Genomic DNA, 48,482 nt, shown 5'->3' with positions numbered 1-48,482 from the left:
CCATGCCGAACTCAGAAGTGAAACGCCGTAGTGCCGATGGTAGTGTGGGTATTACCCATGTGAGAGTAGGGTGCCGCCAGACTTTTTAAATTATAGAGAGCCCAGCAGAGATGCTGGGCTTTTTTACGTCTATTAAATAAATTATATAAATGTATGTTAAATAGAATTTATTTAATGTGTAATATGATAAAATCAGTATAGGAATATAATGAAAACATTAATAGCTTTTAATAAACCGTTTAATGTTGTCACTCAATTTTCGCCTCATGAAAAATATCAGACACTAAAAGACTTTATTCCTTTACCACAAGTTTACCCGGCAGGTAGGTTGGACACCGATAGCGAAGGGCTATTTTTATTAACTAATGATGGTAAGTTACAAGCTAAAATCAGCTCACCAAAATTTAAGTTACCAAAAACTTATTGGGTTCAAGTAGATGGATTAATTAGTCAACAGGCTATAGATAAATTAAAGCAAGGAGTCCAACTAAAAGAATTTTATACAGCATCGGCGGCAGCGACTATTTTAGAAGAGCCTATAAATTTATGGCAAAGAATACCACCTATTAGGGAACGTAAAACTATTTTTACCTCATGGTTAAGCATCACTATAACTGAAGGGAAAAATCGTCAAGTACGAAGAATGTGTGCTGCTGTTGGCTTTCCATGCTTGCGTTTAATTAGAGTTCAAATTGGAGGATATAATTTATTTACTCATCACTTACCTTTAGGTCAATGGAAAATAATAAAATTAGATGAACTTTATTGATCATAAATACCAATACTTGTATAAGGGAAATGATTTTTTATTTTTTGCTGTTCTATTGTAGAGAATATTTATACTGCTGTATTTAGTTATTTTTATGGAGAAAAATCTAGGCAAATTTTCAAAAATTCATCCATTTTTCCACTTTTTTAGCAACTGAATAAGCAATATTTCTATAAAAAATATTGCTTATTAGCTTTGGTATTAACCTAAAAGTAATGCATCATCAGAGACTTTCTCGCCACGAGTTTTTTCAAACATATCTAATAAATCAGTAACTGTTAATTTATTTCGTTGTTCTCCAGATACATCAAGTACAACTTGGCCTTGATGAAGCATAATTGTTCTATTACCGTATTCTAAAGCTTGTTTCATCGAATGAGTAACCATCATAGTCGTTAAATGATTTTGGGAAACGATATCATTAGTTAGATCTAGAATAAACTGTGCTGTTTTAGGATCAAGAGCGGCTGTGTGTTCATCCAGTAAAAGTATTTTTGAAGGCTGTAAGGTTGACATTAATAAACTTATAGCTTGTCTTTGTCCCCCAGAAAGTAATCCGATCATATCCGATAACCGATTTTCAAGCCCTAAATTTAAAGTCGCAAGCTTTTGTTCGAAAGTTTTTCTAAGTTTACGGTTGAGGGCTGGCAATAATGTAAAACGATGCCCGCGGTTATAAGCAATTGCTAGATTTTCTTCAATGGTTAAGTTTTTACAAGTACCAACCATTGGATCTTGAAATACCCTAGCAACCATACCAGATCTTTTCCATGCTGGATGGCAAGTTACATTTTTTCCATCAATGATTATATCTCCTGAATTGCCAAATAGATCTCCACTAATCACATTAAGTAAAGAGCTTTTTCCGGCTCCATTGCTACCAATAATAGTAACAAATTCTCCTTCATTAATATTCAAGTTAAGACCACGTAATACGTAATTTTCTATTGGTGTGCCTTGATTAAAGGTTAATTGCAATTGCTCAACTTTAAGCATATTTATTTCCTCTTTTTTTCGAGTATTTTTTAAGTTGCTTAGGTAGTACAAGTGCAAGTACAACCAATATTGCTGTAATAAGGTTTAGATCTTCTGTTCCAACCCCTATTTCTTGAAGAAATTCATTACTTAGTGCAAAAGCAATAAATAAGCGATAAAGGATTGAACCCAAAATAACGGCAAGCATAATAGCCCATATACGTTTAGTTGGAAATATACTTTCACCAATGATTATGGAGGCAAGACCAATAACAATTGTTCCAACACCAATAGTTATATCAGCACTACCTTGAGTTTGCACAAATAAAGAACCTCCAAGAGCTATTAAACCATTTGATATCGCCATTCCAAGAATGGTAATCCTACCAGTTGGAATGCCTTGAGATTTTGCCATTCTTTGATTGGTCCCAGTTGCTCTTAAAGCTAATCCTATTTGTGTATTAAGAAATAAATTTAGCAACATCCAAAATACAATAACAAATCCGAAAATCATAAGAGGTTGTACGATGTACTGATTGCTATAATCTTCTGTTATAAACGGTGAGAAAATCGTGTTGGCATCAAGTAATGATAAATTAGGCGAGCCGGCCATTTTGGGTGTTTCATCCATAATATAAGGAGCTAATCCTAATATTCTCAAATTGATAGAATAAAGCCCTATCATAACAATAATACTTGATAATAATTGTAATATATTCAGTTTAACATATAGTAATCCAGTCATTGCACCAGCAATACAACCCGCACACATACCAAGTAATGTGGCAATCCAAGGATCAATACCAATATATATACATAAACCACAGATTGCTCCACCAAGAGGGAAACTAGCATCAGCAGTTAAATCTGGGAAATCCAGTAAACGAAAGGAAATAAATACACCTAAACTAACTAGCGCATAAATGAGTCCAATCCCGATTGAGCCTAATAAAAATTCAAACGACATGAAAATATCCAATAATAGTTGTCGCCTAATAGGCGGTTTAGTTATAAAGAATAAAATTATTTTTCAATAATTTTTGTGGCTGATTTTAATACATCTTCAGATAAAGTAATATTTTGGCGCTCAGCTATTTTCTTGTTAATAGTTAACTGAACGACATTTCCTATCTGTGGCGGAATATTGCCTGGCTTTTCACCATTAAGTATACGTATAACGATTTTACCAGCTTGGCGACCAAGATCATAATAGCTCATTCCTAAAGCTGCAATTGCGCCTCGTTCTGCTGAATCAGGATCGGAAGCGATAAGAGGAATTTTACTTTCATTAGCTACTTTAGCTAATGCTTCATAAGCAGAAATAACATTATTATCTGTTGTAGTATAAATTAAATCGACTTTACCTTTTAAGCTTCTTGCTGCTGTTGAAATGTCAGAAGTACGTTGAGCAGGAACAGCTATAATTTTCATATCGCGTTTTTCAAGCGAAACCTGTAGTTGTTTTAATATGATAGTTGAATTAATTTCACTTGGACTATAAACATAACCAATATTTTTAGCATCAGGCTTTATTTTTAATATCATATCAATTTGTGAATCTAATGATAAAGCATCAGAAACACCTGTGACGTTGGTTTTTGATGCTTCCCAACTTGGTGTTAATTTTGCTGCGACAGGATCTGTGACAGCAGTGAAAATAATAGGTATAATCTTTGTTGTTGCGACTAAAGCTTGCGAGCTTGGTGTTGCTATACCAATAATGACATCTGGTTTATTAGCGACAAATTGTTTAGCTATTTGAGCGGCATTAGCACTGCTACCTTGTGCACTTGAAAATTGTAATTTCAAGTTTTTTCCAGCTATATAGCCATTATCTTTAAGTTCATCTTCAACTCCTTTACGAACATTATCTAATGCAGGATGTTCAACAATTGCAGTAATTGCAACATATTTTTGCTTTGTTTGAAAATCCGCTGATGATGAAAAGGCTATAATCGAGAAAAGCAGCATGATAAATTTCAGAATTGGATGGCGCATTTAGGTACCTATGTAATATTTATTTTACAGCAAAATTGAATATTCATTTAATATAAATCTAATTATAATATTTTTCTAGAGTGAAAAACAAGTTGATTGTAAATTTTTAATTACAACCTGTTAATTATACTTATATAAAGAAGATTAGTTTTATAAATTTTAATCTATTAGTTTACCGTTATATGAAATTATGAAGGAAAGAAAGCATAAAGGAATTTGAATTTTCTATTATAATTTATAATATGTTTTGCTATATCTAAATAGCGCACAAAGCGCCTTTAGATAAAAAGCCATTTACTTTTTGGGGAACAAATACAATAATTATTGACCAATAACCTTATAAGCTGAGCTGATAATTTGTGGTGATAAATTTATACCTTGCTTTTGTGCGGCATCAAGATTGATGACAAGGCGCAATGCTTGACCTATTTCTGGTGTAATGCTTCCTGTTTTTTCACCTTTCAATATTCGAACCACTAATTTTCCTGATTGCCGACCAACATCATAATAACTCATACCATAAGCCGCGACAGCTCCATGTTCAACGGCGTCTGGAAATGATGCTAAAAGTGGGATTTTATTTTCATTAGCAAATTTTACTAATGATTCATAAGCTGAAACCACGTTATTATCTGTTGTAGTATAGATTAAATCTACTTTACCTTTTAATGTATTTGTTGCTGTTGATATGTCAGCAGTTCGTTGTGCAGGGACGGCAACTAATAAAATATTTTGTTTACTTAAATAGGTTTTTAGATTTTTTAAAACCACTGTAGAGTTTATTTCGCTTGGACTGTAAATGTATCCAACTGATTTAACATTGGGTACGATTTTTTTCATAAATTCGATTTGTGGAATAATTTCTTGATAATCGGAAACACCAGTAATATTCGAACCTGTTGGTTTCCAGTCTTTAATTAACTTAGCTGCGATAGGATCAGTAATTCCAGCGAACACAATTGGGATTTTCCTAGTAGCTGCCGCGGTTGCTTGAGCACTAGGTGTGGCAATTGCTACGATAACATCAGGTTTAGCAGAGATAAATTGCCTTGCAATTTGAGCTGCTGTTGCACTACTTCCTTGTGCACTTTTATATTGTACATTTAGATTTTTATTTAATATAAAGCCATTTTCTACTAATTCATCTTTAACTCCATCACGAATTTGGTTTAAGGAGGGATGTTCAATAATTGCTGTAATGGCGACGTTTTTAACGATATCAGCAAAGCTAAAAGATGGCATTGCTAACAGTATAACTATCAATGATAAATAACGGTTCATTTAGATAAACTCATAAACTAGTACAGTGATTCATTTTAGCTTTATTAAGCAAAAATGTTAAGTTGTATTTGACTATTAAGCATGATCACTGTTTTAGTATAAATATGAACAAAGTATTGCAGTATATAGAAACTAGCGTGTTTTTATATGGATAAAAATATTTCTATCAAAGAAAATTTTATTTTAAAATTGATTAATATGACAGCTAGAATGAACTAATATTAGTTACTTTGGAAATACAAATGGATTGATCCCACTTTTTGCAAAGCCTTCTTCTTCTGTTTTTATATCTAACATAAGAGAACCAATATCATCTGCGACTACTTCAATATATGGGTCTTTATCTTGATCAAATATTTTTAAATAGCTTTGGCAAACACCACAACATTCTGTTTTGATCGCAGATAATTCGTTATTTAGCGAAAAATATTCAATATCTTTTAGATTATCACAGCATGTGCATTTAACACGTGGTGCATACCATTCACTTTCACATAAACTACAATGTAAGTATCGCAGCCCATTATTACTGCCAAGCTGAATAACGCTAGCTACAGGCATACAATTACAAACAGGGCATAACCAGTGCTGGTGGCTATTTTCTGCTACAGCTTTACCTTTGATTTGACTAGCAAGTTGACTGTAATGAATTGATAATGCCGACCATATAAATACAGCTTCATTACCATCTACATGATTGTACTCTTTATTAAGTAAATGAAATGCTTTATGTTGTAATTGCTCAGTATCATTTTTTTTTAATTGTTGAATAACGAATGCAACTTGTTCTGTTGTATTAGAAAGTAAATGCAATAGCGTTTTTAAATAATCTTGCCAAACATAAGTAAGCGGCAAATTTTCTAAAGTTAATGGTGGTTTGTCATTGTTTAATAGATGAGATAGATCGGTATTAATGGGATTATTTTTAATTATTTCAGCTTGTTGTTCAACAATTGTGGAACAAAAAATCAAATAGCTAGACAGTGGACTTTCTTTAGCAAGCGCTTTCAAACGTTTTGCTCTACGCATATACAATGTATTCGGGGACGGATAAAAAAGTAATGGAATTTGTCTAATAACAGAATTTATATTATGTTGTTCAAGTTGCTCTTGTTGGATGATTTTAATGCTCATTATCGCTTACCATTCATGACTATTTTATCTAAAATTAAATTATTAATTTAGATAACTCCGCTGATTACTACCAGCGGATAATATCTATTAAAATTAATAATGATTATTAAGTGTTTTTTTGTTCTGCTTTTGCTTTTTGAATAATACTTGATTGTTCATTCGCTTGTAGTTCTTGTTGATAAATTTTTTTCATTTCTTCTTCATACCATAATGAGTGATTTTTATGCGCCCACGCACGTGAAACATAACCCGTAATCATTCCTTTTATTGAACCTTTGACCCAAAACGCCATATAAGCATGACCAATAGCAAGCAAAATTAGACAAATAGCAGCAAATGAATGGAAAAATATTGCAATGCGAACAATTTCAATTGAAAAGTAATCCGAAATGTATCTACGCCACATAATCATTCCTGTAACAAATAACACAGAAATTAAACCCATAATACACCAGAATAAAAATTTCTGACCGACATTGTATTTGCCAATAGGGATACCTTCTTCTTTACCCATAATGACGAATTTAAAGTTTTTTAACCACATAATATCATTTTTATTCGGGATATTGTGATGAGCAAGTTTTAAGAACATAAACATTAATAAAACAAATACAAAACAACCAATAATTGGGTGTAATACCCTAACTAATTGTGGTGTACCTAGTACTAATCCAAATAGTTTAATTGATGGAAAAAACAGCGATAAACCAGATAATGTAGTTAATATAAACAGGAAAACCATACACCAATGACAAAAACGAACTATAAGTGGTGTTCTTAATATCATTCCTTTCTTATTCATGATGATCCTCTTGATATAATGGATTATTCTTACTTCTAAAAGTAGGTAGTCCTAAACGCTTTCTTGCTTGTTTATCTGCTTCTTTCTCATGTTCTATATCTTCTTTATCGACTTCAATAGCTCCAACTCCCATGTAATGGAAAAGAAGTCCACTAAAAGTTGCAATAAACGCTGCAGCTGATAGCGGTTTCCAAGCTCCTTTCCAGAATTTAACTAGTTCGCTAATTTGCGGTTCATTTGGTAGGCCATGGTAAAGCTCCGGTTGATCAGAATGGTGCAAAACATACATAACGTGAGTACCACCGACAGCTTGAGGATTATAAAGCCCAGCATGTTCGAAACCACGTTTTTTTAGATCTTCAATGCGATGCTCAGCATGGCGAATCATATCTTGTTTTGTTCCAAAATGAATAGCACCAGTAGGGCAGGTTTTAACGCAAGCTGGCTCTTGTCCAACTGCCACCCGATCAACACATAAAGTACATTTATAAGAACGATTGTCTTCTTTGCTTACTCTTGGTATGTTGAATGGACACCCTACAACGCAGTAACCACAACCTATACAATGCTCTGATTGAAAATCTACAATACCATTAGCATATTGGATAATTGCACCTTCAGAAGGGCAGGATTTTAAACAACCAGGATCAGAACAGTGCATACAGCCATCTTTACGGATAAGCCATTCGAATTTTCCGTTAATTTCAACTTCTGAGTAACGCATAACTGTCCAAGCTTTAGGCTCTAAATCAGCTGGATTATCGTATACCCCAACAGTATTACCAATTTCTGCACGGAGATCATTCCACTCACTACAGGCAACTTGGCATGCTTTACAACCAATACAAGTGGTTACATCAATTAATTTTGCTACTTCTTGCTGATAATCTCTTGCTCGTGGAGCAGGGGTCAAATCATTAGTTGCTGAGCGGCGGATGATATCTTGAGTTTGTAATGACATATTTATTCTCCCATCTTATGCCACTGTGGTAACTTTTTCGATATTGACTAGGAATGACTTATATTCAGGTGTTTGTGAATTTGCATCTCCCCAATGTGGTGTCAATTCGTTGACTAGAAAACCTTTTTTAGTTTGCCCGGTGAAGCCCCAGACAATTGGTATTCCAATAGTTTCGATCTCTTTACCATCTACTGTCAAAGTTGGTAAGCGTTTTGTCACAACTGCTTTCGCTTTAATATAGCCGCGATTAGATGTTATCTTTACTGTATCACCAAGTTTTATTCCCTTTTTATTGGCAAGATTTTCACTTAATTCAATGAATTGCTCTGGTTGTGTAATTGACGCTAACCTTGTATGTTGTGTCCAAAAATGGAAGTGCTCAGTAATACTATAAGTTGTACCAACATAAGGGAATTCATTAGCATTACCTAATCTTTCTAAATCTTCTTTAAATGCTCGAACAACTGGGTTATTTATCTGATTTGGATGTAAAGGGTTATTTGAAATAGGCGTTTCAAATGGTTCATAATGCTCAGGAAAAGGACCATCAACCAATCTATTTAAGCAAAATAATCCACCCAAACCATCATTATTCATAATAAATGCGCCAGCACCAGAGCTTGGTGACAATGTTGTGGTGAAATCAGCCACATCATTACCATCCCAGCTTGAGCCATTCCATTTTACTAATACTCGTTTAGGATCCCATGGCTTACCATTTTCATCAGCAGAAGCGCGATTATAAAGGATTCTTCGATTCATTGGCCAAGCCCATGCCCAACCGGCATGAATTCCTTTACCTGATGGATCACTTGGATCTCGTCTAGCCATTTGATTACCTTGCTCTGTCCATGAGCCACAGAAAATCCAAATACCTGATGACGTTGTGCCATCGGCTTTTAATTGTGAAAAGCCACTAAGTAACTGCCCTTTTTTGAGAATAAGGTTATCATTATCATCGATTAAATCAGCAAGTGCACGACCATTGCATTCTTTAGCTAACTCTTCCGCAGCAGGTCCTCTAGGATCTTGGTAATCCCATGTTAATTTATTAATAGGCTCATGATATGCACCACCTTCTTCGGCATAGAGTTCTTTAATTCTTAAAAAGATACGAGCGATGATTTCAGGATCATATAATGATTCATAAGGAGGTCTGGCTGCAGCCCAATGCCACTGTAATAAACGAGAAGAGTTAACAATGGTCCCGTTTTCTTCGGCAAAACAATTGGAGGGAAGTCTGAAAACTTCAGTTTGAATCTTACTTGGATCAACATCATTTGACTCGCCGTGGTTTTTCCAAAACTCGGCTGTTTCTGTTGGTAATGGATCAATATTAACTAAGAATTTTAAATTTGATAAACCTTCGCGAATACTATTTTTATCAGGTAGAGCAGCAAGAGGATTAAATCCTTGGCAAATAAATCCATTAGCCTCACCATCGCGCATCATTTTACTAAATCTTAAAATATCGTAAGTTTTATCCCATTTAGGTAGCCAATCAAATCCCCAATTATTGTCTTTAGTCGAATTATTTCCATACATAGACTTCATAAAACTAACAAAGAATTTAGAGTAATTACCCCAAAAATTAACCTCAGTTGGACCAAGTGGTTTTGGTGTTTTTTCTTCTAAATATTGCTCTAATGAAACTTGAGAATCTTTCGGTAACTCGAGATAAGCAGGTAATCGATTAGATAATAAACCCACATCGGTTAATCCTTGAATATTTGAATGTCCACGTAGCGCATTAATACCTCCTCCCATTATACCAATATTGCCAAGAATTAGTTGAATCATGGCGGCAGCACGAATAATCTGTGTGCCATAAGTATGTTGAGTCCAACCTAATGCATATAAAAAAGTAGCGGCTCTATCATTAGTTTTAGTGCTGGCTAGGGAACGACAAACATGTAAAAAGCTTTCAATAGGACTACCTGTTATCTGATTGACTATTTCGGGAGTGTAACGGCTAACGTGTTGCTTAAGTAGATTCCAAACACAGCGGGGATGCTTTAGCGTTTTATCTCGTAGGGCATAGCCATTTACATCTTTTTGATATGCCCAGCTGGTTTGATCATATTGTTTATTTGAGGCATCATAGCCACTAAAAAGCCCATTATTTACATTAAAATTAAAGTCATCTCGAATAATCAGAGCAGCATTACTATGGGTGATTAAATAATCGTAATTCACTTCATTATGGGTAATAAGGTAATTAACAATACCTAATAAAAATGCAATATCTGATCCTGCACGGATTGGTACGTAATGATCAGCAACAGATGCGGTTCGATGAAAACGTGGATCAATAGCAATTATTTCTGCTCCATTAGTAATCTTAGCTTCAATAGCCCATTTAAAGCCTACAGGATGAGCCTCGGCAGCATTTCCTCCCATTACGATGATTACATTAGCATTTTTTATATCATTCCAGTTGTTAGTCATTGCGCCTCGACCATAAGTTGCTGCTAAGCTTGATACTGATGGTCCATGGCAAACTCTTGCTTGTGTTTCAAGACTTAACATGCCTAATGATCGGGCTATTTTAAATGCTAACCAACCTGTTTCATTGCTTGCGGCTGAGGTGACAAGCCAACCAGTGGTTGTCCAACGGTTGACAGTTGTACCTTTTTTATTTTTTTCAATAAAATTTTTATCACGGTCATCTTTCATTAGGCGTGCAATACGATCAATGGCCTCATCCCAACTAATACGCTGCCATTTATCTGATCCTGGAGCTCGATATTCAGGGTATTTAATACGTTGTTCACTTTTGATATAGTCGAGCACGCCTGCACCTTTCGGACAAAGTGAACCGCGGCTAACAGGGTGATCAGGATCTCCTTCTACATGGAATATGGATGATTCGGCATTTTTTGCGCCATCTCCACGGCTATAAAGTAACATTCCACATCCTACAGAGCAATAGGTACAGTTGTTACGGGTTTCCTTTGATTTCAATAATTTAAATTGGCGAGTTTGTGCAAGTGCTACATTTGGAGCAAATCCCAGTGTAGCTACCGTTGTTCCAGCCATACCACCAGCACAGATCTTGAAGAACTGTCTACGGTTAAATAGCATAAGGACTCCTTAAAAAGCTGACATTACATTATTTGGTTTATTATATTGAAGGTAATAAACATCCTTACTATTTGTAATGATAATATTTAATGAAATGGAAATAAAGGAAAAAACAGGAATGAATGCATGAAATTTGATGTGAGTCAAAAAATAGATAAAATAACAGTATTATTTTAAGTAATTACTATAAAAACCATAAAATTTATTTTGAGAAGATGGTAAGAAAAAATTGGTAATAATTTATGAGGCTAAAAAAATATAAATCGCATGTTTATCGTGGTACTTTTTCCTTCATTAAATTACAACTTAAGTATTGCTTGCCTATCAGCAAGGCAAGCATAAATAATTTATTTAGGATTAATTTCTTCAATTGTTTGCATCACTCGTGTTGTTATAAGCGGTTTGAGTATAGTATTCATTTGTTCAATCTTTAAGACGTTAGTCCCGTTTTGGTCATCTAAATAACCTTGTTCACGTAATGCAATAACCAAAGTTGAAAATACGCCTTTATCAAAAAATTCAGGGGCATTAATACCGTGTAATACTGATAATCTTTCAGCAATTAACCGAGCTTCTTTTTCTAAAGAAGATCGGCTGATAGTTGGATCTTTTTGTAATAATGAAAAAGCAATAGTATAACGTTGTAGCATATCTTTAGATGATGATGCAAGTAACTGCAAATCAGATATTTTAAGGTAATTTAAAGTTAGTTTATCTGGTGAATAATCAATTAGATTTAATTCAGCGTAAGTTGCGATGATTTGAGATACATATTTAGTTAGTTGCTCATCATTATGGTAAAGAAATAACTCTGATTTGATTAAAGGGAATAGCAATTTTATCTGTTCAATAACTGCACCTGGTGAAATTTGGTTATATTTTAGTAAAATGCGAGCCACTATAGCAGGAATAATTAATAAATGCTGAATATTATTGCGATAATAAGTCATCAATACTGTTTGTTCTGCCGTTAAGCCTACAATTTCACCAACTTCATCTGTTGTGATAACAAATTTTCCCATTCCTTTAGCGTGTTTGAATAGCTCTTCTGCCGTTTGATCTGGAATGGTAATTAAATTCGAATAGGGAACATTTTTCATTAATTTTAAAAGATAATCAATGTGCTCTAAAAGTTTCGCTTTGGTTAATGCATGCTGATCGGCAGCTAATAATATTGAACTACACAGATTCATGGCGTTAATTGCTGCTGATGAATTAATACATTCCATTATTTGTTTGGCAAGCAAATTGGTTGTCGGTGTTAACCAGTTAGGGCGCTGTATGCCCATTGGTTCAATAGCATCTCGCCAATTAGAAACCTGTTGATTTAAAAATTGGTTAAGGGGTATTGGTTGTCCAAAATTAACATAGCCAAAGCCTAACCTTTTTAATTTAAAAAAAGCTTTAATTGTGCGCCACAAACTCTCTTTTTCTTTTTTAGCGCCACGTAGCTCATTTGCATAGGTTGCTACTTCTAATATATGCTCATAACCAATATAGACAGGTACTATAGTAATTGGTCTGGCATCACCTCGTAATAGGGTTTGAATGGTCATCATCAGCATACCTGTTTTAGGGGCAAGAAGTCTACCAGTACGTGAACGCCCACCTTCAATAAAATATTCAACTGAATAACCTCGGATGAATAGCTCAGCTAGATATTCACGAAAGACGGCTGTATAGAGTTTATTTCCTCTAAATGAACGGCGAATAAAAAATGCACCTAATCGCCTAAAAATAGGACCTGCTGGCCAAAAGTTCAAATTAATGCCAGCAGCAATATGAGGAGGTACTAGCCCTTGGCGATAAAGAACATAAGATAATAGTAAATAGTCCATATGGCTGCGGTGGCAAGGTGCATAAACAATTTCATGACCATTTTGCGCAAGCTCTCGAATTGGATCAGCATTTGTCACTTTAAGCCCTTGATAAAGCCGGTGCCAAGCCCAAGTTAAGGCAAAATCAGTAATTCTAAGCATACGATAAGAAAAATTAGCAGCAATTTCATTTAGCATTGCTAATGCATCTTGTTTAGCTTGATTAAGGCTAATATTTTTACTTTTTGCTTCTTCTTGGATTATTTCTGAAAGACTAGGATTATTTAATAATTTATTCAGCATTTCTTGGCGAATGGGTAGCTTTGGACCTACTGATGCTGTTCTTTGTTTAGCAAAATGAATACGTGCAACACGTGCTAATTTGTGCGCTAAAATAGAAACATCTTGATTATTATCATATTCGATGGCTTTTAATGAAACAGCTCTTGAAAAACGTGTATAACAGTCTCGTCCTGAAGTGATTATTTTATATAATTTATACGTTGCACCAAACACTTGAAGAGATGGTTTTTTTTTGCCTTCTTTATCTGGACTGCGTCCAAACATTACCGATACAGGTAACATTTGAATATCTAATTGTTGATTTTGTTGATGAGCTAAAAGATAATTTCTTAAAATTGTTATAGATTTATACTGTTGTTTGTTTGATGCAAAAATACCTGGCCCTTTATCAATATAAATAAAAGCAGAAACCATTTTGCCATTAATATCAATACGTTTTAATGGATCTGGTAAATTATGATGCAGACAAAGGGAACGAACGACCATTAAGTCTATTTTCGAATGATATGGCAATACATAGAGGATTGGTCTGTTTGTATCAATATCTAATTCAGCAATGGGATCAGTAGGAATAGGTTTGCTTTTAACAAAAAGTTTAATTAGGAGTTGGATAAGTGAAAAATAAGCTTTAGTCCACCAAGAAAACATAAAAATAAACCTCATACTTTTGCGTAAATTATATACATTAAATCATGCCAGGTTGTTAACCAATCAACCAAACAAAAATTGAGTGTTTAGGTTGTAAAGCTAAATAATTCTTTTTTTTAATTAAAAAAAGAGAACTTGATTAAGTATATACTTGTTATCACTTAAAAGTTAGTAAAATTGCACAATCTTTTAGCTAATAACTATATTTGCTATTAATGGTTATAGTAATATATAAGCGTATTATAAAGGTTTATTAATATCAACTTCAACGAATCTCTTTGGATTATAAGGAATGATCTAAGTGCACCGGAATAATTTCTTTAATAAATTTATTAAACTAGTATATATAAAACCTGTTATAAAAGAAGTTAGTATCGTTATTTATATTTTTGTATATAATTAACAAACCATATGATTTATCTATGCATTATTAAAAAATATAATAGTTAGCCTTTTAAAAAGGATAGGTCATTGGTTAAAATTGCTTTTTATTTAATTTATTTAATTAGGTTTTATTTAAAAACGTTTCGAACTTTAAAAATGAATAGTATATTTGTTATTGTTAAATCGTCGAGCTTTCGCTAAAAATAAATGTTTTAGGATTATTAATGTCTGCACTCAGATTATGATGAATACATCTTATTTTTTAATTGGCAAACAATACTTTTGGTATTCGCTCATAATTTCCGATTTTATATTATAAATTTTAATGATATTTGATTTATTTATTGTTGCTTCTAATGCTCTTTTCATTTATTTTTTTCTTTCGATTAAACTATAGTTTATCTTCAGGTTAAACTGAATTATAAGTAACTTGGAGAAAAATAGTATGTTGTTTAACCGAAAATTGATGTGGCTTCAGCTAGAAGTTGGTACTAAATCACTTAATATTACTTTGATACTATCAAACCCCAGTTTTGCCTCATTCGAATAATCATAATGTTTACCGACTAGATATAACACAAATATTTGCAATATAGATCGTTCCACTAATGTGGCGGTTTGCTATCATATGTGTATAGTATTATTCAACTTATTAATTTTAATATATTATTTGATAAAGATATTTTAAAATAGTGTAAACAAACAGCATCACTTAAACGTCCCCAATTTTGACTAATAAAAATTTCTATTAATTAAACTTTTCAAATTTATACTTTTTGATATTTCCTTAATTAAATGTTTTAACGAAAATCAGCAATTAATTATTTTACTAAAAATAAGTTTTATTAAATTAATTTTTATTTCGATACAATATATCTAAAATATAACGTAACTCTTTAATCTCTAATTGACCAGGTGCCGAAGCGTTTTTGGCTGCACCAAAAGTCATTGCTGAACCAAACGTTGCACTAGCAATACGGCTCACGACGCCAAGCTCTGCCATAGACATGGTAATGATAGGTTTGGTTGCATATTTCTGGTTCATTTCAGTGGTGGCAGCAAGTAATGTTAATACATCATCTGTTGTTTGTGGCATAACAGCAATTTTGGGAATGTCTGCGCCAAGTTCTTGCATTTTTTTTAGTCGATAGATAATATCTCTTTTAGATGGCGTTTTTTCAAAATCATGATTTGATACCACAACAAATACCTGATGTTTGTGTGCAACATCAATAATATCTTTTACATAGTTATCACCAATAAACATCTCAACATCAATCAGATCGATAAACCCGCTACAAGCCATTTCTTTATTTAATTGAATATAAGATGTTAATGGCCATGGCTTAGCTCCACCTTCGTTTGCGGTTCTAAAAGTGAATAAAATGGGTTTATTTGGTAGTAAATCTGTTATTTTTTTAGCGACTAACTTTACAGTATTAAGATTATCAACGTGGATAAAGTGATCAACACGCCACTCTAAAACGTCAAAATCAATTGATTGTAAAAATTGTACTTCATCAATTAATTCTGCTTCAGTTTTACCGATAATTGGCACAATAATTTTGGGTGCGCCTGAACCGATTTCAAGTTTTTTGATGGTTAGTGTTTTCATTTTGTATCCTGTTAGCTAAAAATTCCGTTAATAGACCATAATTTTATCTGGTTTTAATTTTGTATTAAATAAAACAGTAGCATGAAGTCATTAGCATAAGAAATTATTTATTAATCATTAAAACCCATTTGCTCTTTCACATAATCAATAGGGGCATCTTCGCCTGTCCAAATTTTTATTTGAGCTGCACCTTGCCATAACATCATGCCAATACCATTTAATATTTTACAACCTTGTTGCTCAGCTATTTCAAGTAGTTTTGTTTTACGCGGACTATAAATACAATCTGTAACAACAAGATCGGGGGGTAACATTGTTGGATCTGTAATTAAGCTTTTTCCTTCTAACGGTTTCATTCCGACACCTGTTGCATTGCAAAGTACAACACTATCTGAAATTTCTTTGCGTAGTTGATCTTTATCGGCCAGATCGAACACGCATACATCACATTGAGTATTATGATTTAATTTTTTCGCAATGGTCTCTATTTTTGTATAGCACTCATCTTTTTGATTAAAGACAGTGATCTCTTTTACGCCATCAAGAGCAGCTTGTACAACAATGGCTGTTGCAGCCCCTCCAGCACCTAGAATGGTTATTTTTTTGCCTATTATATCAATATTGGCTTCTTTGAGCATGCGCATGTAGCCCATTCCATCTGTGTTATAGCCTGTTAAAACACCATTATCATTTGAAATAGTATTACACGCACCACTCATTTCCACAGCAGGTGTTAACTTATCAAGGTATTGGCAGACTAGTTGTTTGTTGGGCATAGACACGGCACTGCCACGTAATCCTAATGCTCGTATTCCTTTAATTGCGTCAGGGAGTTTTTTTTGGTCAACTTCAAATGCTAAATAAACATAAGGTACCTTTAGTTTAGAATAAATGGTATTTTGCATTTGAGGGGATAAGCTATGGCGAATAGGGTAAGCCATTAAACCAATCAGTAAAAAATGTCCGTCGATATTATTTCTCATTAACAACTCTCCACAATAGCCCTACATTTTAGTTAAAGGCTATTTTTAGAATTTTTTATTAACACATTTTTAATTTTATATATATTTATATATAGATGAAAGAGTGAGTATACACTATCGATTGCACTTTCAACATCTATGGCCTAGAATAATAAGTTTTCTTCTTAAATAAGAATTTATTTTATGAATACAGTGCTTGATTTGTTTTCTTCAATAAATGCGGTTGTCGTTGCGGTAATTTGCATGTTAATTTTATCTCTTTGCCGTGTTCATGTCGTTATTAGCTTAATAATTGGCGCATTTGTTGGTGGACTATTTAGCCATTTATCGTTAAAAGAAACTATTGATGCATTTAATACTGGGATCAGCAATGGAGCTAATATTGCGCTTTCTTATGCTATGTTAGGAGCGTTTGCAGTTGCAATATCAAAATCTGGCTTACCCGAATTATTGGCTGATAAAGCTATTAAGCAACTTACATCAAGCGATGCAAAAAAACGTATCAAGTGGATTTTGATTGTTATTATTGGGTTAGTAAGTATTTCATCGCAAAATGTTATTCCTATTCATATTGCTTTTATTCCGCTTTTAATTCCACCACTTTTATACGTAATGTCCCGTTTACAGCTTGATAGAAGAATGGTTGCTTGTATTATGACATTTGGATTAATTACGCCTTATATGTTTTTACCGGTAGGATTTGGAAATATCTTTTTGAATCAAATTTTATTAAAAAACATTACTGCATCAGGAATGGATGTTAGCCATGTAAATGTAATGCATGCAATGGCAATTCCTGCATTAGGTATGTTTGTTGGTTTATTATGGGCTATTTTTATCAGTTATCGTAAACCTAGAGAATATAAAATTATTCATAAAGAGGCGAATCAAGAAGCTTTAAAAGATGTGAATAAGCGTTCACTTATTGTTTCATTATTGGCGATTGTTCTATCTTTTACTATTCAACTTTATACTGGTTCAATGATTTTAGGTGCCTTAATTGGTTTTATTTGCTTTATTGTATCGGGTTCGATTAAATGGGGCGAAGCTGATGGCGTTTTTACGGACGGCATCAAAATGATGGCTATGATCGGGTTTGTGATGATTTCAGCACAAGGTTTTGCCGAAGTGTTAAAACAGACTCACGAAATAGAACCTTTGGTTATCAACAGTGCAGCATTATTTGCTGGTAATAAAGTGATTGCCGCTTTTGTGATGATGCTAATTGGTCTGGTTATTACATTAGGTATTGGATCTTCATTTTCGACAGTCCCTATCATTGCCGCAGTATATGTACCACTTTGTGTACAACTCGGTTTTTCACCAATTGCCACCGTATGCTTAATTGGTGCATCAGGTGCGATAGGTGATGCGGGATCGCCACCATCAGATACTATTTTAGCGACCTCTTCTGGGCTAAATAGTGATGGGCAACATGATCATATTCGTGATAGTGTTATTCCAACATTTACCCATTTTAATATTCCATTATTTATTGCTGGTTGGATTGGCTCGTTAATTTTATAAGTTAATCCAATTAAATGAATTAAGGTCGTTATTCATTATGAATAAAAAATCATCCCAAAATATTAGAGCCATTTGTGGGCAAGCTATTTTTAATGTGCTAGAAGAAGGACAGTCATTAAGCGCTACATTGACAACTTTAAACCACAAAATAGCCGATAAAGATAAGGCGTTAGTACAAGAAATCTGTTTTGGTGTGATGCGAGTGTTACCAGAACTCAACTTTTATATTCATACCTTGATGAGTAAAGTATTAACGGGTAAAAATAGAATTTTACATGACCTATTGTTAGTGGGTATTTACCAAATTCTCTATACCCGTATTCCAGCACATGCAGCAGTTGGTGAGACAGTTAATGCGGTCAATACTCTCAAAAAAACACAGCTTAAAGGGGTTGTAAATGGTGTATTGCGTGAGTTTTTGCGCCAACAAACATCATTACAACAACAATTTACACAAGACAGCAAGCAACAAAACCAGCAGACATTACACCCAAGTTGGTTGTTAACACGCCTTAAGCAAGCCTATCCAGAGCAGTGGCAAGCCATTGTTCATGCTAATAATCAAAAGCCACCAATGTGGTTGCGAGTTAATCTTAACCAATATTCAGTAAGTGATTACCAACAATTACTTGCTGAACAACAAATTGAGTCTGATAGCTTTCCAGAGTTACCTAGTGCTCTGCGATTATTGTCGCCTGTCAATGTAAATAAATTACCCTATTTTGATGAGGGTGCTGTTACGGTACAAGATCTGTCTGCGCAATATGCCGCTTATTTGTTAGCACCGCAAAATGGCGAGCTCATTTTGGATATGTGCGCAGCACCTGGTGGTAAAACCACACATATTTTAGAAGTTGCTCCAAAAGCACAAGTTTTAGCGGTGGATATTGAGCCTAGCCGAGTGAAGCGCATTCACGAAAATTTAACTCGATTAAACTTATATGCCGAAGTTAAAGTTGGTGATGGATTAACCCCAGAACGATGGTGTAAAGGGCAACAATTTAATCGCATTTTACTTGATGCGCCTTGCTCAGCAACAGGCGTTATCCGCCGTCATCCAGATATAAAATGGTTACGCCGAGATAGTGATATTGCCCAATTAACTGAGCTACAACATGCAATCTTAACTAATATTTGGTCTTATTTAAAAACTGGTGGTACTTTAGTTTATGCCACTTGTTCAATTCTACCAGACGAAAATAAATTACAAATTGAGCGTTTTTTACAAGAAAACATCAGCGCCAAATTACAAGGTGAAATTAAACAATTTTTACCTACTGAAAATGGTGGTGATGGTTTCTTTTATGCAGTATTAAAGAAAGTATAATTTTCCCTTTTATTTTTGTTAAAAAGTTTCAGGTAACTATGTGTTTAAGTATAAAAAACTAAAAAAATCACACAATCCTAATTTGGACAATCTTTAGTAGTTGTGATAAATTTTGGGCTTGTTTTATCTTATAAAGATGTTCAGATATGGCTTATACTCTCACCTACAATGATTTACCTGAAAATATCCAACATTGGCAAGGTTTACCGCTGTCATTAAATGGCTGTGAAGTGGTTCCTTTAGATTATAATGCAGGTAAAACAGGCTGGATTATTTATGGTAAAAAGTTAAATAAAACAGTCTTATCAAAATTCCAAGATCAACTTGCTATGCCAATGGTGATTGTTTCATCATGGAAAATCAAAACTTATCAGATTGTTCGTATTGCAGGGGTGATACCTAAAAAAGCTAAATCGATATCATTAGCATTAGGTATTGATGTTGCCCCAATCGATAATTTACCCACGCTACGCTCCCCGGGGTTACTTGTTATGGACATGGATTCGACAGCGATTGGCATTGAATGTATTGATGAACTGGCCAAATTGCATGGTGTAGGGCAGCAAGTTGCAGCGGTAACTGAACAAGCTATGCGTGGTGAACTTGATTTTGCCACAAGTTTGCGAAAACGTGTGGCAACCTTAAAAGGGGTGCATCAAGCTATTTTAGATCAAGTTAAAGATAATTTACCACTTACTCCTGGGCTTACTTATTTAGTAAAAGAATTGCATAAAAAAAATTGGCATGTTGCTATTGCCTCAGGCGGTTTTACCTATTTTGCGGATCATTTAAAGCAAAAGTTAAAATTAGTTGACGTTTATGCTAATGAATTAGAAATCAAACATGGAAAATTAACTGGTAAAGTTTCTGGTCAAATTGTTGATGCAAAATATAAAGCAAGGACATTACAACAACTAGCAGCATCGTTGGAAATTCCCATTGAACAAACTGTCGCAATTGGTGATGGAGCCAATGATTTGATGATGATTCGTATTGCTGGTCTAGGTGTTGCTTATCATGGTAAACCTAAAGTTGTCGAAAAAGCACGAATTAGTATTAATTATGCAGATTTAACAGGTTTATGGTGTATTTTATCCACTAGTTTATTAAGTGAAGGTTAGGAGATTAAATTGGCAAAAGCAGTAAAACGTGCTTATGTTTGTAATGATTGTGGAGCAGATTACCCACGTTGGCAAGGGCAATGTAGTTCATGCCATGCTTGGAACACCATTACCGAAGTTAGGCTTGCAAGTACCTCTTCACGTAATGACAGATTAACGGGTTATGCAGGTAGCGGGATTGGGCAAGCTAAAATTCAAAAATTGTCCGAGATCAGTTTAGAGGCACTGCCAAGATTTTCAACTGGTTTTTCAGAATTTGATCGTGTGCTTGGTGGTGGTGTCGTACCGGGGAGTGCCATTCTCATAGGAGGGAATCCCGGAGCAGGTAAAAGTACGTTGTTACTGCAAACCATGAGTAAACTCTCATCACAAATGAATACACTTTATGTTACTGGTGAAGAATCCCTCCAACAAGTTGCGATGCGTGCCCATCGATTAGGTTTACCTGCGGATAATATTAATATGTTGTCCGAAACCAGTATTGAGCAAATCTGTTTATTGGCTGAGCAGTCCAAGCCTAAATTAATGGTGATTGACTCTATCCAAGTGATGCACCTTACTGATATCCAATCTTCGCCTGGTAGTGTTGCACAAGTACGCGAAACAGCTGCTTATTTAACTCGTTTTGCCAAAACAAAAGGCATTGCCATTATCATGGTGGGGCATGTTACTAAAGATGGCTCTCTTGCTGGTCCAAAAGTACTTGAGCACTGTATTGACTGCTCAATTTTATTAGATGGCGATGCCGACTCACGTTTTAGAACTCTACGTAGTCATAAAAACCGTTTTGGAGCAGTAAATGAGCTGGGTGTATTTGCTATGACCGAACAAGGTTTAAAAGAGGTTAGCAACCCATCAGCAATCTTTTTAAGCCGTGGAGATGAAATGCTACCGGGTAGTTCGGTAATGGTATTGTGGGAAGGTACTCGCCCATTATTGGTCGAAATCCAAGCGCTAGTCGATCACTCGATGTATGGTAATCCAAGACGTGTGACTGTAGGATTAGATCAAAATCGGCTTGCATTATTGCTTGCAGTATTGCATAGGCATGGGGGATTGCAAATGGCCGATCAAGATATTTTTGTTAATGTTGTTGGTGGTGTAAAAGTTACCGAAACAAGTGCGGATTTAGCATTGATTGCAGCACTTGTATCAAGTTTTCGCAATCGTCCGTTGCCACAAGATATCGTTATTTTTGGTGAAATTGGCCTTGGTGGCGAAATTCGACCAGTACCGAGCGGACAAGAACGTATCTCTGAAGCGGCTAAACATGGTTTTAAAAAAGCAATTGTACCTATTGCCAATATGCCGAAGAAGCCCGAAAATATGCAGATTTTTGCAGTTAAAAAAGTGTCAGAAGCACTAGATATTTTAGGTGATTTTTAAAAACCATATAAAATAGTAATAGTTAAAATTAATCCGCCAATAAGATTATCGGCGGATTAAAGCTGGATTCAATTTTATTAAATGGGTTAATATTATTGTTTAATAACAAATTTCATAACAAGGTTGATAAGCGCTTCCTCCTGGCAATTTCATTCGGTTTTGTTTAACAAAACTACGCAATAAATTATCAAGTTGCTGCATAATTTCAATATCACCTTGTAATTTGTATCGACCATTTTCGGCAATTTGCTTCATACCAAATTCTTTAACATTTCCTGCAACAATACCAGAAAACGCACGACGCAAATCAGCGGCTAACAGCTCGACAGGTTGCTCACGATGAAGATTTAATGAGGCCATATTAGCGTGAGTAGGTTCGAAAGTATGTTGTAATGATTCATCGATTTTTAATAGCCAATTAAACCCATAAGCATCGCCTGTTTTTAAGCGTGAAGCTTTAACATGCTTAACACCCTCTTTCATAATACGAGCTACTTGTTCAGGTGAGTCGATAATAATTTGATAAAGTTTAGTTGCCTCATCGCCTAATGTGCTACGAATAAAGCTGTCGATAGAAGCAAAATAGGACTCGCACTCTTTAGGACCCGTTAAAATTAGAGGTAATGTTTGATGTTTATTGGCAGGGTTTAATAAAATACCCAGAATATAAAGCAATTCCTCGGCGGTTCCCGGTCCACCAGGGAAGATAATAATGCCATGAGCCATTCGTACAAATGCTTCAAGGCGTTTTTCGATATCGGGCATAATAATCAATTCATTGACTAATGCATTAGGTGGTTCAGCTGCAATAATTGATGGTTCTGTCATACCAATAAAACGGCTTTCTTTATAACGCTGTTGCGCATGACCAACAGCAGCGCCTTTCATTGGAGCTTCCATAACACCTGGACCACAACCAGTACAAATGTTAAGTTCGCGCAAACCAAGTTGCATACCTACTTGACGAGCATAATAGTATTCATTTTCGTTAATCGAATGTCCACCCCAGCAAACAACCAAATTTGGCTCTTCACCCACATGGAGCGCATTGGCATTGCGTAAAATAGAAAAAACAAGGTTTGTAATATAAAACGATTGATCCCTTTCAAATTTGAAATCGGAAATAAGCTCTTTAACTGCACTGATTTGACTATTTAAAAAAAGGATATCGCGTAGTACAGCAAAAAGGTTAGCTTGAATTGAGCGAATAATTTTACCATCAACAAAAGCACTTTTTGGTGCATTAACCAATTCCAACTTGACACCACGCTCTTTGCTAATCACATTAATTTCGAAAGACTGGAATCTATCTAACAGATCTTTAGTATTATCAGTCTTACTGCCTGCATTTAGTGTCGCTAAAGAGCAATTTCTATATAATTTATAAAGCTCACTATTGGCGGATTTTTTTAAAATATCGACTTCTGCTTGAGCAAGTAAATCCATTGATCCTAATGGGCTAATATGGGTGATCATTGCAACCTCGATTTATCGGTTTCATCTAAAAAAGTTATTATATACCTAAACAGATGGAATAGATAACTTGGTAAAATAACATTTTATTTTGTTATACCTTTAAGAGTGAGGTCGCATTTTTTCGATAATTTGGTTACTGTACTGTTGAATTGCTAATAGTCAAAAAATAAAGTCTATGTTAGACTTAGTTAAACTCTGAAGCTCTTTTACTAAAGTGTTTTTTATTGATTTTATATGTTAGGTGAGCTGTGGTATAGCACAAAAATTGCTATGCTCTTGGATTTGGATAAGGTGTTTAAACTTATATGCAATTAGTTGATAATTATCGACGTCGATTTCAGTATCTGCGTTTATCGATTACTGAATTGTGTAATTTTCAGTGCCAGTACTGTTTACCGAGAGGTTATCAGCCTAACAAGGAACATAAATTTTTGTCGCTCAATGAAATTAATCAAGTTGTGGCAACATTTACTGAGCTCGGTGTACGCAAAATTCGGTTAACCGGTGGTGAGCCTACTTTGCGTCGCGATTTTATTGATATCTTATCGCTCATATCTTCCTATCCCAGCGTGAAGGAACTCGCTATTACGACCAATGGTTCACGTTTATTAAAAAATATTCACCATTGGCATCAAGCTGGTTTAAATGCGATTAATATTAGTATTGATAGTTTTTCTCCCCATTTATTTAAATTAATTACTGGTCAAAATAAGCTTAAAGAATTACTGCAGTGTGTTGATAAATCGTTAGAAGTAGGTATAAAAAAAGTCAAAATTAACACTGTTTTGATGAAAAACATGAATGATAATTTAAATGATTATTTGTTATGGATTAAAGATATTCCAGTAGAGTTGCGCTTTATTGAACTTATGGAAACAGGCGAAAGCAATGATGTATTTAATCGTTATCACTTGTCTGGTAGTTTTATTGAAACACAATTAATTGCGCAGGGGTGGGAGTTACAACCCAAAAAACCTTTATCAGGTCCTGCTAAGATTTATGTGCACAGCGACTATCAAGGAAAAATTGGTTTGATTATGCCCTATTCAAAAGATTTTTGTAAAAGTTGCAATCGATTACGTGTATCATCTATCGGTAAATTACATTACTGCCTATTTGGCGATGCGGCGGTTGATTTACGTGATTTGTTGGAAAGCTCAGAACAGAAACAACAATTAAAAGCAAGAATTCTTGCTTCATTAATGATTAAACCAGAAAAGCATTTGTTACATGATCATCATGTAGGACTCACCCCTAATTTATCTTATATCGGTGGATAATTGGCTGTTCTGTTTTGGAACTTTGTCAATTTGCCAATGTTGTATAGCCCAATCTAGTAACTGTTTTTGAGTGGCGTCTTGCCAATTTTCTGGCACACATTGCCCTAGAAACTGTAAAGCCTGGACGGTTAACGCTTTAAAATTGTTTAAATCAATCGGGCTAGCATGATTTTGTTTTGATAGTTTATTGCCATTTTTATCTAATACTAGTGGTAAATGGCAGTAACTTGGCACAGAAAAACCAAGCAGTTGATATAGTGAGATTTGTTTTGCAGTAACAGGTAAAAGATCTGCGCCACGAACAATTTCGGTAATTCCTTGTTCATGATCGTCTAATACTACCACTAAGTTATAGGCAAATAAGCCGCCTTTTCGGTGAATAATAAAATCTTCTTGCGCGCTTGCTTTTTCAACTGTTTGTAAGCCACGAATCTGATCTTTAAATTGAAAAATAGGATGATTTTGTTTTAAACGTATAGCAACTTGTTGTTTATTATTGATAGATAAATGTCGTTTACGACAAAAGTTATCGTAAATACCATTTGTTAGGTTTTGAATTCGTTGTCTAGTACAGTCACAATAATAAGCTTCTTGTTTGTCTATTAGTGTTTTTAAAATAGTGCGGTAACGCTCACAGCAAGATGATTGATACAAGACCGTATCATCCCAATATAGATTAAGTGCTTCAAGCGTTTTTAATATAAGTGATGATGCCCCTTTGACTTCTCGTGGTGGGTCGATATCTTCGATACGGACAAGCCATTTACCACGACAAGATTTAGCTTGGAGATAACTACCAAGAGCTGTTACCAACGAACCGAAATGTAACGGTCCTGATGGTGAAGGGGCAAAACGACCGATATAATACATAGGTCTTATTTAAGATTAATAGACAAAACTAGGATTACATTCCCATTTGTTTTTCACGAAGTTCAGCAAGAGTTTTACAATCGATACATAAATCGGCTGTAGGTCTTGCTTCTAAACGACGTATACCGATTTCAATACCACAAGATTCACAAAAACCAAAATCATCAGTTTCAATCTTTTTTAATGTTTTTTCAATTTTTTTAATAAGTTTACGTTCTCTATCACGTGCTCTTAATTCTAGGCTAAACTCCTCTTCTTGAGTTGCTCTATCAGCAGGATCTGGAAAATTTGCTGCTTCATCTTGCATATGTGAAACAGTTTTACCCATTTCTCCTTGTAGCTGAGTAAGCCATGCTTCCAAGATAAGCTTAAAATGTTTCAATTGCTTAGAATTCATATACTCCTCATCTTTTGCCTCTTTATAAGGTTCAAGCCCAGCAATTGAAAGCAGGCTAAGAGAAGATGTATTTAATTTTTGTTCCTTTTTCACTGCAATCCCCTTAGATACAGATTATTCGCAAGCGCTAAACTATAGCAATAAATTAGCTATTGGCAAAATTTTTTTATGTTTTTTTTTAAGTAAACTATGTAGATTAATATAACTGCGTGTTATAAATAAATTTTATTATCAATTCCACTGTTTCATGCCATTTATAGGGCATTTAACGACTAAGTCATGTAAGTTATCATTATCAGGTAATATCAATTCCGGAGCGATATCAAAAAGAGGGTAGAGTACAAATTCCCTATGTTTCATATGGTAATGTGGTATAGTAAGCCTTTCACTATTAATAATTAAATTATCATACAATAAAATATCTAAATCTAGGGTTCTAGCACTCCAACGGTTATCTTTGCGTACGCGTCCTTGTGCTTTTTCAATAGTTTGTAGTTCATCAAGCAATGCTATAGGCGATAAGCTTGTCGTCAGTTTAATTACTGCATTAAGATAATCATTTTGATCTTGTGGTCCTAAGGGCTTACTTCGGTAAAATGGTGAAATATCTACCACTTTTGTGCTAGGCAAACAGCGTAATGATTCAATAGCACGATTAGCTTGTGCAAACGGATCTTCAAGGTTGCTCCCTAAAGCAACATAACAAATTGACATAATTAGACTTATTTTTTGTGATATTAAATATAATTGAATGGCAATATCTTAGCACATAAAACAATTGCCAAGAATGATTATATAAATAGATTCATGCTTATGACTTTGTGTTATAAAAATATAACCATATAATCTTTAACTTTTTATCTATTTTTCATTATGTTACCTATGGTAAAGCAAATTACTTTATTAAATGGTTATTTTTATTAGTTATTGTATTTATTGAGAATATAAAATGAATTTAGGTCAACAATTAAGTTTTTTAATAAAAAATACTTCAATAATCAGTGATCCTCAAGTTATTGATTGTGCTATCAAGGGGATAATCGATTATTTTGCCTGTAGTTTACAAGCTTGTCAGGAAGATGATGTTCATAAATTACTAGCATGGATAGCAGATGAGGGTGGAAATACTAGAGCTTTGCTGATTGGTCAAAAAAAGTTAGCTACGGCAAGGCAAGCAGCACTTTTTAATGGCTTCCAAGCGCATTGTTTAGATTATGATGATGTACATTCAGATGTTAGAGGCCACCCCTCAGCCGTTATTTTATCCGCTCTTATTGCTAGTGTTCGATTAGATAGTATTGAACAAAAGATTGATAGTCGACGTTTTTTAACGGCTTATGTTATTGGTATTGAAGTGATGGCTTTGTTGGGTAAAAGTGTTAATCCACAGCATTATGAAAAAGGTTGGCATGCAACTATTACTTTGGGTGGAATTGCTGCCACTGCTGCTATTTGTTATCTCTATGATGAACCTTTTTTATCACAGGCATTAACATTAGCAGCTACACAAGCATCAGGAATGCGTTTGTTAATGGGTACTCCGATCAAATTTTTACATGCAGGATTAGCAGCACAGCATGCTGTACAATCCGTTGAATGGTTAAGAGCTGGTATACATGCCGATCAGGATTTTTTAGATGATAAATTAGGTTTTTTGGCTATTTATGGGCAAGGTAATACACATTTTGATTTAAGTCATTGGGGTAAAACTTGGAAGATTGTGGATCCCGGATTATGGTTTAAAAATTATTCTTATTGTTCAGCTGCTGCTTATATTGCTGATGCGGGTCAATTACTTTACCAAAATCTTAGCTTTGAATTTGATAATATTAATAATATTAATAATATTGTTATTTATTTTGCACCGCCAAATAGTGATGCTGCATTGATATATAAAACCCCTTCATTGGCGCAGCAAGGACGTTTTTCGGCTGAATATGTTTTAGCATTAACTCTTTTAGGATTGCCACTTGGTTTTGAGCAGTTTTCATCACAACCTATTTCAAATGCAATAAAACAATTAATGCAGAAGATGAAACGAAGTTATCAAACGCATCTTACGCCACATCCAGAAGCTTATAATGGGCGTTATGTAATTATTGATATTTTTCTTAAAAATGGTAAAAAGATAAGTCAGCGTATTGATATTCCCAAAGGTTCTCCTAAAAACCCATATAGCCAAACTGAAATGTCGTTAAAATTGCATTCAGCGATTAAAGATCAAGCTAAAACAGAGCAATTATTAACAGATATTCATAAACTAGCAAAAGGTTTAGATATTCGTCAATTTCTATTATCTTATTTATTTACTCTTTAAATGTTAAATTATTATCATTAGTTAGTATATTTTTTAACTAAATTTCAAAATCAATTTCGTCAGTTAGCTGGCGTAAAAATCGTTGCGTAATTTCATTTTGAGGATTATCGATGACTGATTTTGCTGGTCCCTCTTCGATAATCATTCCTTCTGCCATAAAGATAATTCGATCTGCAACGTACTTAGCAAACTCCATTTCATGTGTTACTATAATCATAGTAATATGTTCTTTTGCTAGCTGTAGCATGACTTGCAATACTTCGTGTACTCGCTCAGGATCGAGTGCAGAAGTCGGTTCATCAAATAATAATACATTTGGTTTAACAGCTAAAGCTCTTGCAATTGCAACACGTTGTTGTTGACCACCCGATAAAGTGATGGGATATTGTGTTGCGTATGGCAACATACCGACTCGTTCTAATAATGATAATCCTTGTTGTTTTGCTTTGGTTTTATCCATTTTTTGACCAACAATTAATGGATAAGTTATATTTTCTAATGCTGTTTTATTTTTAAATAAATTATAGTGTTGGAAAACCATAGCGGACTGTTTTCGTAAGTTGCTTTCTTCTTTAATACTATAATGCTTACTATTAAGTGATACAGTTCCTATTTTGATAGTGCCTGTATTTGGTTTTTCTAGTAAATTTAAACAACGTAACAGAGTTGATTTTCCTGAGCCTGATGGGCCAATAATGGCAACAACTTCACCTTGTTTTATATTTAAGTTGATGTCCTTTAATACTTCATTATTTGCAAAACGTTTAGATAAATGCGAAACAGAAATCATAACCTTACTCCTTAACGATGATAAGGTACATTGAGCTTTCGCTCTAATTGTTTTTGTATCCAAGAATAGGCAACAACAGTTAGCCAGTAAACAATACCTACAGCTAGATAGGTTTCGAAGTAGAGAAATGAGTTAGCGGTTAACATTTTCCCCGATGCTAATAGTTCTTGTACGCCAACAAAAAAGGCAACAGACGAATCTTTAAGTAATGAAATGAACATATTACCAGCGTTTGGTAGGGCATTGACCATAGCTTGTGGTAGTATAATACCTCGATAAACTTGTATTTTACTTAAACCAACGGTTATTCCTGCCTCTTTCTGACCTTGATCAACGGACTTTAAACTTGCCCGGAAAATTTCAGCTAAATAGGACGAATATTTTAAACTGAAGCAGATAATAGCTGCTGTTGTAGCGCCCATTTGTTTTAGAACAGGAAAAATTTGTGGTAATCCGTAATAAATAATAAACAGTAATACAACAGAAGGTATTCCTCGAAACAGTGATATAAACAGTGCAAAAAACGAATCGATAATGATTATTTTATTGCTACGTAATAGTGCAATTGTTAGTCCAAATATAATGGCAAACATAATCGATATGATGGTAATAAAAAGTGTAACAGGCAGATAAGGTAATATCTGCGGAAATACACTTAAAAAATAGTTTACATTAAAATTCATAGGGTAATATCTTCACCAAAATATTTAATTGCAAGGTTTTTCAATGTGCCATTGGTGCGTAACTTTTCGATGGCTTGATTGAATTTTTTACGTAGTGCTTGGCCTTTTTCATCTTTACTAAATGGAAAAGCAACTTGCTCAATAGTAATTGGCTCACCCACTAATTTAAACGGTAGATTTTTACGCTTAATTTCAGCCAGTAATATTGGCTTAGAATTGACATAACCATCAACTCGTCTATACTCCGTGTCATACATTGCACCATCTCGTGTTTCATAGGTCTTGATTGTTATTTCGTTGTTAGGAAAGGCTTTTTTTAGATTATTTATATGATTTGAGCCTAGCACACCGGCAATGGTTTTACCTTTAAAATCAGATAATTGCTTGATATCGTTGTTATCTTTGTGGGTAACAACTTGGCTACCGTAAAGGCTATAGGTATTGGAAAAATCATATTTGGCTTGACGAGCATCTGTAACCGCAACTGCATTGGCAATAGTATCTAAACGCCCTGAATCAAATTGCCCCATTAAACCACCAAATTCAGCAATGATCCATTCGACTTTATAGCCTAATTCGTTAGCAATTGCTTCAGTAACTTCAACATCAAATCCGACTAAATTGCCATCTTGTTTATAACCGTTTGGATAGCTTTGTCCTGTGGAGCCCACTTTAATTACATTTTGCTCTGTTACTTGATGATTGGATTTATTATCACAACCAATTAAGGCTAGGCTAGTTAATAATAGAGCGGACAGTAACTTGCTTATTTTTTTCATAGTTTATTACTCCTTTTTTCCATTCGGTATAGTTTTTATGATTTAAGATTTTTTCAAAATAAAGGGTGGTATGATCGGGTGTTAAATTAGCTTGCCCTATTTTTTTATAGCCTCTATTAATATAAGTTTGGGCAAGCCATGGATGATTTGCAGCAGTGCCTAACGTGACTGCAGGTAATTTTAGTTGGTTAATTAGAATTTGCTGTTCAACAAAATTCCATAATGCATTACCATAACCTTTGCCTTTATATTGTGGCGCTGTTGCAAACCAACCTAAATGCGGTACCCCATAAGGTCCAGGGTTATTGCCCCACGGAAAGCGAATACTTAAGGTTGATAGTAGATCACCTTCTTTTTCAAATAGATACACGGCATTGGAATCAATATGGTCAGCAATTTGCGATTGCGTGATTGTTGCTGCGGCAAAATGAATGCCTAATTGAGTGGTGGATTGATAAGCATTATGCAATAGAGCCTGATAAGCAGGAATGTCTTTATGAGTGATTAAGCGAAAGCTCATGCTAATACTCCACACTGTTCAGCATATTGAATAACTTGTGCTACTTTTTCCGGTGCAGAGCCAATATAGCTAATTGGATCTAACCAAGCATCAAGTTCGGATTCGGTGAATTCTTTATTTAAACGTGGTTCTTCTAATAATATATCTTTAAATGGTCGATTTTGTTCAAATGCTTTCATGGCGCTTTGGTAAACTAAATTATGTGCAGTTTGTTTACCTAATCGTTTGCCGATTTCAAACATCACTTTTTCAGATAGTAGTAAACCATTTTGTAGTGATAAATTGGTCAACATTTTGTCAGCATTGACTTTAAGTCCTTTAAGTACGGTAAGTGCTGTCTGTAATTGCGCTGAAATATAGAGAGTAATTTCTGGTAGTGCGATCCATTCGGCTCGCCAACTCATGGCATCGCGCTCATGTTCAACTTTCATTGATTCGTGAATTAACGCGACGCTTTTTAAAAGTGGAGCTGTCAAACTGGCTAAACCTTCTAATGCCGCTGGGTTGCGTTTATGCGGCATGGTAGTTGAGCCTATTTTTCCTTCCGAGAACGGTTCTTCAACTTCGTTAATTTCGGTACGCATTAAGTTGTAAAATTCATTGCCCATTTTACCTAATGTGCCACTAATTAGCGCAATGACTGATGCATATTCAGAAAAACGGTCACGAGCTGCTTGCCAACCGATATTAGGGGTATTTAGTCCCAGTATTGTTAGAGCACGAGTTTCAACTTGTGGTCCTAACTTGCCCATTGAGGCATAAGTACAAATTGCACCACTAATATTACCGACTAATACTCGTTGTTTGATTTCACTTAAACGTTGTAAGTGCCGAATAAATTCATCTAACCATACGGCAAGTTTAAAACCAAAGGTTGTGGGGAGTGCTTGCATGCCATGGGTTCTTCCAACCATGGGTAAATACTGATACTTTTTAGCTAAACGTTTTAGTTCTAGTGCCACTAGTTTGCTATCGCGTTCAATTACAGTAAAAGATTGTTTTAATTGTAAAACAGTTGCAGTATCGACGATATCTTGTGTGGTTGCGCCGTAATGAATATATTGACCCGCATCACCGACTTGTTTTTGCAGTGCATTAATTGTTGACATTAACGAATGTTTGGCTTTAGCTGCTTCTTCGGCAATTTGTTCAATTGATAATTTAGATGCATCGGCTTTGGATATGATTGAATTGGCTGCTTCAATTGGAATAACGCCTAACTCGCCTTCCGCTTTAGCTAAAGCAACTTCGACATCCACCTGTTTTTGCAAGCGATTTGTCTCTGACCAAATTGCTCTCATTTCGTTAGTACCAAAGTTATTGCCCAAAATTAAAAAATCTAAAATATGTGACGCCATCAAACTATCCTCAATAATTGTTACTATCTTACTCAATAATTATTAGTAATTATTGGAGTATCGTCTAATTATCTGTTTTTCTATTGATATAACCAAATGGAATAAAATACTAATAAGAAGGAGGAGGTGTAAGTAATCATTAGAATAATTTTTGATTAATAAGGATATGTATGCCAAATCTAAACCTGTTTTTTATAGTAAAAAACATATTAATTTAAAGGGGGAAGTAAATAGAAACACCCTTTATTTGAGCGTTTCTATTGTTATGACTGTTTATTATTAAAATTTCTATAGTACTTCAACAATTGATTCGCAAAGTCTGGACATGTTATCTAATGTCATACCAGCCACGTTGATACGTCCTGAGTTTACGATGTAAATGCCATAATCATTACGTAATTTTAGTACTTGTTCTTCGTTCAAACCACTGAACGAAAACATGCCATTTTGTTTGACTATGAAACTGAAATCTTGATTTGCGCCTTTATCTTGTAGCGTTTTGACAAATAATTGGCGCATACGATGAATACGTTGCCGCATGTTGGTTAATTCATTAATCCATTCTTCTTTTAATTCCTTATTATTTAGAATATACGAAACAATTTTTGCTCCATGAGCTGGTGGGTTAGAGTAATTTGCACGAATAATGGTTTTTACTTGGCTAAAGGCGCGATCGGCAATTTCAGTACTTTTGGCAATTAAAGTAAAGGCACCAACACGTTCGTTATAAAGCCCAAAGTTTTTAGAATAGGAGCTAGCAATGAGTAGCTCTGGATGCATGTTAGCAAATAAGCGTAATCCGTAGGCATCTTCTTCAATTCCTTGCCCAAAGCCTTGATAAGCTAAGTCAAATAGTGGTAACCAACCATTTTTTAAAGCTAAACCAGAAATAGTTTGCCATTGTTCAGGTGTTGGATCAATACCCGTTGGGTTATGACAACAGCCATGGAATAAGACTGCATCTCCTTTTGTAACTAGGTTTAAACTGTTCATCATAGCATCAAAATCAAGGCTATGTGTTTGTGGGTTATAATAGTTGTATTCACGTGCTTCAAGCCCTGCTGTTTGAAAAATACTAAGATGATTTGGCCAAGACGGATTACTTAACCAAATACGTTTTACTTTGGTTCGATGAACTAGAAAATCTGCCATAATACGTAAGGCACCCGTGCCACCTGGTGTTTGTGCTGTTCTGGCTCGCTCACTTTCACTACCAAAAAGCAAGCTTTGTGTTGCAATATTGAATTCTGGAACGCCATCAATAGGTAAATAGCTTTTAGTCGCCTCCTTATCAAGTAAAATGTGTTCAGCTTTTTTTACACTATCTAAAATAGGTGTTAGGGTTGTTTCATCTTTATAAACACCAACGCTTAAATTAATTTTATTGATACGTTCATCTTTATTATAAAGATCGGCTAGACCGAGAATAGGATCTGCCGGGGCAGCATTTAAATTTTCAAACATAATTCACCTATTTCCTCTAAGTTACTTTCATCGCATTATATACACATTATTTTGTAACATACAATTTAGATAATTGAATTTTACCAAAAAGATTTAGCTGATAATTTAATCTTTTCACAGATCATTTTTTAGTTACGTACAATGAGTTTGTCTAAAAATGACATCAAATCATCAGCTAAAGTTATAATTTGCCCTGTTATTAAATCTTCTTTTACAATTTGATTTGTGAGGTTGTTTAATGCAATTATAGTTGTATCTTCATCGGTTGTTGCTATAAAAATAGTCGGGAAACGTTTTAATCTTTTTTGCTGAGATAAATGAGCAATTAAATGTTGTTCTAAATTTGAAAAATCATCGTCATTCCAAGCTTGTATTAGTGTTAAATTGATATCAGCAAACTTTGCTGACATATTGCCTGCGTACTGAGTTCCATAAAAAACGTGTGCGTTTGGTTGTAACGTGATACCAACAATTTTTTCAACGACTGTTAGATCTCTAGGCGGATTTAATAAGAAAGGTCTCCAAAACACAGTTAATTGATCGGTCTTTAAAATACAGGGTGAAGACATGGCATGGAGTTCTTCGCTTTGTGGTGCATACTCAAACTGACTCAGCCAACGAGCAGTGAAATCAATTAATGCATTTTTATCAACTGAATCCATAAAACTAATTTAATCTCTTAATTTTATAAAAATATTATCATATATCAATTATTATACTGGTTTAGCTAATATATGCACTATTGTTTTGATATATAATTTTTGTTAATTATTCTAATAATCAAATAAAAGTTTGTAGAGATATTTTTAGCTTTATCTGATGTTTTAGTTTAATGTTTCAAATAGATAAAATTTGTTTTTGATAATATAGCTAAATTAATTTTAATACTATAAAAAATCATTATCTAACTATTTATAAAATGGTAAGTTTAATTTTCTTGCTATCCTTAGCGGAAACGTGAATAATAAAGACGGGTAATTTTATCCTTGTAATGCAGCAATGGCGTTAGACATTACAATTTTTTAAAAAATAAATAGCGTATGTAGAATCGTTATAATTAGATAATATGTTTATTTTTAACAATCATATATAAAGTTAGAATGTTTGCGAAAATCAGTTAACTACAAGATTTTGCAAATTAATATGGAAATAATATCAATTAAATAGGTGCTTAGTATTGATTCGAAAAAACAGACAAATGTTTCGAATTTTACATAGTAACTGAATATGGGTTGATATTGTGTAAACGATATCGGATTCACATAAAATAATAACTAAAAAAACATAAATAAAATAATGAATACCGTTTAAAAATATCTTGTTTAGTATCGTTTGTTATTATTGTTAAAATAAACAGCCTACTAATAATAGAATTCTACCTACAGTTAATTAAGATTAATCAAGAGTGTAGAATAATGAAAAGAATGCTAATCAACGCAACCCAGCAAGAAGAACTCCGTGTTGCGCTTGTTGATGGTCAACGCTTATACGATTTAGATATAGAAAGCCTTGGGCATGAGCAAAAGAAAGCCAATATTTATAAAGGCAAAATTACCAAAATTAATCCAAGTTTAGAAGCTGCTTTTGTTTCTTATGGCGGAGAACGAGATGGTTTTTTACCTCTAAAAGAAATTGCTGATAACTACTTCCCATCTAATATGACAGGGCGTCGTACTATCAAACATCTACATGAAGGCCAAGAAGTACTTATTCAAATTGAAAAAGAAATTCGAGGAAAAAAAGGTGCGGCGTTAACTACTTATATCAGTTTGGCAGGTAGCTATTTAGTATTGATGCCCAATGATCCTCGTGCTGGCGGTGTTTCTCGCCGGATTGAAGGCGAAGATCGTGCAGATTTAAAGCGAATTATTGATGCTATTGAAAAACCAAAGGGCATGGGAGTTATAGCTAGAACAGCGGGGGTTGGTAAAACCCAAGAAGAACTACAACAGGATTTAAATGCTTTAGTAAACTATTGGACAGCAATTCAAAATGAAGCAAAAAATCATTCAGCTCCAAGCTTGATTCATAAAGAAAGTGATATTATTACTCGAGCTTTCCGTGATTATTTACGTGATGATGTTGGTGATATTTTAATCGACAATCCAAAGGTATTAGAAATAGCTAAAAAACGCTTAGCTGATTTAGGAAGGGTTGAATACGTCAATCGCCTTAAACTTTATGAGGGTGATGTGCCGTTATTTAATCATTTTCAAATCGAAGGTCAAATTGAATCAGCATTCCAACGTGAAGTACGTTTACCATCAGGAGGTTCAATTGTTATTGATGCGACCGAAGCATTAACTGCGATTGATATTAATTCAGCAAAATCTATCCGTGGTAGTGATATAGAGGAAACTGCCTTTAACACTAATCTCGAAGCTGCAGAAGAAATTGCTCGGCAATTACGCTTACGCGACTTAGGTGGTTTAATTGTTATCGATTTTATTGATATGACGCCAATTCGCAATCAGCGAGAAGTAGAAAATCGCTTAAAAGAAGCAATGAAAACAGACCGCGCACGAATTCAAACAACGAGAATTTCACGATTCGGCTTGCTTGAAATGTCTCGCCAGCGTTTAAGTCCTTCACTACGTGAAGCAACGCATCATATTTGTCCTCGTTGTCAAGGAACAGGTACGGTTCGCGATAATAATTCATTATCGCTTTCTATCTTGCGGTTAATTCAAGAAGAAGCGATGAAAGACAATACAGTTCAGATTGATGTTATCGTTCCTGTACCAATAGCGAGTTACTTACTTAATGAAAAACGTCGTGCAATTACCAATATTGAAAGAATGCACCCTGATGTCAAAATTGTGATAGCTGGCGATGAAGAAATGGAAACACCACTTTATAAAGTGATTCGTAAACGAGCAGGTGAAGAAACAGACGTATTAAGTTATAATCTTCCAAAGTTGATTCGCGAACTTGAAGAACAGGAAGAAGATCAAGTTGCAGAAGTGGTTGTTGAACAAGCGGTATTGTCAGGACCAAAAGTTGAAGCTTGCACCATACAAAAAGAAAAGATTGAGGTAAAAGCCGAAAAGTCAGGAAGTTTATTTGGTGAGTTATTTAGCAAGATTCGTAAACTGTTTGTATCCGAAAAATATGAGCCTGAGCCAGAAATTAAACCATTGCCAAGTAAAAGACGCGATAATCAACGTTCAAATAATCGACGACAACGTAATAATAGAAATAGCAATGCTGCGGCGACTAACAGTCATAATGTGATAACTGATGATATAAAAGAGCCAACTCGAAATAATAGTCGTCGAGCTAAACAAAATAATAGCGCTACTTCATCAATTGGCGTAAATAATGTTAAAGCGGAAAAATCCGTTATTGAAATGACACAATCGAAGCAACGAGAGGTCAAACCAAGACGTCAACAACGTACTTTAACAAAAAGTATACGTGTTAAAAATCTCGAAGCAGCCATGACAAAAAATGACAAACAGCGGGTTATTATTCCGTCATTGTTATTGCCAGTTATTGTTTCTGAGCAAACTGAATGTGATGTTATTCCAGAGTCACAACCAAAACGCCAACGACGAACTTCTAGACATTTAAGAATGAATGGTCCGCGCAGCAAACGGCGTGTACGAAATACAGCTCTTAAACAATCGCCAATGCCGTTATCATTTGCGGCGGCATCATTAGAATTGGCTTTAGGAAGAGTAGCCATTGACTACAGTCATGTTAATCATGATATGCCAAATGACGTTGTACCTATTATTCCTTCGCTTTTATTGCCAGTTATTATTAAAGATGAAGTGATAACCTATAATGCGGATATAACAAAACAAACATCGGTTATTGATGAAGTTTTACATGAGCATTCATCTACTAATACCGTATTTACGATGAGTGATAATATTCTCAATGAAAACAATAGTGATATAGCAACAAAGGTCGAGCAACCAGTAGGTTACTCTTCTTCTGTTATGAAAAAGGCACCAGCACCACAATCAGTTACCGAGAAGATTGGTATAAAGTTACGCGAAGAGTCGAATTATCAATTTGAAGGTAAAGGGAATGCAGGTGGCTTAAATGCAGAGAATCATGCCTATGCAAAGGCAAGTAAGCCGTCATACCCTTCAGAATAAAATTGATATAGAACTGCAGTAGTGGCTATTAGGTCACTACTGTTTATATTTGAGTTGATGACAACGATAAAAATAAACAATGATTATCTATATTTTCAAAAAAATAGTAGCTTTTTTATTTATTATCTGCGTGCTAGCTCAGATTAGTTTTTGTCTTGTTTATTTTTCTCCCCATTCATTATTTAATGATTTAAGTTTTGTTGAAGCTTATAGAAACTTTTTTAAACAACTATTTCAGGGACAATTTACTTTATTATCTGGTGAAACAGTCCCTTTTTTTCATACTTTAGCTGCCACATTTGAGCTTTGTATTTTAGCTTTAATGGTTACACTAATTGTTGGGCTACCTTTGGGAATTTTTTTAGGGTTAAGTAGAATTAATTGGTTAAATAATGTTATTAGATTAATATGCCTTTTGCTTTACTCATGCCCCATAGTATTACTTGTTGTTATGGTAATGTTTTTATTATCACCAACTTGGTCAGTATTAATCAATTTTAATGTATCATCATTAGTTTCTGTATCAGGTTCATCATTGTTGAAAATTTTACTCTCATCAAGAGTAGATAAAATAGCTGTATTGTTAGCGCAGTTGCATTATCTATTATTACCAATATTTATTTTGTCTATTCAACCAAGTATTATGACTATTCAACTGGTTAGTCAAAATGTGCAGAATACTTCGCAGCAAAATTTTATAAAAATGGCAATAATTCGAGAAAGATCGCCATTTAGAATTTTACGACGTCACCTATTGCCTAATACTATTCCAGCTACGATTCCACAACTAACTTATAATACAACAACACTCTTGTTTTCAACCATGGTAGTAGAGATTTTATTTAACCGAGTAGGTTTAGGGCAATGGATAATGAGTGCTTATTATCACCATAATTATTTTATTATTTCAATTGCCATTCTGGCATGTGGAACAGTAATAAGTTTATTAACTTTATTAGGTGAAATTACAGCTGTGATGATTTATCCATTACGCCATAAGGAAAATCATGTATAAGATAAATAAGTTATTCAATTGGTTAACATTTAGCTTTAATAAACTACATGGCAACATTTATTCCCTCGTTGGATTTTATGGTATTGTCGCAATAACATTTGTTGCTTTATCGACAAAATGGTTTTTCCATGCACACCTTGAGCCTATTTTTGCAGCTTCTTTACCACCGGCTTGGTGGGCTAAGGGTGATATTAATCATATATTGGGTACCAATGCTCAAGGACAAGATATTTTTGATTATTTGTTAATTGGCTATCGATCTACCATATCAATGACACTTAAAACTGTATTTTATGTAATAGTAATTGGTGGACTAATTAATTATTTAATGTTTTTTATTCCTTTTTTGCGAGCTTTTATTCTTTTAAGTTTTCGGTTTTTTATGGTTGTTCCTCCTTTACTCGGTGTTATTACGATTAGCCTATTATTAGAAGATAATATAACTAATATGTTGCTTGTCATTGGATTATCTTATACACCACGTTTTATTTATAATATTCACCAGAAAGTGAGTCGAGAATGGAATAAAACCTATATTACTGCTTATCGATTGGATGGTTTATCGCCATTTTCTATATTAAATCATTATATTTTATATAATATTTTACCTATTTATTTGACTGAAATTATCTCATTATTTAGCTCCATTATTTTAGCAATTACCACAATCACTTTTTTAGGTTTTGCTAATGATGTCTCTCGACCTGATTTAGGTATGATGATGTTTAGAATGAAAGATATCATTGATACTAATTATTTGGCCTTTTTATCTCCTGGAATCGCTATTTCAGCTACCATTATATTCGTTCACCTATTGAATTTTGGATTAAATGGTCGACAAGAAGGATATTAATTATGGCATTGCTAGATATTCGAAATTTAACTATTGAGTTTATTACTCCTGATGGTCTTTTACGCGCAATTGATCGAGTTAATCTTAAATTATCAGAAGGTGAAATTCGTGGTTTGGTCGGGGAGTCTGGTTCTGGAAAAAGTTTAATCGCTAAAGCGATTTTGGGAGCAACTAATAATAACTGGAAAATTTCAGCAGATCGTTTCCATTTTAATAATATTGATTTTCTAAAATTGACACCTAAACAGCGTCGTAAAGTTATTAGTGATAATATATCAATGATTTTCCAAGAACCACAATCATGTTTAGACCCTTCTATGAGAATTGGGCAACAGTTAATTGAAGCTATTCCAAGAAGAGCATTTAAAGGTCATTGGTGGCAAAGATTTTTTTGGCGTAAATATCGTGCTATAGAGTTACTGCATCGAGTTGGAATTAAAGAACATAAGGAAATTTTAAAGTCCTATCCATTTGAATTGACAGAAGGAGAATGTCAAAAAGTAATGATAGCAATTGCATTGGCAAATCAACCTAAACTTCTTATTGCTGATGAGCCAACTAACGCTATGGAAGCAACAACAGAAGCACAAATTTTTAGACTGCTAGCTAGCATGAACCAAAATATGGGTACAACTATTTTACTCATTAGTCATGATTTACAGATGGTAACAAGATGGACAGATCGTATTAATGTGCTTTATTGTGGGCAAACAGTTGAAATTGCTGATAGTGAAGATTTAATTAAGTCACCATATCATCCTTATACACAAGCATTAATTTATGCTATTCCCGACTTTGGTAAAGCCATGCCGCATAAGAGCCCATTAAATACTTTGACAGGCGTGATCCCTTCACTAGAACATTTGCCGATTGGTTGTCGATTAGGCCCTCGCTGTCCATATGCGCAAAAAAAATGTATTTTAGCGCCTGAACTGAATCAGATAAAAGGCCACTCTGTTGCCTGCCATTTTCCTTTAAATACTGATGAGCAATACAGATAACAATAGGAATACACCATGAACCCCATTCTAAAAGTACGTAATTTATCTAAACAATTTAGTGTTCCTAAAGGATTCTTTGGGCATTTACGTATTGATGCGGTTAAATCTTTATCCTTTTCACTTAATGAAGGTAAAACATTAGCGATTATTGGTCAAAATGGTTCAGGAAAATCCACATTAGCAAAAATGTTAGTTGGCATGGTGAAACCAGATAGTGGCGATATTTGGATTGATGGATCTAAAGTAGAATATGGCGATTATAGCCATCGCTGTCAGCTTATTCGAATGATTTTTCAACATGTTGAAAGTTCATTTGATCCAAGGCTTCGTATCGGTCAATTACTTGAAATCCCATTAAAGCATAATACACGTTATAATGCATTTGAACGTGAAAAATTGATTAGTGATGTTTTAAAACAAGTTGGTTTATTGCCAGAACATGCTTTTTATTATCCTTCTGTTATGGCTTCAGGACAAAAACAACGTGTGGCATTGGCTAGAGCATTAATTTTAAAGCCTAAAGTTATTATTCTTGATGAGGCATTAGCTGCATTAGATATTTCGATGCGATCTCAAATTGTGAATTTGATGTTGAAATTGCAAGCTCAGCAAAACATTTCTTATGTTTATGTGACGCAAGATATTGGTATGATGAAACATATTAGTGACGAGATTTTGGTTATGCATAAAGGTGAGCTTGTTGAATATGGTAATACAGCAGAAGTGTTGGCTTCGCCATTAAGCGAGATTACTCAAAAACTAATCAATAGCTATTTTGGTGAAGCTCTTACTGCTGATACTTGGCGTACTGATACTAGGTTCTTTTAATATTTTTGATAGCTTTTTCTAAGTCTAATTGATCATTCTCATGATGCCATCTTGAACTATTTTGTATAATTATTGAATAAAAAACTCGACAAATAATCTAGAACTCTCTATATTTAGCTATATGGATTTCTAGACGTCTATTTGTTTTTTTTAAAGCTTATTGATTATTAGGAGTTTTTATGCCTATCTGTATTCCTGATTCATTGCCTGCTGTTGATGTGCTTCGTAAAGAAAATGTTTTTATTATGACTTCATCTCGTGCAAATATGCAAGAAATTCGTCCACTTAAGCTTCTTTTTTTGAATTTAATGCCTAAAAAAATAGAAACAGAAAACCAATTTTTACGGTTGCTTTCTAACTCTCCTTTACAAATCAATATTCAGTTATTACGAATAGACCAACGCGAATCTAAAAATACTCCTGTCGAGCATTTAAATAGCTTTTATTGTGATTTTGAAGATATTTGCGAACAAAATTTTGATGGTTTAATCATTACAGGCGCTCCATTGGGTAAAGTCGCATTTTCAGATGTGGTTTATTGGTCTAAATTAACCGAAATTATCAAATGGGCGAAAGAACATGTAACTTCAACCATGTTTATTTGTTGGGCGGTGCAAGCGGCATTGAATATATTATATGATTTACCAAAATTCACGCGCTCAAATAAATTATCTGGCGTTTATCAGCATCAATTAGCACAACCCAATGCTATATTAACTCGTGGCTTTGATGATTTATTTTTAGCACCTCATTCTCGTTATGCTGATTTCCCAATAGATAAAATCAAAAGTTATACTGATTTGACAATTTTAGCTGAATCAGATGTCACTGGTCCTTATCTAATGGCAACGGCTAATAAGCGCATGGCATTTGTGACAGGTCATCCTGAATACGATTCTTTCACTTTAGCAAAGGAATATTTTCGTGATTTCAAAGCAGGTATTCAACCAGATATCCCTGAAAATTATTTCCCGAATAATAATCCTAGTTTGTCGCCTAAAGCGTCATGGCGTAGTCACGCTTATTTATTATTTAGTAATTGGCTCAATTACTATGTTTATCAATTAACACCATTTGATTTGACTACCCGTAATTTAACAATCGATGATTAAAATAAATCATTATGATAATTATTTGCTTTAATTGTGCATGATGGTGAATAATTTTTCAATTGAAAAAGTAAATAACAAAAACTTTCAAGATATTAATAAGATATTTCCAAAATAAGAAACATTTGAGATTAAAGAAAAAATAAGCCCTATTATAAATATCATTTAATATAAAACCATACAATGTATAAATTTAATCCTAAAATATTGTAATTAATTTTATGCATTGCTTATTAGAATATAAAGAATAAGTTAAACAAACACAATGGCCAAGATCTGCAATAATCAACGCACGAAAGCTCATTAATTAAATATGGTTTTGTTGAATTTCCTAAAACATTATTATAAGAATCAGCTTTAAGAAAACATTTTTATTATAATAAAGATTAAGATGAATCGATTTAATATTGTGTTAGTTAATCAGAAAAATGTCAGCAGCTATACTCAATACTTGAAAAATTTTTTATATCATAATATTAATTGTTTATGGTCATGATAACCACAAAGTTATAAATGAACTTAAAATAGCCTTAACTACGGAGTATGCTTTTTTATTACAAAATCAGCTTGAGTTTGATTCATGGCTATTACCAAATTCAAAAAATGATTTATTTCAGTTAAATAAAAAGATTCGACACAAATTGATATCTAAAGAAATCTTTGATCGAGAATAGTTTCTTATAATAAAGAAAACTTACCAAATGAATTCTTTACGTTATTTAATAATATAACTAGCAAGTTGTGTATCAAGGCAAATTTGATTGTAAATGGCTGTTTGTGTCAAATTCTCCCTCAAATATTAAATTAGTCGATGAGGTGTTGGATTATCAAACGAAACATTATTCTTAGTATGCGATAGTTCTTTTACTATTATTGTAAGGTGTCAGTGATGCAGTGCAAAATGCATTATATTTTATATGGCAATTTAATACTGCCGGCAATGTTAGGGATTTTTTTGTATTCAATCTGCATGAAGAACATTAGTTAAACTTAGTACAAGAGTTTCCCCCTTTCTTCGTACTAAATATCTACAAGCCAAACCATAAGACAATTTGACATAGGAACGGCTAAAAAATAAATTAAAAGTTTGTTGCTTAGTAGGCTAGTTAAGCTATTAACCCTATCATTTCAGTAAGAACAGATAAAAGATCCTTATCTTGCATCCTTTTAGGCATAGTTATATTATGGATACAGTGCGTTATTATTTAAGGAATTAGTTATGTTAAAATCCATCGATCCAATTAACACTTCATCTTGGAAATCCCTTCAAGTAAGTTACCAAAAGCATCATAATAAAACCATTGCTCAAATTTTAGAAGAAGAGCCAAAACGAATTGAGAAACTCAGTATCCTTTTTGAGGATGAATTTTTGGTTGATCTTTCCAAAAATCGTATCACGCAAGAAACGTTAGAAATACTTTATAAACTTGCTGATGAATGTGATCTAAGTGATGCAATTACAGCCATGTATAGTGGTGAGAAAATTAATCGTACTGAAGATCGTGCTGTTTTGCATGTTGCTTTACGTAATGTATCAAATACACCAATTTATGTTGATGGTAAGAATGTGATGGATGATGTTAACGCTGTCTTAGCTAAGATGGAATCATTCAGTAAAAAAATCATTAATGGTGAATGGAAAGGATACACTGGTAAAGCCATTACTGATGTGGTCAATATTGGTATTGGTGGTTCAGATCTAGGGCCAGTAATGATTACCGAAGCGCTACGACCTTACAAAAACCACTTGAACATGCATTTTGTATCAAATGTAGATGGCACACATATCGTTGAAGCGTTAAAAGGCTTAAATCCTGAAACCACTTTATTTTTGGTTGCATCCAAAACTTTCACCACTCAAGAAACTATGACAAATGCACAAACAGCACGAGCATGGTTACTTGATGCTGCTAAAGATGATAAAGCAGTTGCTTTGCACTTTGTTGCTCTTTCAACTAATGCTAAAGAAGTTGAAAAATTTGGTATTGATACAGCTAATATGTTTGAATTTTGGGATTGGGTTGGTGGACGTTATTCATCTTGGTCGGCAATTGGCTTATCGATTGTTTTATCAATTGGTTTTGATAACTTCAAACAATTTTTAGCCGGTGGTCATGCGATGGATAAGCACTTCCAAAGCGCACCAATTGATAAAAATATCCCAACGTTACTGGCATTAATTGGTATTTGGTACAACAATTTTTGTGGTGCCGAAACCGAAGCTATTTTACCATATGATCAGTATATGCACCGTTTTGCAGCTTATTTCCAACAGGGAAATATGGAGTCAAATGGTAAAAGTATCGATCGCAACGGTAATAAAATACCTTACACAACAGGCCCAATTATTTGGGGCGAACCAGGAACCAATGGTCAACATGCATTTTATCAATTAATTCACCAAGGTACTAAACTCATTCCTTGTGATTTTATTGCACCAGCAATAAGCCATAATCCAGTTGGAGATCATCACCCAAAATTATTATCTAACTTTTTTGCTCAAACTGAAGCTTTAGCTTTTGGTAAAACAAAAGAACAGGTTGAGCAAGAGTTCATAGCTGCAGGAAAAAATCTTGATGAAGTGAAGTCTGTTGTACCATTTAAAGTATTTGAAGGTAATAGACCAACTAATTCAATATTAGTGAAAAAAATTACTCCTTATGCCCTTGGTGCCTTAGTTGCGATGTATGAGCATAAAATTTTTACTCAAGGAGTTATTCTTAATATATTTAGTTTTGATCAATGGGGTGTTGAACTTGGCAAACAACTGGCTGGGCGTATTTTACCCGAATTAGCAGATGATGAACCTGTAAACTCACATGATGTTTCAACTAATAATTTGATTAATCAATATAAAAAATGGCGTTAGTGAATTTTCTTAGTCAGGTAATGTTGATTTTTATATGAAAAAGCCCTTCAGTTGATACTGAAGGGCTTTTAGTTCAATAGATAATTATTTTTTAATGCGCATAACAGGCGTTTTACCTGCTTCAACGGTACCAGTAAGCTTGGTTAACTCCAAAATGCTATCCATATTTGAAATAACAACAGGTGTTAATACTGATTTTGCTCTACTTTCTAATAAAGGTAAATCAAATTCAATAATAGTATCTCCAATTTTAACTTGTTGACCTTCTTCTGCAATACGCGTAAAGCCTTCACCTTTTAATTCTACTGTATCAATTCCGAAGTGGACAAAAAGTTCAATACCTTCATCTGATTCGATTGCAAATGCGTGGTTCGTTTCAAAAATTTTACCTATTTTACCATTTAATGGTGCTACAATTTTATTACCCGTAGGCTTAATTGCAATACCATCACCCACGATTTTTTCAGCAAAAACCACATCAGGTACATCTTCAATTTTGACAATCTCACCACTTAATGGTGCGATTACTTCGATTCTATTTTTATTGTCATCGGATAGGTACTGCTTGATTTTATCGAATAATCCCATCATTGTCTCCTAACAAATTTGCTTTTCAGCAGTATAATTATCTATTAAATCAATAACTTCTTTAGCTGTTGCTTTTTCTAATGCAGTATTGGCTAGTTTTTTAGCTTCTTCAAAGTTAGTATTGCGAATCAATTTCTTAATTTTAGGAATTGAGACTGCACTCATACTAAATTCATCAAGCCCCATGCCAAGTAATAAGATTGTCGCCCTTTCATCCCCTGCAAGCTCGCCACACATACCTGTCCATTTACCCTCTTTATGGGAAGCATCTATAACTTTTTTGATCATTGCTAGTACAGAAGGCGAAAGAGGGTTATATAGGTGAGAAATTAGTTCATTACCACGGTCAACAGCAAGCGTGTATTGTGTTAGATCATTGGTTCCAATACTAAAGAAATCCACTTCTTTAGCTAAATGATGAGCAATTACGGCTGCAGCAGGTGTCTCAATCATTACACCGATTTCGATATTTTTATCAAACGCTTTACCTTCGGCATTTAACTGTTCTTTAAGAATATTAATTTCAGCTTTTAATATGCGAATTTCTTCAACCGAAATAATCATTGGGAACATGATACGTAATTTGCCAAATGCAGAGGCACGTAAAATCGCTTTTAATTGTGCATGAAGCACTTCTTTACGATCCATACAGATACGAATTGCTCGCCAACCTAAGAATGGATTTTCTTCTTTTGGTAAATGCATATACGGTACATCTTTATCACCACCAATATCCATTGTACGTACAATAACTGATAAACCATTAGTTGATTCAGCTACTTCTTTATAAGCTTTAAACTGTTCTTCTTCATCTGGGTAAGCATCACGATCCATAAACAAGAATTCAGTACGGTAAAGACCAATACCCTCATAACCATTGCGTTCAGCACCGGCAATATCACGCACGGTTCCAATGTTTGCACAAATTTCAACTTGGTGTCCATCAAGAGTTACAGCTGGCAAATCTTTTAATTTTGCTAATTCTTCTTTGTCTGAAATAAATTTAACTTGGACTTGTTTTAGCTTTTCTTGTGTGGTGTGATCTGGATTAATATAAATAGCATTATTTATTGCATCCAAAATAATAAAATCACCTTGTTTGATCGCTTGAGTTGCATTAGATGCCCCAACAATTGCTGGAATTTCTAATGAACGGGCCATGATTGATGTGTGTGAGGTACGACCACCAGCATCAGTGATAAAACCTAAAACCATATCTAAATTTAATTGTGCAGTTTCTGACGGTGTAAGATCGGTCGCAACCAAAATACAAGGCTGGCTAATGGCACTTAAATCCACAATCTCAATACCTAAAATATTTTTGAGAAGTCTTTTGCCTATATCACGAATATCAGCTGCGCGCTCTTTTAAATATTCGTCTTCTAAATTTTCAAGCTCTTTTGCTTGAGTTTCAAATACAGATTGTACTGCGGCATCAGCGGTAGAATGCTTGCTTTTAATACGCGAAATAACTTCTAATTCAAGATCCTCATCTTCAAGTAGCATGATATGCCCTTCAAAAATAGCGGCTTTATCTTCGCCTAATGTGGATTTTGCGCGTTCCATGATCGCATTCAATTGCTCGCTTGATTTTTGGCGGGCTTCTTTAAAACGCTCAATTTCAGCATCAATTTTGTTATCAAGAATTTGCCTATTATTAATAACAATAGGTTCTTCTTTTAATAATAGCGCTTTTGCGAAAGCAATACCCGGGGAAACAAGTATACCTGATACCATAACATTTGATCCTTATTCAATTTTAAATCTGTTCTTTATTGCATTTTGGATATTATTCCAACTCTGGAAGTAGTTTAACTAAGTGATTGACTGCTTCTTTTTCATCTTCGCCTTCAGCAGAAATAGTAATGGTTGTGCCTTGTGTCAAACCTAGTGTTTGTAATTTAAATAAGCTTTTGGCGCTAGCGCTTTTATCATTTGATGTGACAGTAATTTCTGCATTAAAGTTTTTAGCTTCTTTTACGAATTGTGCCGCAGGGCGAGTATGGAGACCATTTGGTGCAGTAATGGTTACATCTTGTTTATACATAATTGTTTTACTCC

At 34.2% G+C, this 48,482-nt stretch carries 39 protein-coding genes and 1 rRNA gene; 15 read left to right on the top strand and 25 right to left on the bottom strand.

The genetic code is table 11. The annotated features are described in order from the left end of the window. Both rrf and A9G34_RS01835 read left to right on the top strand, forming a co-directional pair. Positions 1-82: ribosomal RNA gene (gene rrf, locus A9G34_RS11035) — 5S ribosomal RNA — on the top strand; the annotation flags it as partial. 126 nt (positions 83-208) lie between these two features. Continuing rightward, complete coding sequence (locus A9G34_RS01835) at positions 209-769, top strand: pseudouridine synthase (protein ID WP_065568705.1); 561 nt, start codon at positions 209-211, stop codon at positions 767-769. Between the two features lie 201 nt (positions 770-970). Here A9G34_RS01835 and A9G34_RS01830 read toward each other — a convergent pair whose 3' ends face one another. From A9G34_RS01830 to A9G34_RS01780, 11 genes are all read right to left on the bottom strand, one after another. Continuing rightward, positions 971-1,765 carry an ABC transporter ATP-binding protein gene (locus A9G34_RS01830; RefSeq protein ID WP_065568704.1) on the bottom strand — a complete coding sequence of 265 codons (795 nt, stop codon included), beginning with the start codon at positions 1,763-1,765 and terminating at the stop codon, positions 971-973. Beyond that, a complete protein-coding gene (locus tag A9G34_RS01825; RefSeq protein WP_034948368.1) occupies positions 1,758-2,711 on the bottom strand; it encodes an ABC transporter permease in 954 nt (317 codons plus the stop codon). The genes A9G34_RS01830 and A9G34_RS01825 overlap by 8 nt, the downstream gene beginning before the upstream one ends. 56 nt (positions 2,712-2,767) lie before the next feature. Further along, the gene (locus tag A9G34_RS01820; protein WP_080715942.1) at positions 2,768-3,742 is read right to left on the bottom strand and encodes an ABC transporter substrate-binding protein; all 975 of its coding nucleotides are present in this window, start codon (positions 3,740-3,742) and stop codon (positions 2,768-2,770) included. A gap of 321 nt (positions 3,743-4,063) precedes the next feature. After that, positions 4,064-5,023: an ABC transporter substrate-binding protein gene (locus tag A9G34_RS01815; RefSeq protein ID WP_034948365.1), complete on the bottom strand. Its 960-nt coding sequence runs from the start codon at positions 5,021-5,023 to the stop codon at positions 4,064-4,066. A gap of 225 nt (positions 5,024-5,248) precedes the next feature. After that, positions 5,249-6,157, bottom strand: a complete 909-nt coding sequence (gene fdhE, locus A9G34_RS01810) for a formate dehydrogenase accessory protein FdhE (RefSeq protein WP_065568703.1) — start codon at positions 6,155-6,157, stop codon at positions 5,249-5,251. Between the two features lie 106 nt (positions 6,158-6,263). Further along, positions 6,264-6,959 carry a formate dehydrogenase subunit gamma gene (locus A9G34_RS01805; protein ID WP_051825461.1) on the bottom strand — a complete coding sequence of 232 codons (696 nt, stop codon included), beginning with the start codon at positions 6,957-6,959 and terminating at the stop codon, positions 6,264-6,266. Beyond that, positions 6,952-7,920 carry a formate dehydrogenase subunit beta gene (fdxH, locus tag A9G34_RS01800; RefSeq protein ID WP_080715941.1) on the bottom strand — a complete coding sequence of 323 codons (969 nt, stop codon included), beginning with the start codon at positions 7,918-7,920 and terminating at the stop codon, positions 6,952-6,954. The genes A9G34_RS01805 and fdxH overlap by 8 nt, the downstream gene beginning before the upstream one ends. A gap of 15 nt (positions 7,921-7,935) precedes the next feature. Next, a complete protein-coding gene (gene fdnG, locus A9G34_RS01795; protein WP_081295235.1) occupies positions 7,936-11,004 on the bottom strand; it encodes a formate dehydrogenase-N subunit alpha in 3,069 nt (1,022 codons plus the stop codon). A gap of 347 nt (positions 11,005-11,351) precedes the next feature. Further along, positions 11,352-13,772 carry a glycerol-3-phosphate 1-O-acyltransferase PlsB gene (plsB, locus tag A9G34_RS01790; RefSeq protein WP_065568702.1) on the bottom strand — a complete coding sequence of 807 codons (2,421 nt, stop codon included), beginning with the start codon at positions 13,770-13,772 and terminating at the stop codon, positions 11,352-11,354. Positions 13,773-15,006: 1,234 nt separating this feature from the next. Further along, positions 15,007-15,771 carry a type I 3-dehydroquinate dehydratase gene (gene aroD / locus A9G34_RS01785; RefSeq protein WP_034948360.1) on the bottom strand — a complete coding sequence of 255 codons (765 nt, stop codon included), beginning with the start codon at positions 15,769-15,771 and terminating at the stop codon, positions 15,007-15,009. A gap of 110 nt (positions 15,772-15,881) precedes the next feature. Beyond that, positions 15,882-16,754, bottom strand: coding sequence for a shikimate dehydrogenase (locus A9G34_RS01780; protein ID WP_034948359.1), 873 nt, complete (start codon positions 16,752-16,754; stop codon positions 15,882-15,884). Positions 16,755-16,937: 183 nt separating this feature from the next. On the opposite strand from A9G34_RS01780, the gene A9G34_RS01775 reads away from it, so the two are divergent. The 4 genes from A9G34_RS01775 (at position 16,938) to radA (ending at position 22,115) form a co-directional block, all read left to right on the top strand. Beyond that, positions 16,938-18,281, top strand: a complete 1,344-nt coding sequence (locus A9G34_RS01775; RefSeq protein ID WP_065568701.1) for a Na+/H+ antiporter family protein — start codon at positions 16,938-16,940, stop codon at positions 18,279-18,281. A 37-nt stretch (positions 18,282-18,318) separates the two neighbouring features. Continuing rightward, positions 18,319-19,608 carry a 16S rRNA (cytosine(967)-C(5))-methyltransferase RsmB gene (gene rsmB, locus A9G34_RS01770; protein WP_065568700.1) on the top strand — a complete coding sequence of 430 codons (1,290 nt, stop codon included), beginning with the start codon at positions 18,319-18,321 and terminating at the stop codon, positions 19,606-19,608. 146 nt (positions 19,609-19,754) lie between these two features. Then, complete coding sequence (serB, locus tag A9G34_RS01765; protein WP_065568699.1) at positions 19,755-20,729, top strand: phosphoserine phosphatase; 975 nt, start codon at positions 19,755-19,757, stop codon at positions 20,727-20,729. Positions 20,730-20,738: 9 nt separating this feature from the next. Continuing rightward, complete coding sequence (gene radA, locus A9G34_RS01760) at positions 20,739-22,115, top strand: DNA repair protein RadA (RefSeq protein WP_065568698.1); 1,377 nt, start codon at positions 20,739-20,741, stop codon at positions 22,113-22,115. A 99-nt stretch (positions 22,116-22,214) separates the two neighbouring features. Here the strand turns inward: radA and ppnN are convergent, their stop codons facing one another. After that, on the bottom strand, positions 22,215-23,591 hold the full coding sequence (ppnN, locus tag A9G34_RS01755; protein WP_034948351.1) for a nucleotide 5'-monophosphate nucleosidase PpnN: 1,377 nt from the start codon (positions 23,589-23,591) through the stop codon (positions 22,215-22,217). A gap of 305 nt (positions 23,592-23,896) precedes the next feature. Here ppnN and moaA point away from each other — a divergent pair, with 305 nt between their 5' ends. Continuing rightward, on the top strand, positions 23,897-24,871 hold the full coding sequence (gene moaA / locus A9G34_RS01750) for a GTP 3',8-cyclase MoaA (protein WP_034948348.1): 975 nt from the start codon (positions 23,897-23,899) through the stop codon (positions 24,869-24,871). On the opposite strand, the gene gluQRS is transcribed toward moaA, so the two are convergent. The 3 genes from gluQRS to folK all read right to left on the bottom strand — a co-directional run bounded on the left by gluQRS (position 24,851) and on the right by folK (position 26,852). Next, complete coding sequence (gluQRS, locus tag A9G34_RS01745; protein WP_065568697.1) at positions 24,851-25,741, bottom strand: tRNA glutamyl-Q(34) synthetase GluQRS; 891 nt, start codon at positions 25,739-25,741, stop codon at positions 24,851-24,853. The two genes, moaA and gluQRS, sit on opposite strands and share 21 nt — an antisense overlap. A gap of 34 nt (positions 25,742-25,775) precedes the next feature. Beyond that, a complete protein-coding gene (gene dksA / locus A9G34_RS01740; RefSeq protein ID WP_034948343.1) occupies positions 25,776-26,231 on the bottom strand; it encodes an RNA polymerase-binding protein DksA in 456 nt (151 codons plus the stop codon). A 138-nt stretch (positions 26,232-26,369) separates the two neighbouring features. Continuing rightward, a complete protein-coding gene (gene folK / locus A9G34_RS01735; protein WP_065568696.1) occupies positions 26,370-26,852 on the bottom strand; it encodes a 2-amino-4-hydroxy-6-hydroxymethyldihydropteridine diphosphokinase in 483 nt (160 codons plus the stop codon). 235 nt (positions 26,853-27,087) lie between these two features. Between folK and A9G34_RS01730 the strand changes: the two genes are divergently transcribed. After that, entirely contained in the window at positions 27,088-28,455 is a 1,368-nt protein-coding gene (locus tag A9G34_RS01730; RefSeq protein ID WP_065568695.1) for an MmgE/PrpD family protein, read from the top strand. 37 nt (positions 28,456-28,492) lie between these two features. Here the strand turns inward: A9G34_RS01730 and A9G34_RS01725 are convergent, their stop codons facing one another. From A9G34_RS01725 to syd, 7 genes are all read right to left on the bottom strand, one after another. Beyond that, positions 28,493-29,245, bottom strand: coding sequence for an amino acid ABC transporter ATP-binding protein (locus tag A9G34_RS01725; protein WP_065568694.1), 753 nt, complete (start codon positions 29,243-29,245; stop codon positions 28,493-28,495). A gap of 11 nt (positions 29,246-29,256) precedes the next feature. Next, positions 29,257-29,928 carry an amino acid ABC transporter permease gene (locus A9G34_RS01720; RefSeq protein WP_065568693.1) on the bottom strand — a complete coding sequence of 224 codons (672 nt, stop codon included), beginning with the start codon at positions 29,926-29,928 and terminating at the stop codon, positions 29,257-29,259. After that, a complete protein-coding gene (locus tag A9G34_RS01715) occupies positions 29,925-30,707 on the bottom strand; it encodes an amino acid ABC transporter substrate-binding protein (RefSeq protein ID WP_065568692.1) in 783 nt (260 codons plus the stop codon). Before A9G34_RS01715 ends, A9G34_RS01720 begins: the two co-directional genes overlap by 4 nt. After that, positions 30,664-31,227, bottom strand: coding sequence for a GNAT family N-acetyltransferase (locus A9G34_RS01710; RefSeq protein WP_081295234.1), 564 nt, complete (start codon positions 31,225-31,227; stop codon positions 30,664-30,666). The genes A9G34_RS01715 and A9G34_RS01710 overlap by 44 nt, the downstream gene beginning before the upstream one ends. Beyond that, on the bottom strand, positions 31,224-32,585 hold the full coding sequence (gene purB, locus A9G34_RS01705) for an adenylosuccinate lyase (RefSeq protein WP_065568691.1): 1,362 nt from the start codon (positions 32,583-32,585) through the stop codon (positions 31,224-31,226). Before purB ends, A9G34_RS01710 begins: the two co-directional genes overlap by 4 nt. Positions 32,586-32,873: 288 nt before the next feature. Next, positions 32,874-34,049, bottom strand: a complete 1,176-nt coding sequence (locus tag A9G34_RS01700; RefSeq protein WP_065568690.1) for an amino acid aminotransferase — start codon at positions 34,047-34,049, stop codon at positions 32,874-32,876. Between the two features lie 128 nt (positions 34,050-34,177). Then, positions 34,178-34,711, bottom strand: a complete 534-nt coding sequence (gene syd / locus A9G34_RS01695; RefSeq protein ID WP_065568689.1) for a SecY-interacting protein — start codon at positions 34,709-34,711, stop codon at positions 34,178-34,180. Between the two features lie 753 nt (positions 34,712-35,464). On the opposite strand from syd, the gene rne reads away from it, so the two are divergent. From rne to pgi, 7 genes are all read left to right on the top strand, one after another. Beyond that, the gene (rne, locus tag A9G34_RS01690) at positions 35,465-38,158 is read left to right on the top strand and encodes a ribonuclease E (protein WP_065568688.1); all 2,694 of its coding nucleotides are present in this window, start codon (positions 35,465-35,467) and stop codon (positions 38,156-38,158) included. Between the two features lie 79 nt (positions 38,159-38,237). Next, a complete protein-coding gene (locus A9G34_RS01685; RefSeq protein WP_065568687.1) occupies positions 38,238-39,173 on the top strand; it encodes an ABC transporter permease subunit in 936 nt (311 codons plus the stop codon). Then, complete coding sequence (locus A9G34_RS01680; RefSeq protein ID WP_065568686.1) at positions 39,166-40,026, top strand: ABC transporter permease subunit; 861 nt, start codon at positions 39,166-39,168, stop codon at positions 40,024-40,026. Before A9G34_RS01685 ends, A9G34_RS01680 begins: the two co-directional genes overlap by 8 nt. A 2-nt stretch (positions 40,027-40,028) precedes the next feature. After that, complete coding sequence (locus A9G34_RS01675; RefSeq protein WP_065568685.1) at positions 40,029-41,027, top strand: peptide ABC transporter ATP-binding protein; 999 nt, start codon at positions 40,029-40,031, stop codon at positions 41,025-41,027. A 15-nt stretch (positions 41,028-41,042) separates the two neighbouring features. Beyond that, entirely contained in the window at positions 41,043-41,855 is an 813-nt protein-coding gene (locus A9G34_RS01670) for a peptide ABC transporter ATP-binding protein (RefSeq protein WP_034948320.1), read from the top strand. A gap of 179 nt (positions 41,856-42,034) precedes the next feature. Then, a complete protein-coding gene (gene metA / locus A9G34_RS01665) occupies positions 42,035-42,967 on the top strand; it encodes a homoserine O-acetyltransferase MetA (RefSeq protein ID WP_065568684.1) in 933 nt (310 codons plus the stop codon). A 1,216-nt stretch (positions 42,968-44,183) separates the two neighbouring features. Then, positions 44,184-45,833: a glucose-6-phosphate isomerase gene (gene pgi, locus A9G34_RS01660; protein WP_065568683.1), complete on the top strand. Its 1,650-nt coding sequence runs from the start codon at positions 44,184-44,186 to the stop codon at positions 45,831-45,833. A gap of 84 nt (positions 45,834-45,917) precedes the next feature. Here the strand turns inward: pgi and crr are convergent, their stop codons facing one another. The 3 genes from crr to ptsH are packed head-to-tail and all read right to left on the bottom strand — an operon-like array spanning position 45,918 to position 48,468. Beyond that, entirely contained in the window at positions 45,918-46,421 is a 504-nt protein-coding gene (gene crr / locus A9G34_RS01655; RefSeq protein ID WP_034948309.1) for a PTS glucose transporter subunit IIA, read from the bottom strand. 9 nt (positions 46,422-46,430) lie between these two features. After that, on the bottom strand, positions 46,431-48,158 hold the full coding sequence (ptsI, locus tag A9G34_RS01650) for a phosphoenolpyruvate-protein phosphotransferase PtsI (protein WP_034948306.1): 1,728 nt from the start codon (positions 48,156-48,158) through the stop codon (positions 46,431-46,433). 52 nt (positions 48,159-48,210) lie between these two features. Beyond that, positions 48,211-48,468 (bottom strand): phosphocarrier protein Hpr, encoded by a 258-nt coding sequence (gene ptsH / locus A9G34_RS01645; RefSeq protein WP_034948302.1) that lies wholly within the window; start codon positions 48,466-48,468, stop codon positions 48,211-48,213. Positions 48,469-48,482 lie beyond the last annotated feature (14 nt).

It is taken from the genome of Gilliamella sp. Choc4-2, from assembly GCF_001690355.1.
In the GTDB taxonomy this organism is placed as follows: Bacteria; Pseudomonadota; Gammaproteobacteria; order Enterobacterales; family Orbaceae; genus Gilliamella; species Gilliamella apicola_A.
The sequence above is the reverse complement of the archived record's forward strand: the minus strand, read 5'-3'. Positions and strand labels throughout refer to the sequence as shown.

Coding starts and splice junctions, on each gene's coding strand:
- metA (WP_065568684.1), top strand. CDS start 42,035: ATGCCTATCTGTATTCCTGATTCATTGCCTGCTGTTGATGTGCTTCGT.
- ptsH (WP_034948302.1), bottom strand. CDS start 48,468: ATGTATAAACAAGATGTAACCATTACTGCACCAAATGGTCTCCATACT.
- A9G34_RS01670 (WP_034948320.1), top strand. CDS start 41,043: ATGAACCCCATTCTAAAAGTACGTAATTTATCTAAACAATTTAGTGTT.
- A9G34_RS01710 (WP_081295234.1), bottom strand. CDS start 31,227: ATGAGCTTTCGCTTAATCACTCATAAAGACATTCCTGCTTATCAGGCT.
- A9G34_RS01780 (WP_034948359.1), bottom strand. CDS start 16,754: ATGAGAAATAATATCGACGGACATTTTTTACTGATTGGTTTAATGGCT.
- fdnG (WP_081295235.1), bottom strand. CDS start 11,004: ATGCTATTTAACCGTAGACAGTTCTTCAAGATCTGTGCTGGTGGTATG.
- pgi (WP_065568683.1), top strand. CDS start 44,184: ATGTTAAAATCCATCGATCCAATTAACACTTCATCTTGGAAATCCCTT.
- fdhE (WP_065568703.1), bottom strand. CDS start 6,157: ATGAGCATTAAAATCATCCAACAAGAGCAACTTGAACAACATAATATA.
- folK (WP_065568696.1), bottom strand. CDS start 26,852: ATGTCAATTTGTTATGTTGCTTTAGGGAGCAACCTTGAAGATCCGTTT.
- A9G34_RS01775 (WP_065568701.1), top strand. CDS start 16,938: ATGAATACAGTGCTTGATTTGTTTTCTTCAATAAATGCGGTTGTCGTT.
- A9G34_RS01725 (WP_065568694.1), bottom strand. CDS start 29,245: ATGATTTCTGTTTCGCATTTATCTAAACGTTTTGCAAATAATGAAGTA.
- A9G34_RS01680 (WP_065568686.1), top strand. CDS start 39,166: ATGTATAAGATAAATAAGTTATTCAATTGGTTAACATTTAGCTTTAAT.
- moaA (WP_034948348.1), top strand. CDS start 23,897: ATGCAATTAGTTGATAATTATCGACGTCGATTTCAGTATCTGCGTTTA.
- A9G34_RS01820 (WP_080715942.1), bottom strand. CDS start 3,742: ATGCGCCATCCAATTCTGAAATTTATCATGCTGCTTTTCTCGATTATA.
- rne (WP_065568688.1), top strand. CDS start 35,465: ATGAAAAGAATGCTAATCAACGCAACCCAGCAAGAAGAACTCCGTGTT.
- A9G34_RS01730 (WP_065568695.1), top strand. CDS start 27,088: ATGAATTTAGGTCAACAATTAAGTTTTTTAATAAAAAATACTTCAATA.
- crr (WP_034948309.1), bottom strand. CDS start 46,421: ATGGGATTATTCGATAAAATCAAGCAGTACCTATCCGATGACAATAAA.
- rsmB (WP_065568700.1), top strand. CDS start 18,319: ATGAATAAAAAATCATCCCAAAATATTAGAGCCATTTGTGGGCAAGCT.
- ppnN (WP_034948351.1), bottom strand. CDS start 23,591: ATGATCACCCATATTAGCCCATTAGGATCAATGGATTTACTTGCTCAA.
- syd (WP_065568689.1), bottom strand. CDS start 34,711: ATGGATTCAGTTGATAAAAATGCATTAATTGATTTCACTGCTCGTTGG.
- purB (WP_065568691.1), bottom strand. CDS start 32,585: ATGGCGTCACATATTTTAGATTTTTTAATTTTGGGCAATAACTTTGGT.
- aroD (WP_034948360.1), bottom strand. CDS start 15,771: ATGAAAACACTAACCATCAAAAAACTTGAAATCGGTTCAGGCGCACCC.
- A9G34_RS01685 (WP_065568687.1), top strand. CDS start 38,238: ATGATTATCTATATTTTCAAAAAAATAGTAGCTTTTTTATTTATTATC.
- A9G34_RS01805 (WP_051825461.1), bottom strand. CDS start 6,959: ATGAATAAGAAAGGAATGATATTAAGAACACCACTTATAGTTCGTTTT.
- serB (WP_065568699.1), top strand. CDS start 19,755: ATGGCTTATACTCTCACCTACAATGATTTACCTGAAAATATCCAACAT.
- ptsI (WP_034948306.1), bottom strand. CDS start 48,158: ATGGTATCAGGTATACTTGTTTCCCCGGGTATTGCTTTCGCAAAAGCG.
- A9G34_RS01815 (WP_034948365.1), bottom strand. CDS start 5,023: ATGAACCGTTATTTATCATTGATAGTTATACTGTTAGCAATGCCATCT.
- A9G34_RS01675 (WP_065568685.1), top strand. CDS start 40,029: ATGGCATTGCTAGATATTCGAAATTTAACTATTGAGTTTATTACTCCT.
- A9G34_RS01835 (WP_065568705.1), top strand. CDS start 209: ATGAAAACATTAATAGCTTTTAATAAACCGTTTAATGTTGTCACTCAA.
- A9G34_RS01700 (WP_065568690.1), bottom strand. CDS start 34,049: ATGTTTGAAAATTTAAATGCTGCCCCGGCAGATCCTATTCTCGGTCTA.
- A9G34_RS01715 (WP_065568692.1), bottom strand. CDS start 30,707: ATGAAAAAAATAAGCAAGTTACTGTCCGCTCTATTATTAACTAGCCTA.
- fdxH (WP_080715941.1), bottom strand. CDS start 7,920: ATGTCATTACAAACTCAAGATATCATCCGCCGCTCAGCAACTAATGAT.
- A9G34_RS01720 (WP_065568693.1), bottom strand. CDS start 29,928: ATGAATTTTAATGTAAACTATTTTTTAAGTGTATTTCCGCAGATATTA.
- plsB (WP_065568702.1), bottom strand. CDS start 13,772: ATGTTTTCTTGGTGGACTAAAGCTTATTTTTCACTTATCCAACTCCTA.
- A9G34_RS01825 (WP_034948368.1), bottom strand. CDS start 2,711: ATGTCGTTTGAATTTTTATTAGGCTCAATCGGGATTGGACTCATTTAT.
- A9G34_RS01830 (WP_065568704.1), bottom strand. CDS start 1,765: ATGCTTAAAGTTGAGCAATTGCAATTAACCTTTAATCAAGGCACACCA.
- gluQRS (WP_065568697.1), bottom strand. CDS start 25,741: ATGTATTATATCGGTCGTTTTGCCCCTTCACCATCAGGACCGTTACAT.